This is a genomic window from Haloarcula nitratireducens (assembly GCF_019599505.1).
Map to the genome: position 1 here is coordinate 1 of NZ_RKLT01000012.1, position 57,671 is coordinate 57,671.

Annotated in this window: 44 protein-coding genes and 2 pseudogenes; 25 read left to right on the forward strand and 21 right to left on the reverse strand. The window is 56.5% G+C overall.

Features of this window, described 5'->3' with window-relative positions:
• On the reverse strand, positions 1-1,975 hold a 1,975-nt coding region (locus EGH23_RS18685), incomplete at its 3' end, for a heavy metal translocating P-type ATPase (protein ID WP_220581502.1).
• 190 nt (positions 1,976-2,165) lie between these two features.
• Here EGH23_RS18685 and EGH23_RS18690 point away from each other — a divergent pair.
• The gene (locus EGH23_RS18690; RefSeq protein ID WP_220581503.1) at positions 2,166-2,447 is read left to right on the forward strand and encodes a hypothetical protein; all 282 of its coding nucleotides are present in this window, start codon (positions 2,166-2,168) and stop codon (positions 2,445-2,447) included.
• Positions 2,448-2,505: 58 nt separating this feature from the next.
• Here EGH23_RS18690 and EGH23_RS18695 read toward each other — a convergent pair whose 3' ends face one another.
• The 4 genes from EGH23_RS18695 to EGH23_RS27255 form a co-directional block, all read right to left on the reverse strand.
• Entirely contained in the window at positions 2,506-3,081 is a 576-nt protein-coding gene (locus EGH23_RS18695) for a YbhB/YbcL family Raf kinase inhibitor-like protein (RefSeq protein ID WP_220581504.1), read from the reverse strand.
• A gap of 103 nt (positions 3,082-3,184) precedes the next feature.
• On the reverse strand, positions 3,185-3,526 hold the full coding sequence (locus EGH23_RS18700) for a hypothetical protein (protein WP_220581505.1): 342 nt from the start codon (positions 3,524-3,526) through the stop codon (positions 3,185-3,187).
• 149 nt (positions 3,527-3,675) lie between these two features.
• Positions 3,676-4,482, reverse strand: a complete 807-nt coding sequence (locus EGH23_RS18705) for a hypothetical protein (protein WP_220581506.1) — start codon at positions 4,480-4,482, stop codon at positions 3,676-3,678.
• A 216-nt stretch (positions 4,483-4,698) separates the two neighbouring features.
• Complete coding sequence (locus EGH23_RS27255; RefSeq protein WP_220581507.1) at positions 4,699-5,076, reverse strand: ATP-binding cassette domain-containing protein; 378 nt, start codon at positions 5,074-5,076, stop codon at positions 4,699-4,701.
• Positions 5,077-5,259: 183 nt separating this feature from the next.
• Here EGH23_RS27255 and EGH23_RS18715 point away from each other — a divergent pair, with 183 nt between their 5' ends.
• Positions 5,260-6,423 (forward strand): hypothetical protein, encoded by a 1,164-nt coding sequence (locus EGH23_RS18715; RefSeq protein WP_220581508.1) that lies wholly within the window; start codon positions 5,260-5,262, stop codon positions 6,421-6,423.
• Between the two features lie 405 nt (positions 6,424-6,828).
• Entirely contained in the window at positions 6,829-8,310 is a 1,482-nt protein-coding gene (locus tag EGH23_RS18720; RefSeq protein WP_236044939.1) for a hypothetical protein, read from the forward strand.
• A gap of 82 nt (positions 8,311-8,392) precedes the next feature.
• Here EGH23_RS18720 and EGH23_RS18725 read toward each other — a convergent pair whose 3' ends face one another.
• Both EGH23_RS18725 and EGH23_RS18730 read right to left on the reverse strand, forming a co-directional pair.
• The gene (locus EGH23_RS18725; protein ID WP_220581509.1) at positions 8,393-9,460 is read right to left on the reverse strand and encodes an iron transporter; all 1,068 of its coding nucleotides are present in this window, start codon (positions 9,458-9,460) and stop codon (positions 8,393-8,395) included.
• Between the two features lie 392 nt (positions 9,461-9,852).
• Positions 9,853-10,056, reverse strand: a complete 204-nt coding sequence (locus EGH23_RS18730) for a hypothetical protein (protein WP_220581510.1) — start codon at positions 10,054-10,056, stop codon at positions 9,853-9,855.
• Between the two features lie 288 nt (positions 10,057-10,344).
• Between EGH23_RS18730 and EGH23_RS18735 the strand changes: the two genes are divergently transcribed.
• From EGH23_RS18735 to EGH23_RS18745, 3 genes are all read left to right on the forward strand, one after another.
• Positions 10,345-11,319 (forward strand): transcription initiation factor IIB, encoded by a 975-nt coding sequence (locus EGH23_RS18735; protein WP_220581511.1) that lies wholly within the window; start codon positions 10,345-10,347, stop codon positions 11,317-11,319.
• 142 nt (positions 11,320-11,461) lie between these two features.
• A complete protein-coding gene (locus EGH23_RS18740; protein WP_220581512.1) occupies positions 11,462-11,839 on the forward strand; it encodes a winged helix-turn-helix domain-containing protein in 378 nt (125 codons plus the stop codon).
• The gene (locus tag EGH23_RS18745; RefSeq protein WP_220581513.1) at positions 11,836-12,117 is read left to right on the forward strand and encodes a DUF7521 family protein; all 282 of its coding nucleotides are present in this window, start codon (positions 11,836-11,838) and stop codon (positions 12,115-12,117) included. The genes EGH23_RS18740 and EGH23_RS18745 overlap by 4 nt, the downstream gene beginning before the upstream one ends.
• 148 nt (positions 12,118-12,265) lie before the next feature.
• On the opposite strand, the gene EGH23_RS18750 is transcribed toward EGH23_RS18745, so the two are convergent.
• The 3 genes and pseudogenes from EGH23_RS18750 to EGH23_RS18760 form a co-directional block, all read right to left on the reverse strand.
• Positions 12,266-13,072, reverse strand: a complete 807-nt coding sequence (locus EGH23_RS18750) for a sulfite exporter TauE/SafE family protein (RefSeq protein ID WP_220581514.1) — start codon at positions 13,070-13,072, stop codon at positions 12,266-12,268.
• The gene (locus EGH23_RS18755; protein ID WP_328766471.1) at positions 13,069-15,489 is read right to left on the reverse strand and encodes a heavy metal translocating P-type ATPase; all 2,421 of its coding nucleotides are present in this window, start codon (positions 15,487-15,489) and stop codon (positions 13,069-13,071) included. The genes EGH23_RS18750 and EGH23_RS18755 overlap by 4 nt, the downstream gene beginning before the upstream one ends.
• Before the next feature lie 400 nt (positions 15,490-15,889).
• A pseudogene (locus EGH23_RS18760) lies at positions 15,890-16,109 on the reverse strand (IS5/IS1182 family transposase); the annotation flags it as partial.
• A gap of 600 nt (positions 16,110-16,709) precedes the next feature.
• On the opposite strand from EGH23_RS18760, the gene EGH23_RS18765 reads away from it, so the two are divergent.
• From EGH23_RS18765 to EGH23_RS27510, 13 genes are all read left to right on the forward strand, one after another.
• A complete protein-coding gene (locus tag EGH23_RS18765) occupies positions 16,710-16,874 on the forward strand; it encodes a DUF1931 domain-containing protein (RefSeq protein ID WP_220581516.1) in 165 nt (54 codons plus the stop codon).
• Positions 16,875-16,954: 80 nt separating this feature from the next.
• The gene (locus EGH23_RS18770) at positions 16,955-17,515 is read left to right on the forward strand and encodes a TATA-box-binding protein (protein ID WP_220581517.1); all 561 of its coding nucleotides are present in this window, start codon (positions 16,955-16,957) and stop codon (positions 17,513-17,515) included.
• 911 nt (positions 17,516-18,426) lie between these two features.
• Positions 18,427-18,729, forward strand: coding sequence for a hypothetical protein (locus tag EGH23_RS18775; RefSeq protein ID WP_236044940.1), 303 nt, complete (start codon positions 18,427-18,429; stop codon positions 18,727-18,729).
• 296 nt (positions 18,730-19,025) lie between these two features.
• Positions 19,026-20,594, forward strand: coding sequence for a DUF8186 domain-containing protein (locus EGH23_RS18780; protein WP_220581519.1), 1,569 nt, complete (start codon positions 19,026-19,028; stop codon positions 20,592-20,594).
• The gene (locus EGH23_RS18785; protein ID WP_220581520.1) at positions 20,591-21,472 is read left to right on the forward strand and encodes a hypothetical protein; all 882 of its coding nucleotides are present in this window, start codon (positions 20,591-20,593) and stop codon (positions 21,470-21,472) included. The genes EGH23_RS18780 and EGH23_RS18785 overlap by 4 nt, the downstream gene beginning before the upstream one ends.
• A 3-nt stretch (positions 21,473-21,475) precedes the next feature.
• Entirely contained in the window at positions 21,476-23,110 is a 1,635-nt protein-coding gene (locus EGH23_RS18790) for a TrbL/VirB6 family protein (RefSeq protein ID WP_483867123.1), read from the forward strand.
• The gene (locus EGH23_RS18795) at positions 23,103-26,462 is read left to right on the forward strand and encodes a VirB4 family type IV secretion system protein (protein WP_220581522.1); all 3,360 of its coding nucleotides are present in this window, start codon (positions 23,103-23,105) and stop codon (positions 26,460-26,462) included. Before EGH23_RS18790 ends, EGH23_RS18795 begins: the two co-directional genes overlap by 8 nt.
• Positions 26,455-26,832 carry a hypothetical protein gene (locus tag EGH23_RS18800; protein WP_220581523.1) on the forward strand — a complete coding sequence of 126 codons (378 nt, stop codon included), beginning with the start codon at positions 26,455-26,457 and terminating at the stop codon, positions 26,830-26,832. The genes EGH23_RS18795 and EGH23_RS18800 overlap by 8 nt, the downstream gene beginning before the upstream one ends.
• Positions 26,832-27,296: a hypothetical protein gene (locus tag EGH23_RS18805; RefSeq protein WP_220581524.1), complete on the forward strand. Its 465-nt coding sequence runs from the start codon at positions 26,832-26,834 to the stop codon at positions 27,294-27,296. The genes EGH23_RS18800 and EGH23_RS18805 overlap by 1 nt, the downstream gene beginning before the upstream one ends.
• Positions 27,296-27,880 carry a relaxase/mobilization nuclease domain-containing protein gene (locus tag EGH23_RS18810; RefSeq protein ID WP_220581525.1) on the forward strand — a complete coding sequence of 195 codons (585 nt, stop codon included), beginning with the start codon at positions 27,296-27,298 and terminating at the stop codon, positions 27,878-27,880. Before EGH23_RS18805 ends, EGH23_RS18810 begins: the two co-directional genes overlap by 1 nt.
• Positions 27,880-30,408, forward strand: coding sequence for a type IV secretory system conjugative DNA transfer family protein (locus EGH23_RS18815; RefSeq protein ID WP_220581526.1), 2,529 nt, complete (start codon positions 27,880-27,882; stop codon positions 30,406-30,408). Before EGH23_RS18810 ends, EGH23_RS18815 begins: the two co-directional genes overlap by 1 nt.
• Before the next feature lie 1,130 nt (positions 30,409-31,538).
• Entirely contained in the window at positions 31,539-31,796 is a 258-nt protein-coding gene (locus EGH23_RS18820) for a hypothetical protein (protein WP_220581527.1), read from the forward strand.
• Between the two features lie 114 nt (positions 31,797-31,910).
• Positions 31,911-32,063: a DUF7837 family putative zinc-binding protein gene (locus EGH23_RS27510; protein WP_483867124.1), complete on the forward strand. Its 153-nt coding sequence runs from the start codon at positions 31,911-31,913 to the stop codon at positions 32,061-32,063.
• 331 nt (positions 32,064-32,394) lie between these two features.
• Here the strand turns inward: EGH23_RS27510 and EGH23_RS18825 are convergent, their stop codons facing one another.
• The 5 genes from EGH23_RS18825 to EGH23_RS18845 form a co-directional block, all read right to left on the reverse strand.
• Positions 32,395-33,543: a DsbA family oxidoreductase gene (locus EGH23_RS18825; RefSeq protein ID WP_220581528.1), complete on the reverse strand. Its 1,149-nt coding sequence runs from the start codon at positions 33,541-33,543 to the stop codon at positions 32,395-32,397.
• A 15-nt stretch (positions 33,544-33,558) separates the two neighbouring features.
• A complete protein-coding gene (locus EGH23_RS18830; protein ID WP_220581529.1) occupies positions 33,559-34,443 on the reverse strand; it encodes a hypothetical protein in 885 nt (294 codons plus the stop codon).
• An 835-nt stretch (positions 34,444-35,278) separates the two neighbouring features.
• Positions 35,279-36,325, reverse strand: a complete 1,047-nt coding sequence (locus EGH23_RS18835) for a single stranded DNA-binding domain-containing protein (protein ID WP_220581530.1) — start codon at positions 36,323-36,325, stop codon at positions 35,279-35,281.
• Between the two features lie 1,288 nt (positions 36,326-37,613).
• Entirely contained in the window at positions 37,614-37,805 is a 192-nt protein-coding gene (locus EGH23_RS18840; protein ID WP_220581531.1) for a hypothetical protein, read from the reverse strand.
• Positions 37,806-38,045, reverse strand: coding sequence for a hypothetical protein (locus EGH23_RS18845; protein ID WP_220581532.1), 240 nt, complete (start codon positions 38,043-38,045; stop codon positions 37,806-37,808).
• Positions 38,046-38,195: 150 nt separating this feature from the next.
• Here EGH23_RS18845 and EGH23_RS18850 point away from each other — a divergent pair, with 150 nt between their 5' ends.
• From EGH23_RS18850 to EGH23_RS18865, 4 genes are all read left to right on the forward strand, one after another.
• Positions 38,196-38,690: a hypothetical protein gene (locus EGH23_RS18850; RefSeq protein ID WP_220581533.1), complete on the forward strand. Its 495-nt coding sequence runs from the start codon at positions 38,196-38,198 to the stop codon at positions 38,688-38,690.
• Positions 38,691-38,823: 133 nt separating this feature from the next.
• On the forward strand, positions 38,824-39,951 hold the full coding sequence (locus EGH23_RS18855) for a TrbL/VirB6 family protein (protein WP_483867125.1): 1,128 nt from the start codon (positions 38,824-38,826) through the stop codon (positions 39,949-39,951).
• 87 nt (positions 39,952-40,038) lie between these two features.
• Complete coding sequence (locus tag EGH23_RS18860; RefSeq protein WP_220581535.1) at positions 40,039-43,005, forward strand: VirB4 family type IV secretion system protein; 2,967 nt, start codon at positions 40,039-40,041, stop codon at positions 43,003-43,005.
• Positions 43,005-46,937, forward strand: coding sequence for a DUF8128 domain-containing protein (locus EGH23_RS18865; RefSeq protein ID WP_220581536.1), 3,933 nt, complete (start codon positions 43,005-43,007; stop codon positions 46,935-46,937). Before EGH23_RS18860 ends, EGH23_RS18865 begins: the two co-directional genes overlap by 1 nt.
• 558 nt (positions 46,938-47,495) lie before the next feature.
• On the opposite strand, the gene EGH23_RS18870 is transcribed toward EGH23_RS18865, so the two are convergent.
• Positions 47,496-47,969 carry a hypothetical protein gene (locus tag EGH23_RS18870; protein WP_220581537.1) on the reverse strand — a complete coding sequence of 158 codons (474 nt, stop codon included), beginning with the start codon at positions 47,967-47,969 and terminating at the stop codon, positions 47,496-47,498.
• An 839-nt stretch (positions 47,970-48,808) separates the two neighbouring features.
• On the opposite strand from EGH23_RS18870, the gene EGH23_RS18875 reads away from it, so the two are divergent.
• The gene (locus EGH23_RS18875; protein ID WP_220581538.1) at positions 48,809-49,894 is read left to right on the forward strand and encodes a PDDEXK family nuclease; all 1,086 of its coding nucleotides are present in this window, start codon (positions 48,809-48,811) and stop codon (positions 49,892-49,894) included.
• Positions 49,895-50,333: 439 nt separating this feature from the next.
• Here the strand turns inward: EGH23_RS18875 and EGH23_RS26505 are convergent.
• Positions 50,334-51,040, reverse strand: a pseudogene (locus EGH23_RS26505) (hypothetical protein); the annotation flags it as partial.
• A 458-nt stretch (positions 51,041-51,498) separates the two neighbouring features.
• Between EGH23_RS26505 and EGH23_RS18885 the strand changes: the two are divergent.
• Positions 51,499-52,512 carry an aldo/keto reductase gene (locus tag EGH23_RS18885; protein ID WP_220581540.1) on the forward strand — a complete coding sequence of 338 codons (1,014 nt, stop codon included), beginning with the start codon at positions 51,499-51,501 and terminating at the stop codon, positions 52,510-52,512.
• A gap of 199 nt (positions 52,513-52,711) precedes the next feature.
• Here the strand turns inward: EGH23_RS18885 and EGH23_RS18890 are convergent, their stop codons facing one another.
• From EGH23_RS18890 to EGH23_RS18905, 4 genes are all read right to left on the reverse strand, one after another.
• Positions 52,712-54,163 carry a sulfatase-like hydrolase/transferase gene (locus EGH23_RS18890; protein ID WP_220581541.1) on the reverse strand — a complete coding sequence of 484 codons (1,452 nt, stop codon included), beginning with the start codon at positions 54,161-54,163 and terminating at the stop codon, positions 52,712-52,714.
• A 156-nt stretch (positions 54,164-54,319) separates the two neighbouring features.
• Positions 54,320-55,156, reverse strand: coding sequence for a carbohydrate ABC transporter permease (locus EGH23_RS18895; protein ID WP_220581542.1), 837 nt, complete (start codon positions 55,154-55,156; stop codon positions 54,320-54,322).
• Positions 55,153-56,079 (reverse strand): carbohydrate ABC transporter permease, encoded by a 927-nt coding sequence (locus EGH23_RS18900; protein WP_220581543.1) that lies wholly within the window; start codon positions 56,077-56,079, stop codon positions 55,153-55,155. The genes EGH23_RS18895 and EGH23_RS18900 overlap by 4 nt, the downstream gene beginning before the upstream one ends.
• 87 nt (positions 56,080-56,166) lie before the next feature.
• Positions 56,167-57,567, reverse strand: a complete 1,401-nt coding sequence (locus tag EGH23_RS18905; protein ID WP_220581544.1) for an ABC transporter substrate-binding protein — start codon at positions 57,565-57,567, stop codon at positions 56,167-56,169.
• Between the last annotated feature and the right edge of the window lie 104 nt (positions 57,568-57,671).

Here is a 57,671-nt window from a genome sequence, read left to right on the forward strand (position 1 = left end):
CTTCGAGGAGGTCGAGACAGTTGTTGCGTTCACACAGCTGCTCTGCGGTTCGGGTGACAACCCCACCGTCGGTCGTCGCGTGGACGTGTGAAAGGTCGAAGCCGAGATCCTCGAACAGCCCGGGCTTTCCGGCGAAGTGGGGCGTCCCGTCAAGATTCGCCCGGACACCCTTCCCAGTAATGCTCTCGAACTCGTCAATCTCACGTTCGGCGACACCGGCTGCGCCCGCCTCTGAGACGATAGCTTCGCTGATGGGGTGTTCACTGCGCTGTTCGAGTCCGCGGGCACACCGAAGGACATCGTCCTCAGTGTTGCCGTTCAGCGGCACGACGTTGGTGACGGTGAGTTCGCCCTTCGTGAGCGTCCCTGTCTTGTCGAAGGCGACGATGTCGACCGCGCCCATCGCTTCGAGGTGGTTCCCACCTTTGATGAGGACCCCGTTCTTCGCGGCGCTGGTTATGCCCGACACGACCGAGACAGGCGTCGAGATGACGAACGCGCATGGACAGGCGAGCACTAGTAGGGTGAGACCGTAAACGACGGCTGTCGACCACGTTGTCCCAAGGATGTATGGACTGCCCACCGTGACGAGGACGGCGAACGCGACGACGACCGGCGTATAGTATGCAGAGAAGCGCTCGACGAACTGCTCGCGTTCGGTCTTGTTGGCTTGGGCGTCCTCAACCATCTCGACGATGCGGGAGAGCGTATTGTCGCCGGCCTCCGAAGTGACTTCCACTTCGAGGTAGCCCTCCTCATTGATGGTGCCGGCGTACACCTCGTCGCCGTCGGTCTTATCGACGGGCACGCTCTCACCAGTGATCGGTGCTTGGTTTACTGCGCTCTCGCCGTCAACGACCGTACCATCCATCGGAATCTTCTCTCCAGGTTTGACGACCACGATATCACCGACCGCAACCTCGTCGACTGGAATCGTCTCCTCGGTTCCGTTCCGTTTGACGGTCGCCTCGTCCGGAGAGAGATCCATCAACTCTTGGAGCGAATTGCGTGCACGGTCCATCGAGTAGCGCTCGAGGAGTTCCGCGATACTGAAGAGGAACGCGAGTGTGGCGGCTTCGAAATAGAGCGCCTCCCCGAACGCGAGACTTGCGACGAGCGCCCCGAGAATGGCGATCGACATCAGGAAGTCGATGTCAAGGTTCACATTCCGGGCGGAATAGTACCCGTTCCGGAGGATTTCCTGGCCGCCAACGGCGATGGCGATTAGAAATAGTACGTCTGCAACGAGGAGTTCGCTGCCGACGAAACTTGCGACCTGGATATTCTGCTCGAGGAGAACGAACTCGAAGAGGAGACCGAGTGCGACGAAGCCACCACTGATCCACGTCTTGATTGCACGTGCGCCCGTCCAGATCCGCTCCTGTGAATCGCGGTCGTCGCTGCCCTCGATGCCGTCGGCAGTAGTGTTTGTGACCTCGTAGCCCGCGCTCTCGATGGCGGCGACGATGTCTTCCGCAGTAACGGTCGTCGAATCGTACGTGACCGCAACCTTGCCGGTCGTTGGCTGCGGGTCCGACATCGACACACCAGCGACCCCCTCGAGCGCGTTCTCGACCTTGCCAGCACACGAGGGACAGTCCATTTCCGGGACTGTGAATTTCGCCGTGACCGCCCCGGAATTGTCGACATCGTATCCTGCTTTCTCCACACGGTCGACGATGGCGTCTGCTGTCGTCTGGTCGCTCTCGTAGGAGACAGTGAGTGTCCCTGTTGTCACCTGCGGGTCAACATCGTTGATGCCGTCGATTTTCTGGACGCTGTTCTCGACTTTCCCAGCACAAGACGGACAATCCATCTCGGGAACCGAGAACTGAGCGACGGTACCATCTTCTATTGCTGTCGTGCTTGCTTCGTCATATTCGTGATCATGATCGTGATCGTGCTCTTCGTCATCGTGGTCGTGTGCATGGGATTCCGCGGCCGCGTTGTGTGAATCCCGACCAGACGAGGTCATTATGGAACGCTAGACAGCCCTCTTTTATTAATCTAGCTGCTATATATGGGGGTGTAATTACACCCATATTATTAAAATATGGGCTCTAGATTATTAACACTGGCATGTCGACTTCGTATCTTTCGTAGCTAGGAGAGTGCTACTTAGAACAAACCGTGGTCTTACAGAACTACAGGAGTTAGGAGTTCGTATGACGATCACTCTTGACCAAGTTGAACTCCCGAATGGTGCTACAGTACGGACTGGCTCAACCATAGTTGTGCTCTCCACACTCACACAATTTCGTGGGAATCCGGGGTTGGGGACCGAGCGTAAAGTAAATGAAATACTCGTTGCAGAGGGGAGAGAAACCGACTTGGATGGAGATGTCCTGATTTCTTTCGAACAGTCACAGGAACCATTGTCACAGATTCGATTGAAGCAACTGGCATATGGCGTCGAAAATGGAGAGATTGTTCTCGGTGAAAAATAGCAGCATAATTTAAATCAGTAGATTCTTGACGGATTATCGGCTGCTGAACTCGTCACGCCTACTCCTGTTCGGTAGTCTTAGCCGAACGAGTGTATGTAACCGTGATTCGACTGCTTGCAAGGACGTTATTCCCGATCGCGTCTCTCGCTGTATCGTGGGTTGCGCCACCTTTCAGCGTGAGTTCCTCACTGAGTGCATGCACTTGGAACCGATGTTCGTATACTTTACCGGCTGGCGGACACGGCGGATTGTATCCGGGTGGCTGTCCGGGCCGTCGTCCCTGCCGAGCGCCATCAAGCGAGTCAACGGTTGCTGTTCGAGGAATATCCGCGGGAATCCTATTTTGCGTCGGGACGTTCCAGAGCGTCCAGAGTACTGGCTCATTGATCACGCCGCGATCATACTCGACTGCGACAGCTAGTGCAGCTGTCGGCTTGGGGATATTTTCGACAACAAGTGGTGGAGAAACTCCCGCTCCATCACATGTGAATCGGGTTGGTAACTCACTATTAGTAGAGAACGCTGGGCTTGAGGCGTTGAAATTCGCTGCTGACTGACCTGACGTACGTGCACAACCTGAGATTCCGGTAAAGAACGCCGCCCCGCCAGTCATTAGGAGTCGACGACGTCGCATAGTCTTGCTGGCTACTGAATCGTCATTTGTCTTTTGAAACCGCCATGAGCGTACGTGCTGGAACTCTGGTTATAGTATACTCTTTCAGTCTCGTTCAGTGTGTTCAGACCTGTTTCTCGGTGTTCGAGTCAAGCGAGAGAAAAAAGTGTAGATGCTTGAAGAACCAAATACCGCTGAGCGACGACACGATCATCCCGATAGCAAGCGTCTGTGTGATCTCGTATGCAACGACAGCTACCAGTGTCGAGAGCGCAACCACGCCAAGATATCCAATAACTGAGACAATCAAATCTGGACTGCGCCTTTCGTGTGGCCACTGAGAGAACCACTCAACAGACGGAGACTCCCTATCGTATCCGATCACGATCGCGAGGACGGTTATCGCGCTGATCGGAAGCGAGAGCAAGGCTATCGACACTGTTCCGGTCCATATCAGCGCACTCACGACAACCAGTACTGGTCCTGAACAAAGGATGATCTCGAGCCACGTTTGACTGATTCCAATCCAGATATTGCCAGAATGATACGACATTCTGTTGGAAGATGTTCACCGGGACATCAGGAGAACTTTCGGATACTCGCTCCCAGAGGTTACTACCAGACCAAGCGAACACTGACTACTAGGGAACCAATAGCCCACCCGAGCAGACCGATACTGTTCGCGAGGACCGACCCTGACTGGAGCGTTGCTGCAGATGCCGACTCAATAACGAGTGCTAATACGAGGCCACGGTACGCGCTGAGAGGACTCAGCGCGAGGAGCCATGGAAGTGAACTGGGAGACAGGACGTTCGTTGCAAGTCCGGTGAGGATCGCCACATCCAGCCCGAGTGCGAGCATGACGGCAACTAAGACGACCATCGAAATCGCTTGCTGCAACCGATTTACAGCAGCCGAAACGGCCGTTATGACTGTGAAAAACACTACTGCCGCTATCGTCGTCAGCACGCTAAAACGGACGAACAACAGTGCGCCATTGTACGCTGTTCGGCGGAGGAGATAGTCAGTCGAACCGCTAGGCGAGAGCTGAACTACTACTCCGACTATGAATAATGATGCGAGGACGATGCTGACGATAGCAGTCACTCGGCCGAGAAGGACACCACCGGTATACGCTACTCGTGGAATCGGAAACGAACGAACCATATCGAGCTCTCCTGAGAGGTCGTCGGCTAGAAGTGCACGATAGCCGAACGCGGCCCCTAAGACGACGAGGAGGGCCTCCAGTGGCGTGAGGATGCCCAGAATGACGGAAATGTACCCGGAGACACCGCCAATCGCACTGAGTGCGAGAACCGCAACTACAAAGCCCAGAGCGATAACCCCGTACGTCCGAGACCGAATGATTGTCCGAAATTCTCGCTCGAAGACAGCGAGCAGTCGGTTCTCTGAATCCGTCATCTCTCTGAAGTCTGAGGCCTTACCCGTACGTTCGATCCGACGTATGATAGTCGTACGGGTCCGTGTCCGTAGCGGGATGATACTGTTCTGCATAGGAATATTCGTCTGCAAGTCGTGCAGTTTTCTCTGGAGACACTGGTGAGGCGAGTGGCGCTGTATCGATGACGCCACTCGATCGGAGGCCCGGAACGACCGTCTGAAGTGCCCGAAGCATCGCTACGGCTGGCGACCGGACAAGCCGATGGTCTCGAGTATTCTGCCGGTATCGGTTGCATCGGCTAAGAGAGTGCCATAGAATTCGAGGGTTTCACGCACAGTCTGTGAAGCGCGAAGATTAGGATGCTGTGGCAAATAACCGATTGGCCGAGCTGACCCGGAGGGGCGAGCGATTGTTCCTTCTGAAGGAGTGAGTAATCCAGTAATGATTTGGAGCAGTGTGGTCTTTCCGGACCCGTTGGGCCCGACGAGTGCCAAGAATTCCCCTGTCTTGACCGACAACGAAATTTCGTCTAAGACAGTCACTGTGCCGAACTGATGACTGATATCGTCCGCAACGAAGATGGTATCCTCGCTTGAGCTAGTTGAGGATGGCACGGTCTCTCGATACTGAGATACGTGCTAGCCAAGTATGTGTCTTGTCTTGAGGTCGTTTGGGAAGCGCCGATAGTGACGGGATAGATCTCCGGTCATCAGTCATGGTTGTGTGCGAGGTCCACCTGTCGTCGCTACTCATCGGAATCAGTCAGGTAAAAGTGACTCGTCGGCTAAGGTCTACTAATGTCACTGGAACGGTCGTCCGCTCTTCGTTCGGTTCGGTTACTTTCAGTCTTTACCTTCTTTTTCGTCGCCCTCACACAAATTCCGGCCGTCTCTGCACACGGTGCGACCGCAACCGGTGGACTCTCCCAGAGACACGGGATCGTACTCGCCCTTATCGGCATTGTTATTCTTGGCGGCGCAACCATTTTGAAGCGGCGGCAAGCTATTACATCGACAACTGCCCTAATTGGTGTCTTCCTTGGAATCGTCGTGACTGCACTCGGGGCGATTCTCTTTGAGGGCCTGTCGCCAGACCCCTCCTACATGGCAAGCTCAATGCCATTCCCGCGTTCGTGGTACCCTCTTCTATCGCTATCCATCGGTTTCCTAATTATGATCATGAGCGCGCTTGTCGGCTGGTTTCGGTGGCCGACCCGACCACGATACACTGCCCTCGGGACCATGATGGGGTTATGGATCACATATCCGTATCTTATCCCCGGCCCAGCTAGTTACTCACACCCGCTAGGTTATAGTATCGTTCTGGGAACGCCCGTCCTCGTCGGATACATTATCTGGAAAGACGCGGGTCATGTGCTCCGGGCGGTTCTGCAGGATCGGGTCGCTCGCCGGTTCGGGATTGGTGTTGGTGTTGTTATCGCGTTCTTCTTCGTGTCTGCTACGGGGTATATTTCATTCTTTCCGGATGAAGGACTCCCCCACGAACGAGTGATTACCGTCCTCCCTGCGATTTACCAGCTCGTGAAGTGGCCGGTTCTCGAAGTGTATCTCCCACATATCCCGCTCTTCGTGGCAATATCGCCCGGACAGCTGATTATCGTCGGGATGTTGAGCACTCTCATTGGCTTGAATGCCACACTGATTGCTCGTCACTGGCGTGTCGAAGAACGCGCGGGGATGACAGAAGGCGCCGCCGGGAGTGCCGCTATCGTCGGTTCGTGTACCTGTGGCTGCTGTGGCCCGCTCGTCGCGAAGATCGCGGTATTGGCGGCCGGGCCGTCTATCGCGGCTCCACTCTATTGGATTTTCGTCGATTCAGCATCACCGCTGAGTACGCTATTTATCATCGCGAGTATCGTCCTGTTCACCGGAAGCCTGATCTACTCGGTCGAATCAGTGCAGCAATCCGCTAGCCCGACCGATATCGCCCCTGCTGATTGAATTGAGCATTTCGCTTGGCTTGATGGCTTTCTGTCCTGTTACTCTCAGTACAGCCGTTTCGACTGCTGAACCAGAACCGTTTCAAATACGACTCTGCTAGCGTTCGCTATCGAATACAGATTATAATGTCGCAGATACAAACTGCCGTACCTAAGGACGAAACACCGGCGGGCGAGTGTGGGTATTGCGGGCAACCATTTCCGACTACTGAGCGCCTCGTGCTTCACAAAGGACTAGAACATCCCGACCAACTCGACAAATCTGAGCGGGAGGCGTTTACGTCTACATTTTCTGCTGAAGACGATAGTCTCCGCCAGCTACGTTTAAAGATGCTTGGAGTGTTGATTCTCCTCTATTTTGCATTCCTGATGGTGTATGCCGTCTTCGCCTGATCCAGACACGAATATGGCACCCAATAACGAGACACAGACAAAGCAGTGGTCAGCAAAACAGGCCGTGAAGACAGCTCTCTCAGCAGCTTGCTTCAGATTCACCATACAGTTTTTGGCGTGGTTCTTGGCGTTCGTCTTTGTGGTTGATACTGTCGCAGCAGCAAACGGACTCACACTTTCGAAGGGGCCGCGGGATACACTCGCCATTCCGCGGTGGCTCTATCTCACGACAGGCGGTGCCACTATCGGGGCATCAGCACTCCTCGCAAGCTTCGTCACCGACAGAACATTCGTACGTAACCTCCACAGCTGGTCGCGAGCACTCCCCACAATCAAACAGTGGTGGCGCCCGATTATGTGGCTTGGTCGCGGTCTCGGCGTCGGCATGCTCATTCTGGCGATATATCTCGGGTTCACTGGCCCGGAGCTTCCGACCGCGAGCTTCACGATATTACTCGCGTTCGCTGGGCTTCGTGCTGGTCTGCCGATAGCAACCTATCTCATTGGAAACGTGTGGCCGATACTCAACCCGTGGCGGACTATCGCTACTGTTCTTCCCGCTGGCTTTCGCGAGTACCCGCACTGGTTGCATCGCTGGCCAGCCGTCGCTGGCTTGTTAGTTCTGGTCTGGGTCGAAGTGATTTTTCCGGTCAGCACCGTTCCAACTGTACTCGCTATGGGGATTGTTCTTTACTCGACGATAACGATTGCCGGTGCGGTCCTGTTTGGTCCACCATCGTGGTTTGACAACGCAGACCCACTCTCTGTTTTGTTTAGGCTGTACGGTGTTGTTGCCCCCATCCAACGGCACAACGGTGCGCTCCGGATAACGCTACCTGGGAGTGAACTACAGAATTCAGACGTAGTCTCGGATACCTCTGACGTTGCTTTCATCATCGCACTGATTTGGGAACTCACGTACAGCGGCTTCATTACTACTAGCGCTGGTGCAACGACTATCGAAACCCTAGTTGGTATCGTCTCGTTTGGAATCGTGGCCATTGAGACGCGGGCAATCGTCGTCTACACGATCTTGTTTTTCTGTGGCTATACCGTCTTTCTGGGCGCATACTGGTACGCGGGTCGCGTCTCACGACGCAGCACGGGTACCTACGTCACCGCTCAGACGATTGCATTTCAGTTCGCGCCACCACTCTTGGCAATTGCAGCGGGGTATCACCTTGCTCACTACGCCGGATTGTTTGTTTCGCTAAGCCCAGCACTCACCATGGCACTTACCGCTCCACTGTCCCCGCCGGCGAATCCGCTGGTTCTCTCTGTCCCATCTTGGTTTGAAGGGCTGAGTATTGCGGCCGTGCTTATTGGACATCTTCTAGCGATCTGGGTGGCACATGCAGCCGCATATGACGTCTTCTCCAGTCGTCTTGTCGCGATTCGGAGCCAGTATCCGTTCGTTGTGGTGATGGTTGGATATACAGTAATCAGCCTCTGGATTCTTTCCCTCCCTGGAGCTACGCCACCGTATTTGCCTTGATAGGCACTAGACCGTCCTATCGTAGCTACTCGCCCCATCTCATAATAGTCAAGTTCGAACGTGTGGACAGTGCCTAGCTTACTCAGACAGTGAACTCGATCGGTGGCATGTCGATAAAGGCAGTCTCGTAACCGTCGTGTCGTGCGAGTTGTGGCGGTGTCTGGACAGTAATTGAGACTGAGTCACCTGACTCGACCCCGGGGAGAGATGCCCCGTAATAACAACTAATCTCGGGGTCGAGCGATGCCTGTAGCGGCCCTTGAAAAACGGTCTTTTGTCCGCGTTTTACGGTTGTCGAGAGCGTCATTCGAGGCAGGATAACGCGGTTATACGGCGTTCGCGGTGAGACAATCATCTGCGGGCGACCCGCCTTCCCAAAGCGGGTCCCACCCTCGACAACAGTAATAAAGAACCTCGCGTCGCCAGAGGATCCTTCGCCGATTAACCGACCAGGAAGGTTGCTTTTTGGTGGTGCCACTGGTTTAGGTATCTTCTGCATTCCCATCAGGTCAACTGTCCCTCGTGAGCCTGCTTTCTCCCCTAACTGACGATACGTGAGATTATACGTTTCATCCGTATCGAATGTGAAACTCATCGTGGCGGATTGTGCCTCTGTGAACCGATTTTCGAATGGTTCTGTCCGATTGGTTTGAAGTGGGCCGACACGGAGCGTAATATCATATTGTCCCTCGCCGGGAAGCCCAATATTGTCTCCATAGTGAAACCCCATATTCGGTGAGAGCATTGGCCACAGATTATTACTGGCTACTTGGCCGCTGGTATCGCTGATTTCTGCAGAGATATCTAGTGGCAGGATTGTGTTCGTCTCGGTATCCCACGCGCTCACCATTAGGTGGAGTGAATCGTCAGGTTGGACAACAACTTTTGTCTTATTCGTTCCTGTGAGATTCCAGAAGCGGTGTGGGAACGAGTGCATCAGTGCAAATCCGACATCACCGGCGGTCGTCGTTCCGTATAGTCCCATCCCTTCGACAACCGCTGGGTAATAGACCGCCGTAGGACGATTCTCAACGAGTGGCGGGTCTCGCCATGCCGACTGAGTCTCGAAGCCGAGACTGCTGAGACACCCAGAGAGAGAGGTCCCTCCCAGTAGCCCAAGTCCACTTTTGAGGAGCCGTCGACGGTTCATTGTTCGATTGTTAGGCGGCAAACGAGTAGAAGTTCTGGTACAGTGCGCGAATCATTGCTGTAGTTGCTTGGGATCGGTTCGCGAATCTCAATACAACTATAGGGATTAGCAAAAGTTCTCTATTTTCCAACGTAGCGGGATGCTGACTTGCTGAGGTCGGCTTGCGAGAGATAGAGGATGGATTCAACAGCTACAGAACGACAATACGTGGTTACTCACGGAGAAAGCTAGTGGTGACATCCTCCCCGCCGTAAACGGCGAGGCTTCCCGTCCCGCAGGCTGGGATAGTTGCCGGTCTACGACACGACTTGGTCTCTCGTCTTCGCCATACCGAGCGTTGAGATAAGAGCCCCGATGATTCGGAGAGGGGTATTCGTGAGCCGAGACGAGTTTCAATCACGGTAGGTCAGCATGGGGAATTCGGCGAAGACAACAGAGAGGGCCGACCAGTTGACCCACCACCGCCATTTACTGTCATCGATTGGCCAGAGACGATGGTCGGGAACAAGTGCACTGATGGCGTATCCGACGATTAAGATGATGTCGACGACAAATGCGGCGAAGAGGGCCCGGTTCGACGGAGATTGCGAGGACATGTCTCCGCATTGTTGCTAACTCGCCAAACTATTTGGGGACGACGTCTATAGGTTTGCTACACAGTCGTCTTGACGGGTAACTGATTCACGCAGTGTATCGGTCACCGCGGCTCTGACAGAGGTTCGAGAGCAGTTGATTCGGATGTGCGGGCTCCTTTGCTAATTTCTATAGAACCGCGGATTCCCAATGTATGGGAAATCGACGCACGTTCTTCTGGCTACCCCTCATCGTCCGTGATAGAGACACACTCGGAGTGCCCATGTGCCGCTATTCGAGGTCGATTACGCATGACCAATCCGCAACTCGATATAGAACAGACTGATATAGAGGAGCAGCAAACAGCTACCAAGTCCCAGTCGCTGTCGTCGTGTCCGGAATGTGATGGGCAGGTCGTCCACGACGAGGAACACGGGGAGACCACCTGTGGGGAGTGTGGGCTCGTCCTCGATGATACCTCGATTGATCGGGGACCGGAGTGGCGGGCTTTCTATCACGACGAACAGGAAGAGAAAAGTCGGGTTGGTGCACCGACGACCCACCTCATGCACGATAAGGGACTCAGCACGACGATTAGCTGGCAGAACAAGGATGCACATGGACAGTTGGTTTCCACGCGGAAACGGGAGCAACTACAGCGCCTGCGGACGTGGGACGAGCGCTTTCGAACGAAAGGCGCCCATGAACGGAATCTCAAACAAGCACTCGGCGAGATTAGCCGTATGGCATCCGCACTCGGTGTGCCGGACCCAGTTCGTGAAACCGCGGGAGCGATTTACCGACGGGCAGTCGACGAGAACCTCCTTCCTGGGCGGTCCATCGAAGGGATATCGACGGCGTCATTGTATGCGGCAGCCCGGCAACACGGCACCCCGCGGTCACTCTCGGAGTTCGCGATTGTCAGTCGGGTGAAAGAGATCCGCATCCAGCGAGCATACCGATACATGTCCAGAGAACTCAACCTACAGATCGAACCGGCGGATCCACTCGAATATGTACCCCAATTTGCATCGGCACTCGAGATAAGCGATGAGGCGACCCGCCAGGCGCGAGACCTCCTTAGGACCGCGAAAGCGGAGGGCGTTCATAGCGGCAAGAGCCCAGATGGACTCGCGGCGGCGGCGATCTACGCAGCGACACATCTCACAAACGAGCAACTGACACAGGAGACAGTTGGCAACGCCGCACACGTAAGCAAGGTCACGGTTCGGACCCGGTACAAAGAACTTCTTGAAGTCTACGCGGCAGACAGTGGAGACGTCTGATGCCGGTTTCTCTGGTTTACAGCTGTGGCAAGCCAGCTCTGAATGCAAGACCAGCGACGGATATGCTTCGAAGCGTCTGTCACCCTTGCCCGTTCAACTCGTAATCGAATGGCCTTTCCGAAGTACCTTCGACAATCGACCGATGGTGAGTGAGCCAGCGTCGTCTGAGGATACGCCATCGTTACAGGATATCCTGGATGCGCTGGACGACCCCGACTGTCGGGCCATTCTCCGCGAAACAGCCGAACCCATGACTGCGAACGAACTCATCGACGCCTGTGAGATATCGAAATCGACACTGTACCGGAAATTAGACCGCCTCAGTCAAGCATCGCTCGTTCGAGAACGCGATGTGATCAATCCCGGCGGTGGACGAACCACGAAATATGAACGGGACTTCGACGACGTCACGATCTCCATGGACGAGACAGACACCTTCTCGGTGACAATTGATCGACCATCCCGCCAGTCCGATGAACGCCTCGCTGATATCTGGTCGAAGATGGGAGACGAACTATGACCTGGGTCGATACGGCCATCATTGTCGTAAAGACGGTAATTCTCCTGCTTGGAGGGGGGATTACGTATATTGCTTATAAGGCCTATCGTCGAACTGGGGCACCATCGTTACGTGTACTTGGTGTTGGATTCGGCATTATCACACTCGGGGCACTCCTCGCTGGAATCGCCAATCAGGTCCTGTCGGTGTCCCTCGAGATGGGTGTCTTGATCAATAGCCTGCTTGTTGCGGTCGGGTTTGCAGTCGTTATGTACTCACTCTATCTAGAACGCGGATAGGATTGTCTGAATATGTCGTGTGGCGTCCAATCGAAAAAGCGGTAGCCTGAGCAGCGAGGCTTAATAGAACACATGGTTGTCGGTTCGGAGTTTGGCCGAAGAGAAGTCTGAGTCAGGCCACAAATTCCAGGTGAACAATCGCACACTCTCAAAACGGTTGGTAAATGGGGACCTCAACGTGGGGAACGGAGACGCCAAGAAGCGCTAGGCTATGAGCGAGAGGCATCCAGCCCATGAACAGAAAAGCGACACCAAGTGCACGATGCAGATATGCACGGCGCGTCGGATTCACTGATTGCACGATTGTTCCATAGAGGAACAGCGTCGGGAACGTCCCCAGACCGAGCGTTCCGAGAGTGAGGATGCCCATACTCGGGGAGCCATGAGCGAAGGCATATAGAAAGGCCGGATACAGCAATGGGCAGGGAAGCAGTCCATGCACTAACCCCAGCCCGATAATCCCGTTCCCGGTCACCCGGTCTTCAAGTTTCGAGGTCAAGGTGCTAAAAAGGCGGATGAACCGACCGCTGCCGAGGATGTCATAGCTGCCGTGATGACCCAGTGTGTAGCGCGCACCGACGACGAGAATAACGGTCCCGACGACGAGCCCGGTGCTCACGCGGACAACGGTCCCGACGACAGTGACGACACCTGCAGCATCGAAGACCAACGATCCAGCGAGACCGAACACGCCGCCCAGAACCGCGTAACTCACTGTTCGGCCGAAATTGAAGAGTGCGTGTTGGCGTACTTCGTAGAGGGAGAGGAAGCCATCAGCACCACGCTTCGGCGCGGCAGCCAACTGTTCCGAGTACATCGTCACGAGTGGGCCACACATCCCCAGACAATGAGCGCCACCAAGCAGGCCGACCACGAAGAAGACGATTAGTTCGGTGCTGGCAGCGGCCGCGATTCCAGCACCGTGTAGCGGAATACTGATAATAGTCCCAGTCATCGGTCTGGTTTGGCTGCGCTGACAGTTTGGTTCGACGACGAGAGCGGTCGTGTGGAATTCATCACCACGAGTAAACTACTCGACGCCATGGCCACCGAGGCGAAAAGCGGGTTCAAGGCGCCAGCGAGTGCCAGTGGAATCGCGATAGCGTTGTAGAGGAAGGCCCAGCCGATATTCTGTTTGACGCGACGGTTCGTAGCGGCTGCGATGTCAAAGACTGTTGCTATGGACGCAAGGTCGTCGTCGACAATAGCGATGTCGGCAGCATCGACAGCAAGCGCAGTCCCGCTGCCGAGCGCGATACCGAGGTCTGCGCTTGCGAGCGCTGGCGCATCGTTCGTTCCATCGCCGACCATCGTAACTTGCTTCCCGGCCCCCAGCTGTCTGACCGTCTCGGCTTTCCCTTCCGGCGGTACGCCCGCAAACACATGATCGACGTGTGTATGCTGGCGGAACGTACTGGCCGCATCAGAATCGTCGCCCGTGAGAACAACGACTTCGATATCGCGGTCGTTCAGTTCAGCTACTGTGTCCGCCCACCCATCACGGGGTTCATCACCTACGACAACGATACCCTCCGCTCTGCCGTCACGTCCGATAACGACAGGGAGGTTCCCGGATTCGGTAGCGGCCGTCGCTTGCGTTCGAATCTCGCTTGGCACCGACCAGCCCTGAGTGTCAAAGAGTGCAGGATGGCCAACGAGTACCGCCCTGTCTCCAACGGTTCCCTGCACGCCCTTCGTGTAACTCTTGAAGGCGGTCACGTCACGCTGGGCTTCTGGCTCGTCAGTGTCTTTGATGACGCCTCCATCGGCGTGTGTTGTGGTCTCGTCTTCTGACGGATCGCCACTGCTTACGACCGACGTCGGAGCGACTGCGTCAGTGATCGCCTCAGCCACTGGGTGGGACGACCGCTCCTCTACCATCGCAGCCATCTCAAGGAGCTCTGTCGGTGCGTCCGTCTCGATAACATTCATCTGGCCTGTGGTGAGTGTCCCGGTCTTGTCGAAAACGACGACGTCCATCCCCCGAAGGCGCTCAAAGACAGTATCGTCGAACACGACGATTCCCTGCTCCATCGCTTCTCGAATCCCCGACGACACTGCGAGTGGTGTCGCCAGCCCGAGAGCGCAGGGACACGACACGATGAGGACGGTAAGCGCAACAAGGAGTGCGGTCGTCACTGGTGCGCCGAGGGCGAGATACGACACCCCAGCGACGGCTGCGAGGATAAGGACAAGCGGGACGAAAACCACTGCGAGCTTGTTCGCGAGTTTTTGCGTCCCGTTCGTTGCACTCTGAATGTCCCAGAGGACGTCGACGATGCGGTCGAGACTACTCGGGGCGCCATCGTCAACAGAGACGACGGCCGCACCACTCGTCACCAGGGTGCCGCCGACGACATCGTCGCTTGGCGCTTTCGTAACTGGCAGTGATTCCCCCGTAACCACCGCTTCGTCGATGGTACAGCTGTTTTCTCGGAGAGTCCCATCTACGGGGACGCGCTCGCCTTCGCGAACGAGAATAGCGTCACCGCCTGTCAGATCTGTGACGGCCACCTGTTCTGTCTGGCCGCCGTCGTTGAGCAAACGCGCGTCGTCTACCTGTGCAGTCGTGAGCTCGGAGAGACGCTTCGTCGCCTGTCGTTTTATCGTCGATTCGTAGTACGTCCCAGCTGTGACGACGAGAATTATCGCAACGGTAACGTCGTAGTACACATGGTTGTATATCGCGTCGATAACGCCGATCTGGACGAGAAACACGGCGATTGTACTATAGAGATATGCGCTCACCGCCGCCAGTGACACGAGCAGGTCCATATTCGGCTGTCGCATTCGAAGACTGACGTATGCTCCCCGTAGCAGTGGTCCGCCAGTATAAAACAGAACGAGACTCGTGAAGAAAAAGAGGAAGTAGTAGAAGTAACGCGCCGACGCAACCAGTTCACGAGCGAGTTCCATCGACCGACCTGAATAGAGTACCCCGAAGTGGACTGGATACAGTGAGATGATATACGGCAGCATGACCATCATCCCAAACATAACTCCAGCTGCCAGCCGCCACGTGAGTTCCTCTTCAGTTCGCTGACGTGCTAAGTCGTCGTCGCGGTGCAAGGCTGTGTACGCGCCTTGGCTGAAGACGTCTAATAGTGCTGATTCGGACAGTTCGTTACTATCGTAGTCAACTCGAACGGTTTCGGTCACGTAACTTGCGCTGGTGTCGGCGACGCCAGCAGTTACGTTCGCGACGGACTCCAGGAACGCCTCACAGGTTGTACAGTGCATCCCAGTAACCCGAAGAAACGTCCGATCATAGCCCTCGGGTGGCCCATCATGTGTGGCGTTTTTATCGTCCGCAACGGCCGCTTGAACATCGGCCGCAGTGACGTCGTCTATATCACCAATGGTCGCCTGCACCTCGCGACAACCAGTACAGCAAAAGCGGTCACCAGAGTCGTTTGTTACTGGATTTGTCGAGAGTGGGAGTCCACAAAGCGCACAGCCTACGTCTGCATTCGCTTGCTCAGAAGCCACTGTCGTCGTCTCCCGTCACCACTCGGCTGACTAGTCGGGCAATGACCGCTACGACATCGCTGTCGGCGGTGACATCCCGCTGGTACGCCGGTGAGTCCATAGTGGCGCTCCTACCGTTCTGTGGCAATCTATGCATATCAGTGTTCGGCCACTGCGGCGGACGATGGTGCGACTATAGTAGAATCTGGAAGTCTTTGCAAGGATACTCGCTGAAGACCGGCGTAGCTCGTTGGTTCTCAGTAGTCTGGTGAGAGATGTGAGTAGATACTTCTGAAGATTACTATAGCGTGGAGTGATCGGAGAGACCGGCCGCGTCAAGGCCGACCTCCCCGAATAATTGTGGCATCTCACTCAGCAAATCAAGTGCTTCTCAGTAGGATTTTCCAAGTAAACCCACGATAATGCAGCGACACCACCGAATACTCGGCAACTTCGCCTCGCTCACCAACAGTATTTTTAGCTAACTGGACTGCTTTGCTCGTGAAGCGGGAGATCTTAGACATGAATCATCGGCGGTTTCCCGATTCATTTCCCTAGTTCCAACGGTCGAAACTGACGCCTTCCAGCGGTTTACCAGAGCCTGTTGGGCGATACATATGACTGGAATGGCCGCTGTACGGCGATGTCGAAAACAGCCGAGCGGCTTGACACCAGCCCACGGCCGACAGCATGGCGTATGTTACTACGAGGGTGTCAATACCGGCAACTACCTACCGCTCCCTTTGACGACAATAACAGAGGACAGCGTGGGATTCCTAACGTCGCACTCCTACACGTGGGTTCGGGTTATCGCGACGACCTCTGATGTCCGTCCCATCTCCGAGTACGTCGATGATGCTGGCACTGATCTCCCTGACATCGACCGTTGCGTATCGCGACCTAACTTTTATCCAAAAGAAGGTCACCTCTAATTTGATACGAATGGCAGTAGCGAGTTATTAGGTGGGACAACTGTGGTCAGTGCCATTCTCGCAGGCGATAGTCTCGCCTTGCTCCCGGAAGACGCACAGGACTAGATGATAGTGTGACCCGGATCACTGCTATCTAAGCGGCAACTCGCAGCTCAAACCCTCTTATAGGAGACACGAATAGTCCTCACTGGAATGTCTTTCATTGTCAAAGCAGCTGTGAAGGATGCACTGTCGGAGCAGAATGTCTCGGCGGATTTCTATGAGGCACTTGATGATGAAGTCAACGAACTGCTTGAGGACGCTGCCCAGCGTGCTGAAGCCAACGATCGAAAGACGGTCCAAGCACGCGATCTCTAAGGCACACTCGGACCAATTTTTGTCTCGTTCGCGCTGAACCAGGCCCTGTTTTAAGAGGTGTGTGGGAGCACGGTACTACTATGAGTCTCTCAGCGGAGTCGATCACAGTAGAGAACGTCGTCGCATCTAGTGATATCGGCCAGGAACTTGATCTCGACTCACTTGCAATGGACCTAGAAGGAAGTGACTACGATCCCGAGAATTTCCCCGGCCTCGTCTATCGGATGCACGATCCCAAGGCCGCGGCATTGATTTTCCGCTCGGGAAAAGTGGTGTGTACCGGGGCGAAAAGTGTAGACGCTGTCGAGACTGCCCTCGGCCAAGTCTTTGATGAACTCCGTAGCTTGGGCGTCGAGGTTGACGACTCACCAGCGATCGATATCCAGAATGTCGTCTCGAGCGCTGATCTAAAGGCGAACTTGAATTTGAACGCGATTGCAATCGGGCTCGGTCTCGAGCATATCGAGTACGAACCAGAGCAGTTCCCGGGCCTTGTCTATCGACTCGACGACCCAGATGTCGTGGCACTACTGTTCGGCAGCGGGAAACTCGTCATCACGGGTGGCAAGCGATTGAGCGATGCTGAAGACGCGCTCACCGTAATCGAAGACCGACTCACCGATCTCGGCTTACTGGACTGAGAAGTTTGTGTGATGAACTGGTCGCTGTGCTTGATAGCGGGGAAATAGATCGTCTCGGACGTCGCTTGACAGTAACTGAGATTTTCTCCATGTCACCACTATCCGTGGCTCGGAGGTCTACTACCTGCTAGTTCAGCCACTCACAGCTTCTGGAGTCCGCTCTGCCTTGCGGTGAGCCCGTTCCCAGTATGAATTGTAGAGATTGATGCCCCAGTCGACGACGGTCTGGTTGGTAGTCGTTGGTTGGCTACTGCTGATCGGGTACTCATGATAAACCTCTCGTCGGCCAGAGGCACACAAAATCGCATCTTGAGTTAGATTCCCCCATAGTGAATGTAGCTCGGTGTATGTATGTGTGAGAAAAGTACAGAACAAAAATGCATTCTATAGTGGGGTAATTGCTAAGAAAGTCATCTGACTGAAACTAGTATTACGCCTCTGAACCGCGGCTTTCTGGACATCCAAGAAATATCCGTATTCGCTCTACCCCCTAAAGGGGGGTAGAGCTCATATGGGGCAGAACCAATGGCTGCCGGTACATTTTTTATCTACCCACTTGTGAATCTCATCGAGATTGGAGTTGATTTCACAGAAATCGCGGCATTAAAATTCAAATAAATCTGACATCGGTTTAGACGAGATCACCTCCGCGGTGACCGGATTCGTGTGATGCAGTCCGGTCGTGGAGGTGATCAAGGGCCACCAGTAGCATCGCCAGCCAACCAGAGCAATCAGTAGCAAACCTCAATATGAGTATCAAACCGACCTCCGCCGACGACTCGCCCTCTAATCAGACTCGCCGAACTTTCCGTACCCGTGCCCGGGCAGTACTGCTCACGGCATTCAGCAACCCTCGGTTTCGGTCGCTTCTCCAGCTGTCGCTTATTACCATCCTCTTCAGTGGGTCGGCGATGGCTCAGACAGAAGTTGGCTCGGTGTACTGTGGAACGGCTGTCGAAACTGCGATTAGTGTTGTCTTCGGCGCATTAGCGGCGTTGGGACTGCCAGCAGCGATGATCTTCACTGGCCGAAGTGGGCTTTCGTACATGCGCTCGACCGGGAACCCGAATCAGCAAAACGAGGCCCGGCGCGACCTGATTCTCTCGATGACTGGGCTGGGAATCGTGTTCTTGGCTATAATGGCGCCGGAGATTATCAACAAGTTCGGTAGCGAGATCGGCTTCTCGTTCTCCAACTGCGTCAGCCCGTTCTAACGACACTCCCCGATTCACCTGAAATGTCGCTGCTACGCCGATTCGTCGTGATTGCGGTGGTCGCCAGTAGTTTGGTGACGCCAGCTGTCGCTGTCTCGCCACAGGAGACTGCAGCATCAGAATCGAGTACGTCCACAGGGAAGTGGGCGTCTCAAAGCGGTGGAGCTGGCAATCCGTGTGGTGTAGATGAGCCGGCCCGTTCGAGACGGCCGGGAACGAAGCCGCCGAACTACACCCACACGTTCTATCCGCCGGCATTTCGGGCGTATTGGTCGGGAGACTCGGACTATGTGGACGTGAGTAACGAATCAGCTGACTCCTCGACGAGCCCGGCCGGTCACATCGCCTGTTCAGGAGACGTGACGTTCCGCAAACCTCCGGCCGTCGAAGCGTGGAACGACCGTGAACTCGAACGCTACAATAACAGTAGTCAGTCGCGGTACCCGGCACGGGTCGAGTCGACCGATAGCCTCGTGGCAAACACGTCGTACGTTGAGATTTTCTCAATCAACCCGTCGACGGTCGTCCACACCGAGACAGGAGTGACACAGTACGTCCGTCCGAACGGGACGGTTCGCACGGTTGGTAGCTACAATGGCTCAGCACTTGGCTGTGCGAACACGAGCGACTCCTGTGTCCTCGAGTCGGTGAGCGTCAACGAGGTTGGCCTGTACGCTAACGGAACGCGACAGGACACGGCGACGTCGCCGACCGCGGAGCTCCAGTACCGGAATCTCACCGGCCCGACAACACTGACTGTCCGGCTGTCGCTCGCGGTGACGGTGAATCAAACAACCGTCACTGGCGACAGCAATATCACGACATACAATCGCACGCTACGCGATTCGCGGCAGGTTACTGCCTACGAAGTGACGCCGTCGGACGTCGAGGTGTCGTTGGCAAATCATCGTAATAGTACGGGTGCAAGCCTCGCGGTGCCGCAGTTGTGGCGGAGTGTGACGTTCGAGACGGGCGACGTGGTGTATAGTCGCTGGCGGTTCTACACGCGAAGTCCGCCGGGCTGGGAGCGCTGGAACACGTCTTCGGGAACGAACGTCTCATCGGCCCAGCGGGTTCGCCCGCTGCAAGTTCACGCCATACCGGCACGGCAAGGACCGCTGGCGAATCTTGACCAGCACTCCCTCGCTAGGGATGCACAGTTCTTCCAGTTTGGTGACGACTACGACCGCATCCAGCGGGAGTTCGTCGTGTCCTATCGAAACGGAACGACGGCGAACAAGTCCCAGCTACCAGTGGAGGTCCAACTGACTCAATCCCGCACTCATACTCGAACGGAGCGGTTCACGCTTCGAGCGAACGACACGCACCCGCTGAGTGACTATCGGTCGCCGACGGTGCATGGAATCGTTCGCGGAGAGAGGGCGGAAAGTCGACTCTCGACGACGGCTGTCGTGGATGCTTACCCGGCTAACATGAGTGCGACGGTGGTCAACAGGACCACGAACGGAACGACGCTGGCGGTGACTGTACGCTCGACCCGTGGGTATCCCGTGGACTTCGGGAACGTGACCGTGGTCGCTCGCAACAGCACGCGAACACACACGCTCAATCCCGGCGAACGTGGGGCGTTCAATATCACGGTGCCGGAGCGGGCCCTCGACCGGGTGACGCTGACCTACAGCTCGAAGTACTACTGGTGGGAGCAGGGCAATCCGGTAGTCAGCGATATCGTCGCGACCGAACGGACGACGACTGCGGAATGGCTTGAGGCGGGTCATCCGAAGTTCGTGGATATCGCGAATATAGTGGTCGTGACGATACTGTGGTTCCTGCCGCTCGGGCTGTTGCTGTACGGTTTCGACGTGTGGACGAACGGACGGTTACTTGGAGTGTATTCATCATGACAGACAAGAACTCTCAATCGGCAGTATCGACTTGCATCGACCGACGGGGCCTCCTTGGCGCAGTTGGAGGTGGGATGGCAGCGCTCGCTGGATGCAGCAATATTGGTGGCTCGTCGAACGGGACCGCTTCGGAACCGACTGCGACGCAGAGCCCAAGTTCGAAGTCAGATGCGCTGAAGTCGCTCACATTCGAGCCAAAACCCGACACGAGTCCGCAGATAATAGCACATGTTGAGTTGGCGGAGGATTCCCGAATTACACAAATCGGGCTAATAAACGGGATGGGGAACGAGGTCCATCGAGCGTTTATCTCCGCCAATGAGACAGTCGCTAGCTTTCTCGTTGCCCGAATTGGCGACGATCCATCCAAGCGGATTACGCGAGGCGAGAATACGCTGGTCTTGGTCGGCGAGGAAACAGATGTCGAGATTCCAGTGACGTACTCAGCGTCGCTTGAACTTCGGGGTGTCATTGGTCCCGACGAATCCGATGAGTTTCCGCCGTCACACCGTCGAAATCGACGTCATATCGGACTCATTGTAGAAAACACTGGGCAGCACGCCGATATTGCTCAGAAAGTCGTCTCGAAAGACGGTCCACATACGGAAGCCTTCGACAAGACAACTCATGAGTATGACCTTGACTCGATGATTAAACCGGGAGAGAGAAAGCTTCTTCCAGTGCGCAACTACCTGGCGGAGTTATTCGAGTGTTCAGAAAGCTATACTCGAGAGGCTAGTATGACGCTACAATCGGCATTTAGTGAACAGGTTCCTTTCACCCAAACATTCAGCTATAATCCGACTGAAAACTCTTGTAGTCTCTCGCTGAAGGGAAATTATACTGTTGTCGAACAGATGGAGACGAAGACTCCCTAAGCGATGCAGAGTCAACCTCCAACACCGACACCAACCCCAGGGCAGGGAGCTGAAGGGTCCACTGGACAGTTCACTGGTGACGTGCCTACGTTTACCGAACTGGTCTTTCGGGCATTGATAGAGTTCTTGAAGATGTTTCCGACTGCCTTCGAGAGCTGGTTCAAAGAAAATGTATTGGATGTACTTGTCCAGCCTCTCGTTGGCACTCCAGCGCCCATAGGGCCCGGAGCGGGTGGACTAAACATGGCGTTCAACAGCGCCGTGAATAGTCCCTGGAGTACGCTCATAAATACGCTCTATTTCGAGTACGTCGTCGGGCTGGCGTTCGGCATCCAGATTATTGTCGTCGCCGTCGTGGGAGTGCGCTACAATGCGATCGATCCAGTCGTTCGAAAACGGATCGGCCGTCGACTGGTATTTGCGTTTCTTGCGCTCTTCTTCTGGCTCCCGATTGCCTCTCTCGCATTGCAATTCTTCGATGTCATTGGTGAGACCGTCTCGACGTTCGCGAATGCGACTGAAGGTCAGATCGCCCAAGAACTGCTGGTCTTTGCGAAACTGTCTCTGTATAGTCCGGCAGTCTCATTCCTGTTGCTACTGGGGCTGCTCTATATCTATGCGAAGGTTCTCGTGGTATCGATCACCCGATGGATGGCGGTGATTCTCACTACATTAGCGATGCCACTGGTGGCAACATTCTGGGCATTAGAGGTCTGGCCATTCAAAAGCTTCAGCGGGCTGTCGAAACAAATAGCAGGGACGTATCCCGGCGCTATTGCAGCGAGTATCCCGACAGCGTTGCTCATCCGCATCTCGATTGAGATCAACGACTGGGGAATTCCAGGACTGGGGCTGTTCATCACTCCGATGGTGCTGCTGCTCTGTGCGAAGATTCAGAAAGCGATGCTCCAGAAGAGTAGCCCGACGTTGGTCAACCTCAGCGATAAGATGATGGCCGCAGGGAAGAAGCCAGCCAAAGCTTCGGGGGCTGTCGCAGGGGCGGGTGTGACCGCTGGAGCCTATCTAGCGGGCGGGCCGGTTGCTGCCGGCGCAGTTGAAGCCGGCAAAGGCGTCGCGAAGGGAAGTTCGCGAAGAGTGTTGAACGGCGCGCAGATGGTCCACCGGGGAAAGTCCGGGTCGTCCGCAACCATGGCAGCGGGCGCGTCAACGGGCCGGCAGAGTGGGCAGGCCCAAAGACAAGGTGGAGGGTCGTCGTCTTCGCCGCCTAAGAGTGGCGGCTCGTCTAGTGGGAGCACACCCAGCGGTGGAAGCGGGGCAGGTAGCGCCGGCGGTTCAAGCAGTCTCGGACAGACTGTCGCTGCCTCATCTTCAGCGCCAACGTCTGCTAGTACCGGCAAATCGACTCAAACCGTGAAGAAGCCGACCAGCGGTACAACGACAATTCCACCGACGAGCAGCAGTTCCGGCGGAGCATCCACGAAACCGGTTCCGAATCGATCAGACACCAAAGTGTATCACCACGAAGAGGAATCGGCAGCGGACGGCGACCCGCCCGAGTTTGACTCAGTCGGTGAGCTGCTGCGCGAGCGGCTGAAGACCGATGAGGAACTCGGTCCCGATGCGTACCGCCTCGATGAGCAAGATATGGCGATGGTCAAGGACAACAACGATGAGTAACTCGCCTAGCGAATTCAACACGAATATTATTCACGACGATCTCGGTGGCACCACCGAGTTCTGGGGACAGTACACCTTCGGTGAACTAGCGTTGTTCATCTTCCCAGTCTTCGGGTATCTCGCGCTCTTGGGCCTACCGTTCGTCCCAGCTAGTTTCCTGCTGCCGGCGACTGGTCTGTTGATTGCGACCGAACTCCTCCTGTTCGGCCTGCATCGAGCGCGGCCCCGCTACTACCGACTAACTGAGTGGCTGGAGGTCCGCCTGCGGTGGGCCGTCAAGAAACCGGAGTACCTGTTCGGTGATGGCGCACAGGATACGCAGACGGTCACGCGGCTTGACCGCGTGCTTCCTCATGGTGTCAAGCGCATCGACGGCGCACATCTCGGCGCTGTGCAGGTCACGCCCGCCAACATGGCGCTCAAAGATGGTAGCCAATGGGAGAAGGCTGTCAGTTCACTCACGGACTTAGCGAACTCCTTAGAGGGCGAGACGAACCTGTACGTCACCACCCGTGAAATTGACCGGGAAGCGCACGTTGAGGCCCATCAAGGCCGCCTCGACGATGCCGATACCCAACGGTTGCCGATGCTCCGGGGTCTCTTGATGGAATGGCTCGACCGACACACGGATGACGAGAGCAATCCCGTCGACGGGACCGAAATGGCACGGAAGTATTACATCATCGTCTCAGTGACCGATGCTGACATAGATGACCTCGACCGGGAGTCGGCATCGCTCATCGGTTCCCTGGATTCCGTGCCGGTCATCGGCCGTGTTGTCAAGATGGTGTCGTCGGATGGCCTCACCGAAAGTGAGCGGGACACGTACAAAGCGAAGAAGTTGAAGGACAGAGTCGGGACGACGGCTCGTGCGATCAACAGTCTGTATCGCTGTAGTGGGGAGCCCGTGTCGCCACTTCGCCTTGCGACGCTCACAAAGGAGTATTGGGCGTGTGAGTCGCAGTCGTTCGGCGACCTCGAAGAGACGACAGGACTCTCCCCTGTTCACTACACCCGCTCACAGGAGGCTGAGGCGCTAGACCTGGATATCGAAGACGTTGAAGACCTCGGAGATATCGAGATGCCCGAGTTCGATGATGACGATGTCGGGGAAGTACCATCGGCGTTCAGGCGGCCCGGTGAGGAACAGCGGTCGTGGCTCGCGCCGTCGGCTATCGATTGGAACGAGGACTACACGGTCCTCGACAGTGAGACGTACGCTCGGACGTTCTGGATCGAAACCTTCCCCGAACACCCGACTAGTGGGATGCTTGAGCGCCTACTGCTGGACACTAATCTGAAGGCCGATGTCTCGATTCACATCAACCCGTACCAGTCGCAGGATGCCGTTTCGGTGATCTCCGAGTGGGTGTCTTCGCTGCGCGTGTTGCAGCAGGACGTCGGCGAACTGGACACAGAGGACCTCCAGCAGGACATCGAGCGAGCGAAGTACATCCGGCAGGCCGTCCGGCGGAACCACACGTCGCTGTATCAGGCAGGGGTGTTCATCCGTCTGACCGCTGACAGCAAAGAGGAGCTTCGCGAGCAGACCAACCAGTTAGAGACGCTGATGCGGGACTCCCCGGCGAACTGTTCGATCAAGCGAGCGACGCGCCGCCAGGAACAGGGATTAGCCACGGTTTCGCCATTGGGTGGGAACGAGCTTGGGAACGAGCGACTGTCGTCGATGACGGGGGAAGCTCTCGGCGCGCTGTTCCCCTTCTCCTCGAACTACCTCCGGATGGCTGACGGAATTCGCTACGGTATCCACGACCACAACGACTCCTCAGTGCTGATCGATCCATGGGAGCTGGAAACCGGCCACTCGGAACTGGTGACAGGGATGCCCGGCGGCGGGAAGACTCACGGCACACAGGCTCGGGGCCTGCGGATGATGAAGAAGCGCTCGGACGTCAAGCAGGTCTTCATCGACCCGGTCGGGGATATGCGCGGCAGCGCCGAAGTGCTAGATGCTAAGCGTATCACCGTCAGCGGGGACACGCCGCTGAATCCGTGTGAGATGCATCCGACGCCACAGCACGTCCTCGATGCGTCGCCGGACATGGAGCCGGTCCGGGCGAAGATGGACGAAGTCTACGGGGTCATCATGAACTTCCTCACCTCGCGGGATATCGACCTCGAAATGCACAGCGGGCTGATCACGTTCCTGATTCAGACGACGTTCGAGCGGTCGGCTATCGACCCCGACGACCCGTCGACGCATACACCGGCAAACTCCCCGACGATGCAGGACCTGCTCGACCTGATCGACGAGATTCAGGAAGACCCGGGAGTGTTCCCTGCTGCGGAGACCGAGAGTTCAAAACAGAAGATTCGGAAGTACGCCGACGAACTCTCGGTGGCGCTGCAGCCGTTCCGGGCTGGCAGTACCTATGGCAACCTCGCCGAAGAATCGAATCTGAATCTTATCGACAACGACAGCAAAGCCGTCTACTTGGACCTCCAGCAAGTGGAGGGCTCCGGTGACGGCCTTGGGAAGCAGTCGTTCATCATGCAGTTGCTGCTCTCGACGCTGTATCAGCAAGCGAAGAACATGGAGACGAAGGTAGAGGTGATCATCGACGAGGCGCACTACCTGTTCGCCGACGACGCGAACCTCGCCTTCTTGAACCAGATTGCTCGCCACCAGCGCCACGCCGGGATTCGGCTGGTGCTGCTCTCCCAGACGCTCCAAGAGTTCTACGATGGTGACGCTGCCGAGGAGATTGCGGGGATGTGTCCGATTATGGTCCATCACCGAGAGCCAGAGCTGGACAAGCAGACGGCGAAGCGGGCGGGAATGACCCGCGAGCAGAAACACTACGTGAACAACGCGGAAGCCGGGAAAGAGACGGTTGGAAGCGAACACGGCTACAGCGAAGCGCTAGTCCGGATCGACGAACACGGCGATTACCCACTCAAAGTTCGGACGTCGTGGGAAGAAAAGCGGGTCATCGACCTCGACCCGCACGAACAAAACCCGCTGGACATCCTCGTCGAAGAGCAATCCGAGCAGGTCGAAGCGTTCGAAGAGTTCCTTCGAACTGAGTCGATGAAGGGTGTTCTGGCCCATCATGGGCTGACGGTCAGCCAAGCCGAACACGTCCTCGAAGGACTCTCTGCAGCGGAATTGGCCGAAACGCTCTCGACGGCACTCGATCAGGTGGCAGTTGAGGAGACTATGGAGACGACGGAGAACAGTGCGCCAACCGACGACGACTCTCAACCAGATACTATGCCTCACGCTGATTCACAACCAGAATCACAGGAGCAACGTCAGTCAGATATGCCGTTCACGACGAATGGAGCCAGCGGAGCGCTCTACGAGAATGGAGGTGAGTCGGATGAGTGAGAACGTGACATTCTACGCGCCGGATGAGCAAAAGGAACTGATAGAGCGGATGGCCGAACGGCAAGGGATGAGTCTCTCAAAGTACTGCGTCGTCGCGCTGGACAAGCAAATCGCTCGTGACGTGCGCTCCGAGCGAATCTCGGAAACCGGTCTCGAAGAGCAGTTGAGTGACATGGAAGCGACTGTCTTGGATGAGATAGAGTCTGCTCTGTCGCCTTCAACAGAGAAGGAAGTGCTGCACGGTGTTGCGCTCTGGAATCTGATTGGTGGGGAATATCCGGGTGAGAAGCAAGCGGCGGCACTTTCAGAAGCATCTGACCGGCTGGATACTGGGTTGGAGAAGCTACAGCGCCAGGAGGCCGATGACTAATGGCCGAAGATGCGCGCCTCCAGATTTACACGGACGAAGCGCTCAATAAGAAACTCGACAAGCGTGCTGATTCTGCGGGGCTCTCGAAATCGAAGTACTGCGAACTGATCTTGAAGAACCACCACGGGATGGATTTAGACGGGCGGCTCTCTCGATACTCTGCCAATGACGATGTGGTCTCGACGATCGACAAGGCCAGTGCCGAAATTATCGCTGCGATTGAAGAGCTGAAGCAAGAGACGACGTCCGACGTGGAACATCTGCAGTCGCTCCGAACGATGTACGTGCTGTCTCTGTGGGAACTGCTCAAAGAAGAGTACAGTCCCGAAGAGCGTGAGACAGCGATCAAGCGAGCGGCGCTCCAAATGGCCGACAGTCGTGCCTCACAGACGACTACTGAGAGCGATGGTGGGGAATCAGACAACCCGTCGCCGCTTGACTCGCTGCTCGCTATTGAACAATGATGTTGAAGACGGATTATCAGCGTAGCGGCGCTGGGAAGCTGCTGAAGTATATTCGTCGGGACCGAGAGCAAGATGCATCTCGAACAAAAGTCCCGCTTCGGGATCGAATCGGTCGTGAACTTGACGAAAAGCACATTGAGCAGTTCATCGAAAAGAGTGAGAAGTTCGGGTTTCAGCGTCACCTCATTGTCTCTCCGGATCCCGAAGCTAAGATCACCCCTGAGGAGATTAGCTCTCACACGCGAGACTTCATGCGTGAGGAATTCGGTGACCAACCAACGACAGACTACGTTTACGCCACCCACACTGATACGGAGATCCCCCACGCTCACATTGCGGCAACTGGACACGAACCAGAACTGACGATGGATGTTGAAGACGTCAATCGTCTTCGGGACAGCGCGAAAGACATTTTCAAAGAGCCCGAGCGCCTCAAAGAGAGAGCCGCGGATAAGCACGCTGAACAGGCTGTTGAAAGTGCCCATGACGACGCTGGTCAGACTCAGTCCCAGAAGGACAAACTCGTGGAGGCAACACAAATTGAGTCTGGTCCGGAACGTGACTTCGACGTCGGTGGGTATTGATGGCAAACGATTCACAATCGCCCAGAACCGCCCCGGGTCAGAAGCCCGGCGAGATGCCGACGAGTCTGAAATACAACGAACCAGCGATGCTGGTTTGGAGCGTGTTCATGCTCTTGGTCCCGCCGATGTGGATAGATAGCGACAAGCTGCTCCACAGACGCTTCTGGGCGTGGCGATACATCTACTGCGGGTTCACCATCATCACGGGACTGCTCTTCGTTGAGCCGCTGCTCAGCGGCAGCTGGCTCGTGTTGTTATTGGCCCCCTTTGCCCACCTCCTCGGGGCGGCACTCGTCGTCGGATTGTTTGCTGGATTCCAGGTGCCCGGTGTGGCTCCACCTGTTGTCTCGTATGAGACTGGAGCAGCGCTCTACGTTTCGTCGCTGGTACTCATTGGCGTCATTGACGTTGCCCGTCGCACCTCTCCACGATCACTCGCTCGAAATCCATGGGGGTGTGAGGACGACGAACTGGCGGTGCCATACGAGTCAGTCAAGACCAAAAACGATGCTGCATCCGCACTCCCGACGCTCAAAGATGACGTCTCGACCGCCGTCCTTGGCGAAACGGGGAGCGGGAAGTCCTCGGCTATGCAACTCTTGGCCTACCAGTTCCCGTATAACCGGGATACAGCGATTATCGCCCACGACGCTGGCGAGGAGTTTCAGCAGTTCTACGCTGACCTTGGCTTCGACGTCAAGCGCGTCGGTATCGACGGCGACGTCACCTGGAACCTCTTTCGGGATGCCGATTCCCGACAGGACTTTCGGGAGATCGCGGCGGCGGTGTTTGGAAATCCATCTGGGCATAACCCGTTCCACACACCAGCCAAGCAAGTATTCGAGGATATGCTGCGCTATCTCCACTTGGAAGCCCAACGAAACAACCGACGAGAGAACCTCTCGCACATGGATATCGTCTCGCTACTCGAAGACGGACGTGCTGGGATCTACGACGCACTCGACAGCTACGACCAACTCGAATCCGGACACTTAGACACCGAACAAGGGAAAGCCGCTCAGAACGTCTACCAGACGCTCGTCGAATACACCCGGCCGATTTTCGTCGAGGACTTCGCTGAACACGGCTCGTTCTCACTGCGAGAGTATATTCGGAACCCGGAGGGGCGAGTACTGATTGTCGATTCGAGGCCCTCTCGGATGGCGACACTTGGCCCGATGTTTCAGCTCCTGCTGGACTGGTCGATTCGCTTCGCGATGGAATCACCGAATCCGACGGTTCACGTCCTCGACGAGATCGACCAACTGCCGCCCCTCGGTCAGATTACGAACCTCACAGCGCGTGGTCGCAAGGAGAAAGCACGGGCACTGATTGGCGTCCAGACCATCGGCCAGCTCTCAGACACCTACAGCGACATCTCGGGGATTCTGGGCAACTGCCCGCAAGGCCTGTACTTCGGGCCGGGTGATTCCCACTCGACGGAGTTCATCCGCAACGAAATCGGTGAGCGGCGAGTGCTGGACCGGCGAGAAACTCATTCGATGTCACGGCAGTCTGGGTCTCATTCGCATCGGTCACAAGCGCGGGAAAGCTACCAAGAGACCGAGAAAGCACCCATCACCTCCGGGCAACTCCGAGACTTCGAGCCTGGCGAGTGTATCACGGTCACACGAACGGACTGGTGGTACGGGCAAACTCACGAGCTGCATGAAGTGCGCTCTGGACTACCTGAACGCGGGGCAGAGTCGCCGGAAACGCCACGACAGACAGACTCCGAAGGTGACGTCACCGAAACGGATAGCTGGATAGCGATGGTCAAGCATTTCGCTGGACGGATCGGACGGTCCAACGGCGATGGGACGGAGCAACAATCCGATGCTGAGACCGACCCGGATGTGTGGGCTGCCGACGACGTCAACGAGACTCCCTCGATTACCTATAGCGACCGTCGCTGGCGGGATGCACTCTCTCGCCTTGATGTCGAAGCCGCTCCAGTCACGCGGGGTCAGAACGTCGACGCGCTCTCAGACCTTGGTGCAATGCTTGACCGGCGTGTTCTCGACCTCCCACAGGGAACAGGAACGACGCTCGAAATTCGTGAGATGCTTACCGACCTCTATGTCGAGACTGGACTGACGCCGACCGAGGTCCTCGATGCTGTCGAGAAACGAACGACTGTCCTCCGGATGAGTGATGCGTTCCGCGACGACTATCGATCCGCTGCGGAGGACGCCGACTCCACTATTGAGTCACCCGATGCTGACGAGGAGATGGACACCCCTGAAACCCTGTTCGAAGAGGAGTTCGACTCGAAACCCACTGCTGAAAGCGACGGGTCACCAGCGCCGGAAGATGACGCTGAACTCGAGAACAATCAAGTATCTGATACAGCCTCTTCTAACAAAGAGTCACCGCGATCTCCCGAGGATGACGTGGACGACATAGTCACCGATACTAGCACCGACGACCACCCTGAGGAGTCTACTGCACCTGCTTCATCTACTGCCGAATCTGACGCAGAGTCCGAAAGTGACGAGGACGATTTCGACGCGGCGGACTTCATGTAGTTCGGCTCTTCGACTGGCTCACTTTTCGCTCGTTGTCGCTCTGATTCTCACACCGGCGCATCCACTGTCATGCAATAGGCGCGCTTTCTCTGGTATCTTAGAGTCCTAACTATTCTACCGCCGCCGCCTCGGTTCGTTCTCTGTCCTTTGCTCGTCTCAATTCTGGGTAGTCGCTACCGACGCGAAAATATCTAAGCTTTGCAGTAAAGTCTTTTCTTCATATGCATTTTAGTCTAAAATCGCAGTACGGCAAGTGTCTGACTCACTTTTTAATAGGATTATATTGCCGTAACTCCCCAAAAATCGCAGGAGGGCGTCGGGGTGGAGTTACGAACACTTTAACCGTTTATCTTGCCCCACAAATCCGGGGCATCTGCGCGATAGTAGTCGAACAAACATATAGATATTCGGAATGTTTCGTCGAGAGCTATTGTTGAGCATCTCACCCCCCGTCATCGATTTGTATTTCGGTGACTACTGAACCCTCACAGATCAGAGATGAAGACACCACACGTCGATGCACTCGACTGGGAAGCACCTCACCAGATAGACTTCTCTCACTCACATCGGTCCTGTGAACAACCCCCTGCCTCGGCTGGCTGGCAGACCCACGGGTGTCGCGCTTCGCTCGGTCTCAAAACGATGCTGACCACTACCCTGCAACCGATTGCATCGTGCAGCGAAAAAATCAGTCTCACACCTTGCCTGTGGAGCTGTCGTCAGCGCGCTTATAGAGAATTTCCAGACCTATCTCGCCTACCCATCCTGGCATAGAATTACCTGAACACCAACACTTCATTCCGTAGCCTCACTGGAGATCACTCGTGGTTGTGATTTTCAGAGATTTCTCGTTCGGCTACGCGCTTCGTCACTGTGGGGAGTACCGACCCATCGAGTGAGTCCACCTTCTCTTCACCACCTTAGCTACCTCTCAATACGAGTCTCCCCGCTAACCAACACTAGCCAGCAAAAGATGAGTTCGTTGGTTAGCGATAATTCCCTCTCCTAGCGAACAGGAATCCGTCGCTATCGGTACGCGATACAGCAACAGCCTATCCGGGCGCCCTGAGCTGCCGGTGGCCAAAATGCGTAAGCCTATTCATATACTAGGCAGCCATAGCACTGAATTAATGTCGAGCGAAATAGTCTGGATCAAGAAACGTGGACCAGTCGGCGTCGGGACAGCTATCCATATCCACACGGATCCAGACTGCCAGCCGCTCCAGCAAGCTACAGAAATTCGGGAAACAACGCGAGAGAAACTCCCCGACCACTGGCCCGACTGTTCGCTCTGTGCGGGCACCGCCGACACAGGTGGCGTCCCGGAAGGTGAAAGCACCCACACGCGCCGGGACCGATTGGAAGAACTTGACCCAGACGATCTCTAATCTAGCTGGGACTCAGTTGCTCACGGCTTGAACTATTGCCCACCCAACACTTACTATGGCAGCCATTGCAACACGAGATGGAGAGACAGCCGATAGCTAGGTACTTCCCTGTGCATGACCCGTGATACGTCGATACTTGGCCGATGTCCGGATTGTGATGCAGACATTACTCCAGCGTGGCTGTTAGTCGAGTACGAGCAAGACGATGGGACGACGGGCATCTGGGCTGAGTGTCCAGCCTGTGAAGACGTCGTGAAACCCGAATAGTCTAACCCACGAAAACTGGCTTGAAAGACTAAACGGCGTCATCTTCGTACAACTTGGAAGCGGCTATCCGGGGCCCTATACAACCTCACTGAGCGTTTCTATGCAGTCGATGTCTCTGCAAGCGCTATGTACTGCTGTTCCCATTCACGGTGGCCGCGAGGGAGCCAGCGAAGCCTCCGACTTAGCAGTCTACAGCGACACACGACACTTCGAGATCTGCAGTTCCTGTCGCGATCTGTCAGAAGAATTCGACACCTCCGGCCTCACCATTAGAACCATCGACACCACAGGACGAGAACGACAGTACAGCCTGGACGAAATCTGAGGATCCTCAGTACCAGAAGCCTTCGCCGCCAATCTCGAACGACGAAACACCGTCCAGATTCCGGAGACGCTGCTCAGCTTCCTCACGCCGTATCCCGTAGACCTCCATGACTTCAGGCGTAGCTACAGCCCCGTGTTCCTCCACGAAGCCCTGTAGCTCCTGAGGCTCTTCCTCGGGAATACCCTGGAACGTGAACTCTGTGCTGAAGTCAGAATACCGGACACGGCCATTCCAAGAAGCTGGTCGAACATCCAGCTGCATGAACGTGGACGGAAGCTCATCACGGTCACCCGTTTCCAGTTCAACCTCTTCCAGATCCTCCTCGAATCTTTCCCGGTCCAGGCCGAGGTCTTCCGCCAGTTCGGCCAAGACTTCTTCGTCGTTGATGTTGCGGCCAGCTGCAACACTACGCTGCCACATCGCCCGGATGTAATCCGTTCCCTGGCCTTGCTGGATAGCTGCCTCGAACGCCTTGTTGACCAGTTCCGTCGACTCCGGCGGGTCGTTGTCCCAGAACGATGGATCAACCGGCATACCCATGTCCTCACTGCACTCCATCCACTTCTGCTTGGCCTGTTCTGGATCCTCGAACTCACGGACAGGAGCCGGTTTGTAGAAGAAATCAATTTCTTCACCGTAGCACTCTTCGACACGCTTCATCACCGGCTGGACGCACCAAGACATCGCACTCAACGGGTCGACCTCCTGAACCAGGAGCAGCACCTCCTCTTCCTCTTCATCTTCTTCCTGGTCGTCGTCTTCGTCTTCCTGGTCGTCGTCCTCAGTGTCGTCGGATTCGTCGACGTCGTCTTCCGGCTCTTCGACATCGGGTTCCTCAACATCCGGTGACTCTGGCTGACCCTCGTCCTCCTGCTCTTCGCTTTCTTCGTCTTCACCGCCGTCGTCGCCGGAATCGTCGCCTTCCGGAGGCTCGGTTACTACACCGCCACCGCCGCCTCCACCACCAGTCGAACCACCCGGACCTACAGGAGGGCCTCCACCAGCACCGCTCTCGGAATCACTTCCAGAGTCATCGTTTCCGTCGTCACCGGTGTAATCATTCAGGCCCGACTGCGAGTGATTGTTGGTTGTCTCCCCATCCTGCGAATCATCATCACCCGACGAATCTCCGCCGCCTCCGCTGTATGAACCCATAAATACGAACATCGTTCAGTTGTCCTCCTCTTGACCATAGAAGTCGTTCATAGGCCGCTGTTCTTGACTGTCGTTAACCGAAAGCTTGGCCTCCCGTCCTTCCTGGAACTCCGGCCACGCATCCTGCAGAAGCCTGTCCCCGTCTGAACAGGCATCCGTCCACTGCCGAAGTCCGGTTGCTCCACGGACACGCGGGTCAAAATCCAGTAAGTCGTCCTCGGCAAGCCGTCCAATCAGGAATACGTCTTCCATGTCCAAGGCGGCGATACAGTTCCTGACGTGGCTCCGGAGAACTTTGATCGCGTTCCCGGCGTCACCGCCTGTGTACTGGACAGCGTAAAACGCGAACTCTTCGTAGTCGAAATCGTCGTACAGTTCCCTGTACTCCATGAAGTGCTCGTACTTCCAACCCTTGTTCGTCGGAATCAGCCGGACATCGAAGTCCTGCTCGATGATCTCCTGCTGCAGATCCCTAACGTGGCCAGTGTACGCCTCGATAGCATTGTCTTGGACCTCCTCGTCCATCCAGTTGTAGCTGAAGACCACGTCTGGAACGTAAATCGCTGGCTGAACCACCATCAGCAAGTCCACTACGTCTTGGAAAGTACGCTCGTTCACATCCTCGTCGTACTCCGTGCCAAGGATTACAGGGATATGCCACGGTTCCAATACCCGGCTCAGGTCACCGTCCTCCCCAATGACCTCTTCCGCGTCCGAGAAATTGATTACCACGTACTCGACTTCCCGGTTGCTGTCAAGCCACTCCTCGTACTGCTCGTCAGGAAGCTCTACGCGGGGATGAACGCCTCTAACCGGTTCATATATTCGATGAGCGTTGAACGCATCATGAAGTGTTTGCTGCCCTCTACCGAGTTCTCTGGATTCAACTTGTGAACTCAAACTTATACTCCTCGTCTCCGGTTTGTCTTTCAGCGGGGAGACGTGTCAAGTAATGACCTACATCCTCTTTAAATTATCGCCGCAAACTGTCTAGGCAGCCCTAGAAACGCCCGATTTCAAGGGCAGTTGGGAAAGAATATAATCCTATAGTTTTGATAGATGTCCTGTAGTAATATCTGGGGAAAATTAAGACGTCTTCCCGCCCATACCCGGAGACTACAGACACAACATGTCGGTTTCGGTGGAGAATGCTGGTTAAGACGAGTCGCTATGGAGTCTGGAGACCTCGAACTGACTTCACTATGAACGTGTCTGACTCTCTTTTGACCTCACTTGGCCGCTCCGTCGCTATCGAGGGTAACTAGTAGGAAGCAGACACATTTAAGCAGCATCGATTCATCCTCCGGATTAGGTTAGTACATGTAGCAGGCGGGACCGCGCGCAACGGCGTGAGCACGGTGGACCGCCGCGAGGCGCGCGATAGCGCCGAGCGCAGCGCTCCGTCGTCCTCGTGAGCGCCAGCGAACGAGGGCTCGGAAGACGAACAGAGTGAGTCTTCCGGTGGCGCCGCGCGTCGCTGAAAACACCAATCAGACAGTTCTCCCTGCTCCACTGGCTGGCCCACGGGAGCGTCCCACCAGAGACCTGATTGCGCTGGATACTCGGCCTGACTGACCCACGACAGCGCCGTTTGCGGCCCAAGCCCCAGTCCGTGCGCGTGGTTGGCTCGTCGCCGCCCCGCTGTGCCGGTGGGCGGCGACGAGACCGCGTGCGCGAGGTGGCTCACGCGCCGACCGGACGACCAGCCTCGATGGCGAAGCCCCCGACGACCGATCTAGTCGGCCAGCGTCACCTCGACGGCTTTGTCCATGTCCATCTGGTTGACCCACGCGTGAGTGTCTGCTTCCACGTCCCACGGAGCCAGTCGGGGACTCTCACCGGAACACCCGAACGATGCTCGACAGTCGCCGGTCGGCGCAGGCCCGTCACCACGTTCGAGAATGCATATGGTCGTCTTGCTCGTCACGGCCAGCGTCTTCAGGCCGTTGTACTCGCCGGGCTTCCCGGCGCAGATGCGCACGCGGTCGCCCTCGTGGAGAGTACGGACCATCGCGCCACCGTGGACGGATTTGACCCAGACCGTCACCTTCGCCGTGTCGCCGTCGTCGTCCTCGACGTAGGCCACCTGATACTGATTCGGCGCGGCGGGGTCGTCAATCAGATGCGTGACCGTTCCCTCGATGGTGGCTTCGTAGCCGTGGGGGTTCATGTCGGCGACCAGAACCGGCGCGTTCATCGCGGCGCGAGCAGCCGTGAGCGCACCGAAGACGCCGTCGAAGCGTGAGTCGGTGTCGGTCGTGTGAGTGGCGACGAGGCGGCTTGCAGCGGCGTGGCTGATGCCAGTCTGGTCGCTGACCGTGGTGGCGTCTTGATTCACGGCGGCCAGCGCGTTGGCGTCCATGTCGGCGCGTGGGTCGGGCTCTGCCTCGAAATTGTCTGGTCGTTCTTGCTCGCTGGTGGTGAGCTGGCGGGCGGAGGCTTCGCGGTCGATCTCGTCGTGGGCATCGCGGGCCTGCTTGGAGTGGCGGGCCTGTTCGGCGTTTTCGCCGTGGCGTTGTTCTTGGGCAGCGAGCGTCTCGCCGTGGCGCCGATCTGGAGCGATATCAGTCGAACGACTCCAGTCGTAGTCGTTCTGTCGAGCGTAGTAGTTCCCGCGAGAGTCACTGCCGCGGTTGGGCCGGTAGTCGAGTTCGTCGCCGTTCGCCGTCTCGGCGACTTCTTGGAGAAGATGCTCGGGACCACCCTCGACGTGCGCGCCGAGTTGCAGCTGCTGGTCGATATCGGACGATGCTTTCTTACTACCGGAGTCGTTAGCGTACATTGTCTTACCTGCTCCTCAGGAAGACACTTGCCGGGTGTGCCATCACCCGGTTTCCTGCGGCGTGAAACTCCTTCCTGAGCGCCGCGTGTCGTGTCTTCCGTACATAAGGCCACGGGTGCATGGTACTTAAAACCAACGACTAAACTGGGTTGCTTCAAGTGGAATAGAGTGGCGACAGAGTGTCTCAGGGTCGGTTTTCTGAGTTCAAGTTTAGACGAGATTAGTATATAAATGTGGGTTGATGGGATACCTTCGATGGCGGGGGATATCTTGAGCGGTTGCGGTTCCGTGAGCATCCCGCGGGGCCGCCCGAGTGCCGGATGGGTGAAAGCCCGGCACGGCCGCAGGCCGCGCCCGGAACACAGCGAGCGGAGCGAGCGTCCTCGTTCCGGCGAGGGAGGGCGGCCCCGAGGGTTCTGCTGTTGTGGTCGGGTTGGACTGAAAGGGGCACGGCGCTGGCGCTTGCTGTGGTCGGGTCAGCGACCCCTCTCCGAGCGCAGCGAGGAGATGTCGCTGAGCGACCGCCAGCGCCGTGGGGCTTTCAAGGTGTGCTGGTTCTGTTTCATCGCCACTGTCGCCGACAATCCGAATCTAGTTACTCCGGTTCGCTATCTCTGGAATATTTCAGCGGTACGCGTGTTAGTGCTGTCAATTATCACCGGAATAGCGTTGCCCGCTTTTCTCCGGAGAACTTCTGTTGATCTGTAGCGACTTGGATCTCCGTAGCAGAATCTAGTTAGAGCCCCCTCGCTCTTTTCGTCCGGAAATGAGGTACACGCTCAGGGACGTTTCCTCGTACTCGTATCTCCACCGGAGCACCATTCGGGACTGCCGCTCCCGGCATCTTGCTAACCTTCATAGCCGCCCAGCGGCGGCTGCTGCCGCTGCATTCGATAACACGGGAAACAACAAATCAAGCCAGTCTGTCAGTCCCACACCGCTCACACACCAGTCTCTCGACGTTTGCTCCTGGCCGCCAGCCCCATAAGTCGTTCACCGGAAACCCGGTGTCTTTCGGCTATCTGTCTGCCTCACGCCTAAGCAGAGACCTCGATTCGTTGCCAAGCAGTACAATCGACGCCGAGAGTGACCAACTGCCAACGACAGGGCAGTCATGTCGATCTCGCCCTAGACTGCATACAATCAACTGTGCGACGTCATCGCTGAGAGTGAAAGGACCGCCCCGCGCTAGAACACGGGGCAGAGTGGTCTGCGCCCCCTCTCTCGTAAGTAGGCAACGCGGACCATCGCTAGGTGAGATGGCATACGTGAAAAGCGCACGGGTCGCTCAGTCGAGACCGACAAGACGACGGCCAATCCACCGGGCGACGTATATCGCTACTAAGAGACCAGCGGCCTGGCTGACTGGTGATTCAAACGCCACGAGCGGGATCGAAATAGCGACGAGGGCAATAACCACATAGACCAGAAATCCAACGATTCTTCGGGTCGCGAGTTCAACGATGTCCGCGGCGGACATTCAGCCCTCACCTCCAGTCTGTTGCTCGCCAGCGAGATCGTCGAACACAGCGGCGAGCCCATCATCGTCTGGACGAGGCTTGTACCCAGTGCTACCATCAAGGGCAACAAGGAAGCGAGCGGCTAGGTCGTATGCCTCGTACACTTCGATCTCTCGCCGATCAGCGACATCTTTGATCGCGCCATGCAGCGAGTAGTCGATGTAATAGTGTGGTCGTATGCCGTCGTATCTCGCCGTCATTGATAAGATGCTATTCAATTTGAACGCTCATAGTAGTTTGGACTAACTTGGTAGCTTTTGGACCAAACTTTTATTGCTAGTGAGTGTGTTGTCTAGACTAGGCGTAAGAGGTGCTAGAACACTGATGACGTACGCCCCCTCTCTCGTCCCATGTTCGAGTTATCGCTCCCCGACGATCTCGGGGACACGGCAGCGCAGTTCGTCGACCGTCTTGACACGGTCGAACGAAGCATTCTCGATCAGCTGTCCGTCCAGCAGGTGCGTTCAATCGCGATCCTGCTGGGCGTCACGGCGACAACGTCGGGCGTGGCAGCTGCACAGAGTGTCAGCGAAGTCGGGAGCGCAATGTGTGGTTCCGGTGTCGGGCAGCTCGTCGGGTTCGGATTCATCGCCGGGTCGCTGTACTTCGTGCTGAAGGGTGTCGCGAAGGCCATGGCTGCGATGGACAAGATGGGCTCGACGAAACAGCAGTCGGCTCGCGAAGGGAAGGAGGCGATGGCCGGCTCGGCGAAGACCTTCTCGGCGGCGTTCATCCCGGCTGTCGCCGCGGGCGTCTTCGAGGTGCTGGGCATCTCGACGGTCTCCTGTATGTCGCCAAGCCAGTGGAGCGTTCTGATGGCCGGCGTCACTGCGCTCCCATTCTAACAGAGCCCCGCCCGTGCCCGACAATTCTTCTGCACCGACGCCGGCAGAGACGCCGCCACCGTCGCCATCGAACGCGACGAATGGGGCGGCCGGAGAGGCCGGTGGCGGAGTGTTTCCGTCACCGATAGCGGCGGTGAAGTCACTCATTGAGTGGGCGGTCGACTCGGTCGTCAGCGGCGTGACGACTCTCATAGAGACGTTCAACGGATTCGTCTTCGGCATCCGCCTCCCAGGACGTGCTGGCGAGGTCGCGTCGTGGGGCCCGCCGGAAGCCGGTCTCTGGTCGGGTGCATGGGCGCTGTACTGGACGCTCGTCCCGCTGGCCCTCGCACTTCTCGTCTTTCAGGCGATGCGCGTCCAAGGGACTCTCTCGGGACGAGAAACGAAAGCAAAGCTCGGCGAAATCGGAAAATGTGGTGTCCTCATCCTCGCCGGCTGGCCGGTCGCGATCGGCGGCCTGCACCTCGCCGACTCTATGGCGATGGCACTGGCTCCAGACGCTTCGGCGCTGTTGTCGACACCCGGGAACATCGGGAAGCTCGGGCTCGGGATACTCGTCGGCGCGGGGCTGCTGCTAACCCAGTCCACCCTCGTCGCGACGGCAATCGTCGTTGTGTTCGTCGAGCACGTTGTGCTTATCGCGGCCGTCGCCGGCTGGCCGATCTGGTGGGCGCTTCGCCCCTCTGACTCCGGGTTTGCGAACGCTGCTTCCGGTATTGGCCTCTCGATGTATGTCGGCGTCGCTGGCGCGAAGGTTGTCCAGGCCTGTATCGCCTTCTTCGTCTTTCACAGCGAGTGGTCGCTAGCCGGCGGCGTCGGTGACGCCGTGCTTTCGCTGCTAGGATCGGCGGTCGGCCTCGGTGTGGCCTTCGTCGGCGTTCCGGTCGTCATCGGCCGCAACTTCGTGCCCGAAGTGATGACTGTCCTCGGGACTCCGGGTGTCAAGGTTGCTGAGTCATCGGCTTCGGTTGCGAGAGACAGGGCTGGTGGCGCGGCAGGGACAGCCAGTAACTACGCCTCGTCAGCGCGTTCTCGGGCCGCGACGGCCGCTCCGTCGTCGGTTCCATCGCCGACGTGGTCGAGAGGTAACAGCGGTGAAGCTAGCGCGGCACAGACGGTCCCTGACGACTACACACCCTCGCCGGAACCTGGGGCGCAACAGGCGTCCTCGCTGTCGTCGCCTGACAGCGAGGCTTCGTCGAATAGCACTCCGAACACAAGCAGGAAGCGACGTATCGAAGCCCTCAATGGGCGATACTAACCCTCTCACGTGCAGAAACCAATGAGTAACAACTCTCAGACGACAGAACAGACGCGCAAAGATCCCGGTCAGCTCGTCCCACCGCGCGTGGACACTGACCCAGAACTACTCGGCGACTACACCTGGAGCGACATGAAGGTCTACAGTCCAGCCGTGGCCTCACTCCTTGGGAGTGGCGTCGGCGTAGTGATGTCCTCGACGGCACTGGCCGTTGGTGGCCTTGCTGGTGGCCTCGGGCTAGGGCTTACTGGGACCTACCTCCGAGTCTCTGACCAGCCCTACACGTCACCACGTGGCCGCGTCTCGGCGTGGTCGTCGCACCTCCGTCGACAGTACCTCGACAGCCCTGATGACGTGCTTGCCGACGTAACGGGCGTATCTGGTGTCACCGAGCGCGGTTTCCTCAAAATGGACGACGGCCGATTCGTCGTGCCGGTTCCGATCGAACCGCGGAACACGGCGATGCTCGATGCCGACCAGCGGCACAGGCTTGCGGCATCGCTGTCGTCAGCGATCGATGAACAGCTGACCGACATGCCGTTTCGATTCTACTCGACGACGCGAGAGGCTGATGTCGATGACGTTGCCGAGCGCTACGAACAACGTGCCCTCAATCCAGAGACCAATGAGCTACAACAGTCGGTGCTGCTTGATGTCGCCGACTGGCTGACCGAGGCCGATTCTCCGAACTGGGAAGCACGTGATTGGCGGCATTACGTCGTCGTTGAGGCCGATGCGAGCGCGGTGACGGGTGCCGATGAGCCGTCGTTCATTGAGATGCTGAATCCGCTGGCGGACGCCGATGCGATCTCCGACAGCGCAATCGAGGCGACGCTGGCCGATCGCGTCGAGACTGTCCGGGCCGCTATCGGGAGCGTCACAGGCTTAGAGGCTCGCAACCCGACGCCCCACGAGTCGTTGACCGTGGCACGCGAGTACTGGGGACGCGATGATGATCTTCCAGACGAGCTGGTCGAGGATCTTGTCGGTGACAATCAAGACGAGGATATCGCTGACCGCCTTGCTCGTAGTGTCGAACCCGAAACGTGGGATCCACGAAATGGGTGGGTGCAAGTTGGCGATCAATACGCAACGGCCCTCTGGCTAGCCGAGTATCCCACAGAGACCGCGAGTCTCTGGCTCAAGGACCTCTGCACGCTTCGCGGTGTCGACGTCGATGTGACAGTCAACGCTAATCCAGTCCCACTTGACGATGGTGTCCACGAAGCGGGAGCGAAGGCCGCCGATATCGGCTCCGAAGGTGAGGAACGCGCCGAAGAACGGGACATCACGGCGATGGATACTGAGACCGCGGGAGAGGCGACCCGCAAGCTGCGCGAACTGTTCCGCCAGACGCCCTCCCAACCGTGGCGACTCTCGACGTACGTCGTGGTCCGGGCCGATGACCGAGATGCACTCGACGCGGCGACCGAGGAACTGGCGACATTCGACAATGTCGAGGGAGCAAAGCGGCGGGCCCTGCAGACCGCTCGCGAAACGGTACGCGACACACTAACCGGCGCACCGGCGAACACGACGCCCGTTATTCCCGGTGCTGCCCAAGAGTGTGCCTTCCGTGCGGCCTCGCCATTGACGGGTGATCGGTGGGATGCAGAGACGCCAGCCGAAAAAGACCGTCTCGTCCCGGGCGCAGTCATCGGGTCAATGTTTCCCTTCGCCGCTCTCGACCGGCGCGAAGCGACCGGGATGGACTGGGGGCGAAACGAGGAGAACGGGTCACATCTTCGGCTCTCGCCATTCGAACGCGGCGGCGGGCCGCACATGCTGACGATTGGACAGACGCGGTCGGGGAAGACCTACTCGGCCAGCAAGGCAGCGCTGCGATGGTATCTCGAACGCGATGATCGGACGCTCATCGTGTGTGATACGCAACGCGGGTTCGACGGGCTAACGCAACTCTGTGAGGGCGAGCACATCGTCGTCGACGGGAACCAGTCAGTCAACCCGCTCCGTATCGAACCCTCGCCGGATCACCGTGCTGAGGGTGCCGACGAGTTCCGCATGACCGTTGAGGAAACGGTCGGCTTTCTGGTTGGGTTGCTTCGAGCCGATGATGTCGCCGACGCCGGGGAGTACGCGCCACTGCTAGCCCAGGCGGCCGAACGAACACTCACAAATGCGGGCATCGAACCAGGCCAGCCCGAGACATTTGATGCCGGGAACCCGAACCTCTCGGATCTCCTCGAGACGCTAACGGACATGACCTCGAATCCCGAGGAGTATACGATGGCCGACGGTGAGGGCCACGAAGGGGAGACGCATCTCGAACAGGTCGGCGAATTGCTGACGAAACTCCGGTCGTTCCAGGAAGGTGGGAAGTACGCGAGTCTGCTCGGAGCTGATGAACTGGGACTCCTCGACGACGACGTGGACATGGCGTACCTCGACTTGCACGCTGTCGGCGGCAGTAATGACGCCGAGAAATCGGCGAATCTCCAGTTGATGCTCTCACAGGTACGGGAGAAGATCAAGCAAACCGACGGTGAGGTCGTCTGTATGTTCGACGAGGCCCATGTGCTTCTCGACGCCGACCGAACGGCTGACTGGTTGCAGAAAGCAGCGCGGGAGTTCGCTCGGTATGACGCTTCGCTGTGGTTCCTCTCCCAGTCGCCCAAAGACTTCGTGTCGGGAAAGGGTGAGACCGACGCTCGGGACACGATTCGGGCGCAGTGTTCCACGGTGCACTTCTTCCGAACGCCGCGGGTCGACGAGGACGTCCTCGCACAGTTTGGCCTCAACAGCGCCCAGCGGGAGTTCGTACGGGACATAGCCGTTCGTGGGAAAGAAGGTCGGGGATACTCTGAGTGTCTCATTGACGCTGAGGATATCGAGGGGTGGATTCCGTGCTATGTCGAGGCCACGCCGCTGGAAGATCGAGTGCTCACCTACTCTCGGCGCGAGGCAAGCGGTCATGGCACGGCAAGAGAGGATTTTGTCGAACATATGACCGACGGAACGGCTGTTCCCTCGAACGGTGAGAGTGGCATCTCACAGCCTGCTGACGAAGCTGAAGTGAACGGGGGGCGAGAGTAATGGGCCTTCTCGACCGCTTTGCCACGACGACCGACACGGAGACATCGGGGTACGAAACTACGCAGGTTGACGCCGACCTCGCTGAGGCGTTGACGTCGCCAGGTGAACGTGACGCTATCTCGGTGCGACCAAACCGTGACAATGGCGGGATAGAGGCGATGGACAGCGTCCTGGAGTCGTTGCACTCTGTCGAAACGTCCTCGGGCCTCCTCCGTGGTGGCAACGAGAATATCAGTCCTGCCCACTCGTTCGAAGTGCGATACACGCGACCCAACGACGGCGGCGATCGAGTGCTATCGCTTCGTTACGTTGCCGGTGATGACCGGACTGACGGCCCACTCGAACGGCAACTGACCTCGCAGTATCCCGACTCACAACTCTCGCGAACTTCCTCTGAGTTACTCTCTAGGAGTAGTGTCGAAGGCCGACATATCGCCGGGGCGCGATTGCAGCTCCGACGCTACACGCTGTACCCAATCAAGAACGTAGACCTCCCTGGGTTCACCACCGACCCAATGGGGAGTATCCTCGAAGAAATGGTTGGCCAACAAGCCGAGGATGCGACCGACGCCGACGTCGTCGTGCAAATCCAGTTCAAGCCCGCCCAGCGGAACTGGACGGACGGTATTGAGAATGGCCACGGCGTCCTTGACGATAGTGACGAGCGAGTTCGGGGCGACCCGAGTATCAAATCACTAGCGATGAACCTCCGAGAGCCGACGTTCGAGAAACAGTGGCGGCTGTTCACGCGGGAGACCATCGAGTATCCGCCGTCGAAAGTTGAGAAACAGGTCGCGAAGCTCCTCGAAGAACAGCAAGGCCAGAAAGGATGGCGGCTGTGTCTCCGAGTGTTCGCTATCTCCGACGACCCCGACGTTGCGATCTCGCGGGCCAGCAGCACTGCTGGAATGTTCCGGAACTTCTACGAGAACAACGCCGAGCAAACGTTCGTCCCTGACCCGCTCGACGGCCGCGAACTGCGCAACGTCGTCGAGAAAGCGGCTGAACGAGAGTGGGCCGACCACGGTATCGTCAAGGCTCAACGAGAGGTGTCGGGCCTGCTGAACGTTCCCGAGGCCGACCATGTTGCTACGAACAAGATGCGTTGGTCGATGTCTCGACCGGGTGAGGGGATTCCGCCAGGAACGCCGCGTTTCGACTTTCAGGCTCATGACGTCGCTGGAGCCGACGATGACGTCCAACAGGTCGCGATGCTCGACGAATCGTCAGTCGGCGATCCCTACTGGTACGGGTTCGGGAGTCGCCACGGTGTCGAAGCTGGTGTGACGCCCGAAACCCTCGAGACCCACCAGTTCGTCGGCGGCGGAACCGGGAAAGGCAAGACGACGTGGTTGGTCAACTTCGCCAGTCAAGTCATGCAGCGGGGGCATGGCGCGTTGATCTTCGATCCGAAAGGCAAGGACGCCGACGAGTTCGTTCGGGAGTGGCCTGATGACCGCGACCGCGAGGATTTCGTGTTCGTCGATCTCACCGACGAGTTCGATAAGCAGGTCCGATTCAACTTCCTCGAAGTGCCCAGCGACGCGGATCCTGACAGTCGGCAGTTCGCGTCAACCGTTGAGGCGCTCTGTGACGATCTCGCCAGTATGGTCGCACTGGCCGGCGGCCAGGACAACTACTGGGGTGCTCGGATGGATCGTGTTGTCCGGACGTTCATCCGTGGAATGGCGAAATCGGGCAAGACCTGCACACTGCTTGACTTGGCAGCATTATGTACCGCCGAGGAGAACCGCGAGCGGTTCACCGAATGGATGGACCGGGAACGGCTCCAGTTCATCAAGCGAACCGCCGAACGCATTGAGGGCTTCGACGACGCCGATCTCGAACCACTGGCCGGGCGTCTCGACCAGTGGATTCAGAACGACGCGATTCGGGACCTGATTGCAGCGAGAGAGTCGACGGTTAGCATCCGCGATGTCGTACGTGAGGGGAAGGTTGTCGTCGTGCGAAACGCGCCGTCGTCGGGAGAGACAGAGAAGCGATTGTTCGCGACAGCCCTCATTCGTCGTGCCTGGGTTGCTGTTCGGGAGAACACCGACGCGCCACCGTTCTACGTGATCTGCGACGAGTTCGACAGTATCGTCTCCGACCGGACCGATATCGCAAGTATCCTCTCTGAAGCGCGAGCGTTCGAGTTCTGTCTCACCCTCTCATGTCAGAATCCCTCGAATCAGCTCCCCGAACGGGTACAGAAAGCTATCGAGAACCAGTGCGAGACGTTCATCTCGTTCAACCCTGGCGGGCGCGATGATGCTCGTCTCATCGCCGGCCAGCACTCCCGGGATGTCGAACAAGCGGACCTGACGAATCTCTCAAAGTATCGCTTCTACATGCGGACTCACGACGCCGATGATGAACTCACTCACTCCTACAAGGTCGATGCCTTCCCGCCGATTGGTGAGACACGAGAGGGGGTATCTGGTGTGGCTGGATTGTCCGACGATGAATTGACCCAACTCAAGCGCGAGAGCGTCGAGCAGTATGGCGAGGAAGCCGAGTCGCCCGCCCAACAGCGCCAGGCAAGTCACTTCTACGGCGAAGATAGCGATGTCGAGGCCGATGATGGCGATATCCGTCACGATGACCAGACCGCTGAGCGGGCCGTACTGAAAGCTGTCTTCGACGAGAGTATCCATGCCAACGGCGTCGAGACCGGCGGGTTCGTTCCGAAGGGCGACGCCGAGGCCCGGATACGGGACTACCTCGACGCCGAGGGCGATGGTATCGCCGACGTGTGGGACATCGTCGAGCGAGTCCCCGAGGATCTTCTCGACCGGGATCATCGCGATGGCGAGACGCATCTCCGAACCACTGACCGTGGCCAGAGTGAGGTGTTCGCTAGCGGCGACGACGAGAACGCCGGCGGTTTGGAGCATCGGCAGTTGCTTCGAGACAGCTACGTTCCGTTGACTCGTCTCGGACTGTGTATCGACATCGTGCAGCAGGACGGCAACGGAGATCTCCCGGATGCTCGTGCCACTCCTGAACCCATGCGTGATGTTGACGTCGAAGAACTGTCGTTGGCGGAGACGCGTGTCGTAGCTGAGAACTTCGCCAAAGACTATCCAACGCTCGACCGGCTCACGGGCGGCGAGGACGTCGCTGTCGAAACCGAGCACGACACGTCGGGCAAGCCCGGCCAGACTATCAAGAACCTCGCCAAGGCCCACAAGCGCGGCGTGCGTTGTCTGTTCGTCGCTCGTCCCAACGACGCCCGGCGTGTCGAGGGCGCGCTGTCCGACCCGCCGCTCGTCCGCGATATCGACGAGGACGGGACGCGCACGTTCTACAACCGCCGGGACCTGTGGATCGACGGCGACCGGATGCTTCGCCCAGCAGGCACTGAGCAGACTGTATGGCGCTTCGACCCCGACCGAGAGGCGTACATCCTCTCGGACACCGACGGCCGAGAGCTAGCGACCTTTGCCGACACAGAGGCCGTGTTCGAGAACGCCGACACCTATCCGGCGACCGAGAGTGACGTCGACAACCCCGAGGAGTGGCGGCGGGTGCGAAAACCAGTGATCCCTGAGCGAGTGTTTGACGGCGATCGTCCTGACCGCGACGACTGGTGTCTCCTCGTCGTCGATCCCGACGAAACGAGAACCCGACTCGCGTTGCTGGCTGATGGCGAACTGATTCCCATCGGCGAGCCGACCGACGCCCCTGACCCTACCGACCTCGACGTCTCCGATGGCGCTTGTGCGCTGTACGATTGTCTCCTCGATCATGGCGAGTCTGTCACAACGACCGGGGCCCACGATCTTGCAACTGACGACAGCCGGGAGTGTCTTGACGTCTCCCGACGGACGATTTCGAAGCGCATCGATGAACTGGTCGACGCTGATGCGCTCACCGAGGGAGACTATCGAGAACAAGCCGGAACCGAATATCACGTCGCTAAGAAGTAGCTGTGGTTCCGATCTAATCTCTCGACCCGAGGATTCAACCCCGGCTGGACCTCCTTCGAGGTGCCCCTTCGAAGTGGGATTTTTACTGTTGCCTTGAAACCCACCTCGAAGCCCACTTCGAAGCTGCGCCGTATGGCGATTATCCCTTGTCTCGAAGCGAAACCGCTTCGACCCTCTATGTCTCCCCTATGCCGGGAGGTAGACACTTCGATAGCAGTGGGGACACCCGACCATGGTGCGACACACTGAGGACACCCGAGCAATGCTAATACCTCGGACACCCAACACAATCGAATACACCTCGATACCGGGGTGTGGCGGCAGCTCGACAACGGCCATTGAGACGACCACCTCGACAGCGACGCTGACGACGAGATGACGCGAGCTGAGAACGGCACGCGGTTTGTACAGTAAAGAGACTGTATGCGGCAGGCGGTTGTCGCTCGTTTCGTCACACAAGCGATGAAGCAGTCGTAAGGTTGGCGAGCAGAGTGGTCAGAGAATTACCGTCAACATCACCATCAACAATTGGCCCTTTGTATTGTTTATCGGCGTATCTCACTGCGATAGCGTTTGTAAGGCTCTGTCGACAGTAGTGTATCGATCGTCGGTGACTCGATGACTACTTTGTGGGTAAGACTCATACCCAAGTACGCCTTCTACGTTTTCAATCGATTTTCTGATTTGATTGAATTCAGTCACAGTGTAGGCGAGCGTTGCTACTGTTGTTCTAAAAAGTGCCCTTGCCTGCTCCTCATCTAACCGAACCTTCTCTCCGACTCTGCCCGTTCCAACGTACATTCCTTCGTCGGTGGTGATTCCACGTTTAACTTTGTAGAAGAGAAGACCGTCTCCGGATTCCATCGCATCATAGACTTGTTGGCCTGTGTCGGTGTTTTTCTGGGCCCAAAGCCGGGGTCCTTGAAGCTCCGAGAGGTTAGCGTCTGCCAGCAACCACTCATCGGGAGAGGTTCCGAGTACGCGACTGTAGTTTGTTTCATCAACCGTGATTCGGAATAGGTCTCCGCTCATAGCCTTCATTAGGAGGTGATCCCACATCAAACTGAGTCCATTCTATGATATTTCAGAGAGAATTAACTAGTTCTCTTTGGATTGGTGAAAGACATGATGCAAGATATGCGCGCTTTATTCAGCATATCGCTGCTAATGTCGACGATACCTGATCGAACCTTTAGTGGTCAGTTCAGTCTCTGTACGCAACAGATCAGTATTGACGGGTATGGGACAGATCACCGATTAGTGCGGTGTCTTCCTCTTTTCTCTAATGGCTTATTCGACAGTCTCTCCATGAAACGACTGACAACCTAACAGCGTGGCGACCAATGTTCTCCCACGGAAGGCCGTTGACGGCCATCAGGATGCTTCCCCGACGCTCAAGGGGTTCACGAGATATCTCAGCGCTATCTGTTCGGCGAGACGTCTGGCTGGAACAGCTATTGTGTGGCGACGTCGACAACAGCCGACCGGGTAGTATCGCAACCTACGATCGGCGAGTCTGACGCGTGTTCCTCCCTCGGCGGGACTGCCGGCAACTGATGTATCGTTCTCTTCCTCGACGGTAACAGCGGACAGCATGTAGTGTCCATCGTCTCAGCTGGCGGGGTGTCCGGCTATCGTGATGACCTTGGGGTGTCGGTGCTGGCGAGCGACGGCGTCTGAGTTTGTGTTTTCCGGTAGTCCTTCAACAGTAGGGACCATACCAACTATCCACACCCTGCGCGCTTTCGGCGGGTGAGGGTAGGGTTTTCCGTGGACTCACTACCATCAGGTTTCACGTAGACATTGCTGAGTGGATATATAAATCATCGTTGTGACAAACCATATGGCCTTCCCGCTCTATCGAAATACACATGATCTTCTCCGTCAACCCGGATTCCCATGATCTTGAGCATCTCCCTGAACAGGAACTTTCGCAACTGAATATCCTCGAAAGGGAGCATCTAGAGGAATGGGCAATTGAGGAACCTCGTATCCTTGGGGAAGACCTGTTAGTCATTTCCTCAGAATACGCAAAATTTGAAGATTTACGAGAGCGCCTCGATATCCTGGCGATCGATACCGAAGGGAAACTGGTCGTCGTCGAACTAAAACGGGACAGAGCTGACCGAACAACAGATCTCCAAGCAATCAAGTACGCCAGCTACTCCGCTACCCTCACCGCGGAGGAGGTTCAAAAAGACTATCGAGACTTCTGGAACGGACGTGGGGACAATGATGTCTCGCCTGAAGAGGTGGGGGAGAAATTCGTGAATTTCTTATCCCAGAACGCCACTGACGATATTCCGTATATGGACGATGGATGGGCCAATTTTGAGCTTGACGACAAGCCACGGATTTTGCTCGCGGCTGGCAGTTTTGGCCCGGAAATTACCTCTCCGGTCATGTGGCTTATGGAGGAGTATAATATGGATATCACATGTACGCGGATCGAAGCCTACAAACACCAAGATCGGGTGATACTGAATAGCCAGCAAGTAATCCCGATTCCTGAGGCCGAAGAATACCTGACTAAACGTCGGGAAAAGCAGGAGAAACAGGGGAAGCCTTCTGTAACCTTTACACTGCCTGCACTTTTGGATCGAGGTGTACTGGAAAAGGGAGATATCGTCGTTTTTGACGAGAGCGAAGTGCCGGAGGATATCGATCGGGAGTGGAACCCGGAGGACGATTATTGGCGGGCCAGGGTCACCGGTATGACTGGTCAGCAAAACAATATTGAGTGGCTCTATAACAGTGAGGTCTACTCGTTTACTGGTCTAACGAAAGAAATTCTGTATCAACTCGTCGAGAGAGACAAGGATAACGCCCTTAATGGGTATTCCTATTGGACGCATCCCGATTTCGGAGGGAGGACACTACTTGAACTTCGAGAAGATAATGTTGAGCGTAGAGAAAGAAGATCTGACGAGAAATCAGGGCTTCCATTTAGGGAGTAACCCCTAGTAGCCTTTTCAGCTTTCTGAGGTCTAATTTGCAAACGTTCATCCCGGCAGTACTCTCGTTTCTTCTTGACTGTGGCTAGGAGATTCCGTTGGAAATGGATATCAGTCGACAGGTTCATATTATACTTACGCAGTAGTCGATTTGAGTCGTGTTGGCCTTGTTGTCGTGGTTATAGAGTTACGAGCTTAGCCGATAAAACCCCGTTTAGTATTCCGAGGCTGCCGAAGTTTGTCACACACGTTGTGAGCAGCGAATCGGGACTGGTCGCTCCGTTCGTGTTACGAACACTCACTCCACTCCTGCAAGAATAGGGTCGCTCCCGGTTGCTACAGCTAACAGACAGCAACGCCAGCGGCAGCAGGGCACGTGCCACCGCATCCATCAACGTCGATTCTATGCCGATTCCCGTCTTATCTCGTGCTCGTCACAGGGTTAGGTGGAAGACTCCACCACAACGGGTGTGACACCACCAGTCGTCGCCTTTCGATCACCGTTCTCCAGCAGATCTAAGCCGACGTAGCGTTGCTCGACCAAGCTTACGGCGGTCTCGGCGTCCATCGCCAACAGATCAGTCTGCGTCTGGTCTCGACCGACCTGGCGTGTCTTTTCTACAAGATCGTCGCGACCAATCTCGATCAGCTTCTCCCAAACACGCATGACCGTTTGACGATGCGGTTCTTTGCCAAGTTCGGCGGTCAGCGCGGTCTCCACGTCGTCCTTGGTGAAGAAGACGCCGCTCCCGTTAGTTCGTTCGGTGGCGAACTCTGGCCAGCGCTTGGCGACGCTGATCGCTCGGTAGGTGTTCTGGCGGTTCGACCGCTCGACGAACATGGTCTTAACTTTGGCCTGTCGGCAGTTCGTGAAGAAATCCAGCGGCGAGGAGCTGGGCTCGATGCCCTCGGGCAGCGTCTCGGCATCCTCTTGCTAATCAGGGTCGGCTTCGAGTTGCTGGGCCTTCGCGATCGCGCTCTTGGCGACCTGGTGGATTTGTGCCTGTTGGATTTCGACGTCATCCAGTTGAGTAGCGTCTGTTCGTTTGCGGCACTGGCGGTCGTAGCGATGTCGTAGGTGCGTTCCTGATTGGCTTTCAGTTCATCGATAGTATCCCACAAGTCGGTAACAGTCTCCACGAGCATTTCAATAAATTGCTTGATAAGCAGATTATCTCGCGGTCTGCGTCTATCTACAAGTTTTTGACGACAGTATAATACTTATTGTACCCAAACTAGGTGTAATTAGTCACAGAAAATCCCCTATCGGCCTACTACATGCAAATTTACGATTATATACTCATCTGTTAGAGTAGTGGCGCTCAACAATCAGATAGTTGTATTTTCTATCTATTTAATAGCTGCCGAAGATCAACCAAACTCGATGGAAGCACTACCTCAAAGTGAACGAGACTCCTTGTTGTTGCCTATGTCGGCGGTGGTGTCGTCGTGAGGAAGATCCGACTGACGAATTCAAACTGTCGAGGCTATCAAATACACCGAAAATGACAGTCTTGAGGCCTTCTCCGACGGACGACAGCATGTACTCTTTGATATTCACCGTGACTGTCGATACTACTATAATAGTGGTACCCAAGTAAGAATTCATGGAATACGTTCGACTAGGAGAGACAGGGCTAGAAGTCTCAACCATTGCGTTGGGAACGTGGCGGTTCGGCATGGAACATGAGGCGACAGGCGTGGTGGAAACCGGGAAAGAAGAAGCGCACAAGATGTTAGACGCGTACGCTAACCGAGGGGGCAACTTCATCGACACAGCGAATGGGTATGGAGATGGGGACTCAGAGCGGTGGATTGGCGATTGGCTCGCTGATCGCGAACGTGAGGATTACGTCATTGCCACCAAGTGCTACTGGTCGAATGAATCACGCTTCCAAGAGAATCTTTCTCGGAAAAATGTTCGCGCCGAAGTCGAAGGTTCGCTAGAGCGACTGGATATCGACTACCTTGACATCCTGTACCTGCATCGCTTCGATGACAATACACCCATCGAGCGCACTCTTCGGACTCTCGACGACCTGATCAGCGAGGGGAAAATCCAGCATATCGGGCTATCGACTGCCGACGCCTGGAAACTAATGAAGGGCGTTTTGACAGCGGACCTCAACAACTATGAACGATTCACCGTCACGCAGCCGTTATTCCACGCCGCTTACTACGAGGACGTTGCAGAGTATCTTGCCGTATGTGGAGATCAGAATCTTGCTGTCTGCCCATATTCGCCGTTGGCGGGCGGCTTCCTGACAGGCAAGTATGAACGAGTTGGTGATGGATCCTACGATCTCAACGCGCCAGAAGATACTCGCGCACAGCTTGACGATCGCTTTTTAGACTTCTATGTCTCTGAACGTGGTTGGCACGTTCTTGACGAAATTCGAGAGATTGCCACTGATCTCGATGCCACTCCTGCACAAGTCGCGCTGCGGTGGTTGATGGACCAGCCCGATTTCACATGTGTACCGATTATCGGTGCGCGGACTGTCAACCAGCTCGAGGATAATTTGGGGGCGATTGACATCAAACTGACTGATGAACAGTTCGAAGCCATTTTTCAGGCACGCTACGACGAGGACGGGACGCTTTACGAAACGAATGCCTGAGTGAATGCTCCTTCCATTGAAATGAGAGCGCCAGCTAGCAACTATCCAACTAGACTAGTCCTTGTCAAGAACCCTAGGGCGAGGGTACTGCTCGTCTACCGTTGAAGGAGATATCTTCCCGGCCCTCAGCTGTCCAAATCGTAGTATGCTAATCTTTTGGCACACTCACCAAATTTTCTTGATTGGATCCAATATGTCGCTACTCGTCACGAGTGCCAAAGGGTTCGAGACCGATGTCCTCGGTTCGTGTCATCTTCATTCGCGGTTTGGTCGGATTTGAAACACCGTCTCGTTCGAGTCGCTCCATCAACCGTTCATACAATCGTTGGGCAATTTCGCCGTGCTGTGGATTGCCAGTGAGATTGTGTAATTCCTCGGGATCGACCGATAGGTCATATAGTTCCGCCATGTCGTGAGAGTTGAGGACTAGTTTGTGGTCTCCCCGACGAAGCATCCACTGTTCGTACTCGAAGAAGTGGCCGTGGAACTCACAGACAATGTCATCGCGCCAGTCGTCGGGGGACTGACACAGACTTTGGCCCACATACTCGTCTGGAACGTCGACGCCAGCAACGTCAAGGAACGTCGGGGGCAAATCGAGTAACGAGACGAATCGGTCGTCGACGGCTCCGTCGGCTCCGAGATTGTTAGTGATAAGCGGGATCCTGTAGATGTCCTCGTACATGGCTGGCCCTTTGTCGTGTAGCTTGTGTCGAGTGACGAATCCACCGTGGTCTGCCCCGAACACGACGGCAGTAGAGTCCCTGATGCCGAGTTCTGAGAGGTGGTCTAAGAGCCGGCCGATCTCGTGGTCGATGAAGGTGACCCAACCCCTGTACGCAGCGATGATCCGCCGCCAGTCGTGCAGGTCTAAGTCACCCAAACCAGATTCCTGGTACTGGACTCTGTGCACCCACGGCTTGTTCTCAAAGGTCTCTTTGACCGTCGACTCGGGGAGTTCGACGTCCGAGGGGTCGTATAGCGTCGCGTACTTTTCGGGCAGGTAGTACGGGTTGTGCGGCCCGAAATAGTGGACACTCTGGTAGAACGGCGCGTCAGAGCGAGCGTGTGACTCGATCTGGTCGAGTGCCAGTTCCGTCAGGAAATGCGTGAACGACGCTTCCGTCGGACGGTCGTCGATGGCACCACTCTGGAACACAGATCCGTTGTCTGGGAAGACATCTTCAAACCGCTTGACCGATGGCTGCGGAAGGTTCCGGTCCGACAGATACGAGCGGTACGTAGGATGGTCGAGTGGCTGATGCCAGCCAGGGAAGTGAGGGCCGTCCAACCCGAATGCCGCCGGTTTCTGACCAACGTGTAACTTTCCGGCGAGGGAGACGTTGTACCCTGCATCGCGGAGCAGCTGCGGGTAACACGGGAAGCGTTCGGCCAGGCGGTCGCTCTCTTCGACGTTTCGCTTGATTCCGTGTCGCTGAGGCGGGACGCCAGAGATAATCGACGCGCGTGACGGCGAACAAACGGCAATCCGGGTATAGGCTCGCTCGTACCTCGTTCCTTCAGCGGCGAGGCGGTCGAGATTTGGTGTCTCAACGCCCGAAGCACCGTATGCACCGATACTATCAAATCGTTGTTGGTCCGTGAGGATGAATAGGATGTTGTCGGCACTCTCGACAGAGGTGAGAGACATACAACCACTGTGAGGACGGACAGCAAATGTTTTTCGCCGTGCCCGAAACTTGGGTAGACAGACGACTACAGAGCAAAGAGGATTCCAGACTGCTTGGGAGAGGGCAACCTGACCAGATTGCTAATCGGTATCGTCGAGAAAAATGAGCGCGACCAGTTAGGTCTCGGGGCCAGTGATACCGCGGATAAAGTACCGCTGCATCCCGACAAACAGGATAACGACGGGGATGATGAACAGGATGGAACTCGCCATGAGACTACCCCACTCGATGGTGTAGCGGTTCATCATCCCATACATCATCACTGGGACTGTCCGCTTATCGCCCGACTGCATCAGCGTGTTGGCAAAGAGGAACTCTTGCCACGCGATGACGAACGCGAACAGCGCCGTGGCGATGATACCCGGTTTGGCCATCGGGAGTGCTATTCGTAGATAGATCTGGAGTTCATTCATCCCGTCGATCCGACCGGCATTGAGCACGTTTTCAGGGATGTTCTCAAAAAACCCAATGAGCATCCAGGAGGTCAGCGGGAGCATGAAGACCATGTACGACGCGATAAGTCCTGGGTATGTGTTGATAAGACCGAACTGTTGGAGGATGAAGAACAGCGGCACGATGACCGAGACGATGGGCATCACGCGAGTGACGATGACGTATACGGCCGTAATCTGTGAGCCGGGGAAGTCGAATTTGCCCCAACCGTATCCCGCGAGCGTGGCGAAGGTAATCGAAACGATAGTCGATCCGACGGCTATGATGATACTGTTTATGAAGGAGGTCACGAACTCATCGCGATTGATCACCGACCAGTAGTGTTCGAACGTAATCGTGGTCGGGATGAGCGATGGGTTCGTCGAGAACATCGCACTCCGTGGACGTAGCGAGGAGACGAGCATCCAGAAGATGGGAAAAAGCACGAGGAGGAGACAGATGGCGATTAGCCCGTACCGTATCCATTTCCGAGTTCGCGATTCGTAGGAGGACGTGCTCATATGCTACCACCTCGCTTGCGCAGGGCCCGAATATAGAAGAAGATGAACACCAGCATTATCATGATCATCACCACGGACAGGGCCGAGGCGTCACCGTACCTGAACTGCTGGAATGCCAGCCGGTAGACCTTGACTGACAGGACGTTCGTCGATCCGACCGGGCCTCCTCCGGTCATCGTGAAGATGAGGACGAACTGATTGAACATCCAGATAACAGTCAACAGTAGAACGATTTTGAGGACTGGCAATAGAGACGGAATGGTGATATGACGGAGTCGGGCGAAAAACGGCGCACCGTCTATCTTCGCCGCGTTGTGGAGTGATTCGTCCATCCCCTGAAGCCCGGCAAGCACCATGATCATGACGAACGGGAACTGTTTCCAGAGTGCAGAGACAATAACGGCGAACATCGCGGTATCCGGGTTTCCAAGCCACGCGATGCCTTCGTTTATAAGGCCGCCTCTGACCAGCAGCTCGTTAACAATCCCGAACTGGGGAGAGTACATCCAACTGAAGATGATAGAGGTGACGATCGTCGGGGTCACCCACGGAATGAGAAAGCCGGCTCGAACCGCGCTTTTCGCCGGGAATTTCGTGTTCAAGAGCAGTGCCAGGCCAAAGCCGACGACCAGCTGGAGTGCGACACCACCGACGACCCAGACGAACGTATTGAACATTACGTTCGGGAACCAGTTAGACGTGAACAGCGTGACGTATTTCGACACACCGACGAAATTTTCCACGCCGCCCGACGTGAGATTGTGAAGACTTAGACGGAACGTCTCAATCAATGGGTAGGTGATTAAAACGAGCATCAACAGCACCGCAGGTGCAATGAACAGGAGACCCGGATTAATCTCCCTGTCCGTCAATCGCGAGCGTATTTTGATGAAATTTTCACGTACTGATTCTTGGAATTCCATATATTGTAATCGATGTTGTACCAATTATTGGGTGGGCTCAAAAAGCTACCGTCGACTTGGCCTACGCAACGAACGGCACTAAGGCAGTCATTCGATGGCCTGTTGATTGGCCTGCTGGTTCGCCTGTTCCATCGCCTTTTGGGCCGACATCTTTCCGCTGATGATGTTCTGGACCGCCGACTGGGTGATGGAGTTCAGCGTCCCGACGTTGGCCGAGAGGTACGGCCACCCACTGTTGCTGATTTGATCTTGGAAGACCTGGCCGACATCTCGGTCAAGGCCGTCCGTGTACCCCTCGAAGTACGCATCCCACGCAGTCGACAGCGACGGGACGAGACCGGACCACTTAGCCTGGCGCTCCGCCGTCATCAGGTACTCGAGAAGGCTCCAAGACTGGCGCTTGCGTTCATCCGAGATGCTCTTCGCGATGCCCCAGGTTGGGGATCCGCCGAATCCGGATGGGGAAGCGTTGCCGAGTGTCGGGACGTACGTGATGCCAAACTCAATGTCCGATTCCTCTTTGATAATTGCCGACTCCCACGACCCGACAAGGTACATCGACGTCTGTCCCTCAATCATCAGGTTCCGGCTGTTTATCGCGTTGTTGCTCAGCGTCCCCTGAGGCATTAGGTTCTCGCTGGACATCGTCTCGTACATTTCAGCAGCGCCGATGAACTCGTCGGCGGTATACTGTGGCTTGCCGTCGACGACCGTCGAGTTGAGGTCACCGCGCGACCAAGCGTTGCTGTAGAACTGAAGACCAGTGTGGATGTGGTCGGCACCCGAGAATCCGAGTGGACGAATTCCGACCTCCTCTTTGATATCGCGCGCGACATTCAACATCCCTTCGGGTGATCCAAAGTAGTCCTGGGGACTCATCGGATCGTAGCCGGCCTGTTCGACGTGACCGGCGTGGTAGTAGAGTGCACCCCAGTGACCGATCATCATCGGGATGACCTGAACTGTTCCGTTGAATGGGCCTTCGGCATTGAGAATCGACTGTATGAGGTCTGTCTCAGCGAAGTCATCTGATGATATAGACGAGTCCTCAAGGAACGAATCTAGACTCGCCAGATAGTCATTCGCCGCGAAGTTGAAGGCGGCAACACCCATGACGGTCATCACGTCGAACGGATTACCGGCCTCGAAACGCGACCGCTCGGTCTGTGTCACGTTTGCGGCCTGTGCGGTCTCGGTCACGTTGACTGACCAACCTGACTCGCTCTCCCACTCGCTCACATACTGGTGAAATGCCTCCAAGTTATCCGACGACAACTGGCCGCTGAAGATATTCATTTCGAGCGTCCCGCCGCTTGACCCGTCGCCGCCGTCGGTTGAGCCCGAACCATTACCTCCATTACCCGATGAGCCGTCGCCGCTGCCTCCGTCCCCGCCACATCCAGCGAGGAATATGGAACCCGTCGTCCCTGCGGCTGTTAGGAATTTACGTCTACTCTTGCGGAGCTTGCCGTTGTTGCTACCCGCCATGCTAACATATCATTTAAAACATAGGCATATAATTGTTTCCAATTATTTTTGACATATCCCGGAAGTGATGATTGCCAATAGTCTACTGAACCAGATCTTATTCC

What these genes read in the sequence shown, in the direction of transcription:
- EGH23_RS18735 (WP_220581511.1), top strand. Translation starts at nt 10,345, where the DNA reads ATGACCAATCCGCAACTCGATATAGAACAGACTGATATAGAGGAGCAG.
- EGH23_RS18905 (WP_220581544.1), bottom strand. Translation starts at nt 57,567, where the DNA reads ATGGCGGGTAGCAACAACGGCAAGCTCCGCAAGAGTAGACGTAAATTC.
- EGH23_RS18705 (WP_220581506.1), bottom strand. Translation starts at nt 4,482, where the DNA reads ATGACGGATTCAGAGAACCGACTGCTCGCTGTCTTCGAGCGAGAATTT.
- EGH23_RS18725 (WP_220581509.1), bottom strand. Translation starts at nt 9,460, where the DNA reads ATGAACCGTCGACGGCTCCTCAAAAGTGGACTTGGGCTACTGGGAGGG.
- EGH23_RS18885 (WP_220581540.1), top strand. Translation starts at nt 51,499, where the DNA reads ATGGAATACGTTCGACTAGGAGAGACAGGGCTAGAAGTCTCAACCATT.
- EGH23_RS18795 (WP_220581522.1), top strand. Translation starts at nt 23,103, where the DNA reads ATGAGTAACTCGCCTAGCGAATTCAACACGAATATTATTCACGACGAT.
- EGH23_RS18790 (WP_483867123.1), top strand. Translation starts at nt 21,476, where the DNA reads ATGCAGAGTCAACCTCCAACACCGACACCAACCCCAGGGCAGGGAGCT.
- EGH23_RS18720 (WP_236044939.1), top strand. Translation starts at nt 6,829, where the DNA reads ATGGCACCCAATAACGAGACACAGACAAAGCAGTGGTCAGCAAAACAG.
- EGH23_RS18745 (WP_220581513.1), top strand. Translation starts at nt 11,836, where the DNA reads ATGACCTGGGTCGATACGGCCATCATTGTCGTAAAGACGGTAATTCTC.
- EGH23_RS18695 (WP_220581504.1), bottom strand. Translation starts at nt 3,081, where the DNA reads ATGCGACGTCGTCGACTCCTAATGACTGGCGGGGCGGCGTTCTTTACC.
- EGH23_RS18715 (WP_220581508.1), top strand. Translation starts at nt 5,260, where the DNA reads ATGTCACTGGAACGGTCGTCCGCTCTTCGTTCGGTTCGGTTACTTTCA.
- EGH23_RS18800 (WP_220581523.1), top strand. Translation starts at nt 26,455, where the DNA reads ATGAGTGAGAACGTGACATTCTACGCGCCGGATGAGCAAAAGGAACTG.
- EGH23_RS18850 (WP_220581533.1), top strand. Translation starts at nt 38,196, where the DNA reads ATGTTCGAGTTATCGCTCCCCGACGATCTCGGGGACACGGCAGCGCAG.
- EGH23_RS18765 (WP_220581516.1), top strand. Translation starts at nt 16,710, where the DNA reads ATGTCTTTCATTGTCAAAGCAGCTGTGAAGGATGCACTGTCGGAGCAG.
- EGH23_RS18785 (WP_220581520.1), top strand. Translation starts at nt 20,591, where the DNA reads ATGACAGACAAGAACTCTCAATCGGCAGTATCGACTTGCATCGACCGA.
- EGH23_RS18840 (WP_220581531.1), bottom strand. Translation starts at nt 37,805, where the DNA reads ATGTCCGCCGCGGACATCGTTGAACTCGCGACCCGAAGAATCGTTGGA.
- EGH23_RS18805 (WP_220581524.1), top strand. Translation starts at nt 26,832, where the DNA reads ATGGCCGAAGATGCGCGCCTCCAGATTTACACGGACGAAGCGCTCAAT.
- EGH23_RS18810 (WP_220581525.1), top strand. Translation starts at nt 27,296, where the DNA reads ATGTTGAAGACGGATTATCAGCGTAGCGGCGCTGGGAAGCTGCTGAAG.
- EGH23_RS18770 (WP_220581517.1), top strand. Translation starts at nt 16,955, where the DNA reads ATGAGTCTCTCAGCGGAGTCGATCACAGTAGAGAACGTCGTCGCATCT.
- EGH23_RS27510 (WP_483867124.1), top strand. Translation starts at nt 31,911, where the DNA reads ATGACCCGTGATACGTCGATACTTGGCCGATGTCCGGATTGTGATGCA.
- EGH23_RS18845 (WP_220581532.1), bottom strand. Translation starts at nt 38,045, where the DNA reads ATGACGGCGAGATACGACGGCATACGACCACACTATTACATCGACTAC.
- EGH23_RS18820 (WP_220581527.1), top strand. Translation starts at nt 31,539, where the DNA reads ATGTCGAGCGAAATAGTCTGGATCAAGAAACGTGGACCAGTCGGCGTC.
- EGH23_RS18870 (WP_220581537.1), bottom strand. Translation starts at nt 47,969, where the DNA reads ATGAGCGGAGACCTATTCCGAATCACGGTTGATGAAACAAACTACAGT.
- EGH23_RS18875 (WP_220581538.1), top strand. Translation starts at nt 48,809, where the DNA reads ATGATCTTCTCCGTCAACCCGGATTCCCATGATCTTGAGCATCTCCCT.
- EGH23_RS18750 (WP_220581514.1), bottom strand. Translation starts at nt 13,072, where the DNA reads ATGACTGGGACTATTATCAGTATTCCGCTACACGGTGCTGGAATCGCG.
- EGH23_RS18890 (WP_220581541.1), bottom strand. Translation starts at nt 54,163, where the DNA reads ATGTCTCTCACCTCTGTCGAGAGTGCCGACAACATCCTATTCATCCTC.
- EGH23_RS18815 (WP_220581526.1), top strand. Translation starts at nt 27,880, where the DNA reads ATGGCAAACGATTCACAATCGCCCAGAACCGCCCCGGGTCAGAAGCCC.
- EGH23_RS18895 (WP_220581542.1), bottom strand. Translation starts at nt 55,156, where the DNA reads ATGAGCACGTCCTCCTACGAATCGCGAACTCGGAAATGGATACGGTAC.
- EGH23_RS18835 (WP_220581530.1), bottom strand. Translation starts at nt 36,325, where the DNA reads ATGTACGCTAACGACTCCGGTAGTAAGAAAGCATCGTCCGATATCGAC.
- EGH23_RS18690 (WP_220581503.1), top strand. Translation starts at nt 2,166, where the DNA reads ATGACGATCACTCTTGACCAAGTTGAACTCCCGAATGGTGCTACAGTA.
- EGH23_RS18825 (WP_220581528.1), bottom strand. Translation starts at nt 33,543, where the DNA reads ATGGGTTCATACAGCGGAGGCGGCGGAGATTCGTCGGGTGATGATGAT.
- EGH23_RS18775 (WP_236044940.1), top strand. Translation starts at nt 18,427, where the DNA reads ATGGCTCAGACAGAAGTTGGCTCGGTGTACTGTGGAACGGCTGTCGAA.
- EGH23_RS18740 (WP_220581512.1), top strand. Translation starts at nt 11,462, where the DNA reads ATGGTGAGTGAGCCAGCGTCGTCTGAGGATACGCCATCGTTACAGGAT.
- EGH23_RS18865 (WP_220581536.1), top strand. Translation starts at nt 43,005, where the DNA reads ATGGGCCTTCTCGACCGCTTTGCCACGACGACCGACACGGAGACATCG.
- EGH23_RS18730 (WP_220581510.1), bottom strand. Translation starts at nt 10,056, where the DNA reads ATGTCCTCGCAATCTCCGTCGAACCGGGCCCTCTTCGCCGCATTTGTC.
- EGH23_RS18900 (WP_220581543.1), bottom strand. Translation starts at nt 56,079, where the DNA reads ATGGAATTCCAAGAATCAGTACGTGAAAATTTCATCAAAATACGCTCG.